Genomic DNA, 44,171 nt, shown 5'->3' on the forward strand with positions numbered 1-44,171 from the left:
TTTCAGGCTTCAGGCAAGGTTCCGGTCGCCCACGGAGTGGGCTGCTACCAAGCATCTGCCCCTTGTAGGCGATTCATCCGCGACCATCCCCCAACACCGGCTTCGGAACCAGGGCATCCAAGGACATAAAAAGCGAGCGGCCACGCCGGAGCCCCGCAGCAGCGGGCTCCGACCGCGACAGTTTCAGGCTTCGTGGCAAGGTTCCAGTCGCCCACGGAGTGGGCTGCTACGGCAAGCTCCTGTAGGGTGCCACCCGGGGCGCCACCGCCGCAGGCGGTTGAAAGTTTGGCCGGCCAGGTCCGGCCCTACAGGCAGTCGCCACGTCTCAAAAGGTCATTTACCTTCGGCGCTTGCCGCATCGGCCGCCACGCCGTCGCTGCAGAAATACTGCTGGCGGCGCAACAGGAAGCGGCAGCCATCGTGGCTGATCTCGCGATCGCTGCAGAAGAACCGCGCCCACTCGCTCTCGTCCTCCAACGGCTTCAGCCGATAGGGCGGCACCCCTTCGCAGAACGTGGCGCTGGGCTCGGCGACCGCCAGGCAGGCTTTCAGGAACAGCCCCTGGTTGATGGTGCAGGTATTGCCGTCACAATCTTGCTGGGTCAGCTTGGTCAGCGCCCGGTCGAGACAGGCCTGCTGATTATGCTGGCTGCCGTACTCACTCCCCTGCTTGATGAACAACTGCGCTTCCTCGGCACGCTCGGCGTTCCATGCCTGCAGCCATTTCGGCCCCTGCCAGCCGATCAACAGGGCCAGCAGCAGCAATGCTGCCAGTATCAGTTTCCAGGCTTTCATCGCAATATCCTTTTAGCGCGGCGCACGGACGTAAAGCCCGTACAGACAGCAGAACAGACCGACCACCGACAGCAACATGCCACCGTTGACCAACAGCGGGTGACGAATCATATAGGGTACGAATTCGTGCTGCTGTTGCAGGTCGCATTCCCCCTGGTGGAAATCGAACGAGCCGCCGCTGTCGAGACAGGCGTCCACCAGCGACTGCTCGTACAGGTAGCCGGCCATCATCAGCAGGCCGGGCACGATCAGTAGCAGAAGGCCAATACGCAGCATCAGTTGTCGTCGCTGATGCCGATGTTGGAAATCCCGCCGTTGGCCGCCAGTTCGCGCAACGCAGTGATCGCCGCCCGATTCGGGTTCTTCAGCGCCTTGAGCTGATCAAGCACCGCCTGCTGGAAAGCGTCCTCGATCTCCATCAACTCATGGGTGTTGATCAGCTTGATCAGCTCCTCGTCGGACAGCTGGTCGTCGCTTTCGGTGACCTCGATGAAGGTCGCCACGCATTCACGCGACAGGTTGGCAATCCCGCTGGCCTCTTCCAGGTCGGCGGAGATCATGCAGTTCAGCGTCTCGAACAGAGCCACCGCGGCATCCAACGCCGGTGAAGCGCCGTACATCGGGAACTCTTCCAGGTCCGGCATATTGTCCTCGACGTGATCCAACTGCACCTCGAAATTCATCTTGGCGCCGGTATTGGCCAGGTGGTCCCAGACACCATCGAGAATCAGCCGCAGCCGGGCGGCATCACCAAATTCCACCAGCCGGGAGAACAAGGCATAGTTCGGAAACATGCGCTCGGTCAAAGCGGCACAAAAAGCACACAGCTGCCAGTCTTTCAGCTCTTTCAGCTGGCGATCGATCTGCGGCAGTTCAGACATAAGGTTCTCCGGGAGGAATGGAAATCGGCTCTTATTGTAAGCATTTTCGCCGTTATTGCAGCACCTGCCCCGCCAGGCGATTATTGTCAGGGTAATGTTGATATACTTTTTTGCGATAACGATAACCCAACTTATATATCAGACATGTTGATATACTTTTTTGCGATAACAAAAAACTAAACAAGAACTTATATATCAGACAGATTGGCGAGGCATTGGATGCGTCAACAAACCTTTCTCTCCAGCCTGATGCATAAGCTGGATCTGCTCAGCGAGTGGAGCGGCTATGCGATCTCATGGCTTACCCTGTTGATGGTGCTAGTCACCTTCACCATCGTGGTGATGCGCTACCTGTTCAACGTCGGCAATATCGCGTTGCAGGAATCGGTCATCTATATGCACAGTTTCGTGTTCCTGTTAGGCGCAGCCTACACCCTGAAACATGACGGCCACGTGCGGGTGGATATCTTCTACCGGCCGATGACCGAGCGAAACCAAGCAATCATCAATATTATCGGCACCCTGGGGCTGTTGCTGCCGGTGACCGGCTTCATCTTCTATATCTCCTGGGAGTACGTAGCCACCTCCTGGTCGCTGCTGGAGGGTTCACAGGAAGCCGGCGGCCTGGAGTACCGTTACCTGCTGAAAACCAGCCTGCTGCTGATGCCGGCACTGATGATCCTGCAGGGGATTGCGGAACTGATTCGCAATTTCCTGGTACTGACCGGCCAGGGTCACCTGCTCAAACCGGATGAGGAACACGCACTATGATCGAGCTGCTGCCACTACTGTTGTTCGTTGTAGCGGTTTTCGTGCTGCTGCTGGGCTATTCGGTCGCCTTCTCGCTGGCCGGTACCGGCCTGCTGTTCGCCGCCATCGGCACGCTGACCGGCACCTTCGAGCCGGTATTCCTGGAAGCGATCCCCAACCGGCTGTTCGGCATCATGAACAACGAGGTGCTGATCGCAGTACCTTTGTTCGTGTTCATGGGGGTGATGCTGGAGAAGTCGAAGATCGCCGAGGAGTTGCTCGACACCATGGCGGTGCTATTCGGCCCGATGCGGGGTGGCCTGGGTATCTCGGTGACCCTGGTCGGCATGCTGCTGGCCGCCAGTACCGGTATCGTCGGCGCCACCGTGGTGACCATGGGGCTGCTGTCGCTGCCGACCATGCTGCGACGCGGCTACGATGCCAGGGTCGCCGCCGGCACCATCTGCGCCTCCGGCACCCTGGGCCAGATCATCCCGCCGTCGATCGTACTGGTACTGCTAGGCGACGTGATCTCCTCCGCCTATCAGCAAAGCCAGCTGGACCGTGGCATCTTCTCGCCGGATACCGTGACCGTCGGCGACCTGTTCCTCGGCGCATTGCTGCCCGGCCTGCTGCTGGTACTGGCCTACGTGTTCTACCTGGTGTACAAAGCGATCGCCTCGCCGGACAGCGTACCGGCGATTCCGGCCGAAGAGCGCGCGGCGATGGACAACCTGCCGGGCCGCATCATGAAGGCGTTGCTGCCACCGGTACTGCTGATCGTGCTGGTACTGGGTTCGATCCTGGCCGGCCTGGCCACACCGACCGAAGCGGCCTCGGTGGGCGCCGTCGGCGCGATGGTACTGGCGCTGTTTAAACGTAGCCTGAACCTGACCATCCTGCGCGAAGTGATGCGCTCCACCACCCAGGTCAGCTCGATGGTATTCATCATCCTGGTCGGCGCGTCGATCTTCTCGTTGGTGTTCCGTGGTTACGGCGGCGACGACCTGGTACGTGAGTTCCTGACCGGCCTGCCCGGCGGGGTGTTCGGCGCCATGGCGCTGGTGATGCTGGTGATCTTCCTGCTCGGCTTCTTCCTCGACTTTATCGAGATCACCTTCGTGGTGGTACCGATCGTTGCGCCGATTCTGCTGTCGATGGGGCTGGATCCGATCTGGCTGGGGATCATGTTCGCATTGAACCTGCAGACCTCGTTCCTGACGCCGCCGTTCGGCTTCGCGCTGTTCTACCTGCGCGGCGTGGCACCGGCCACCGTCACCACCGGCCAGATCTACCGCGGGGTAATGCCGTTCATCTTCATCCAGTTGCTGGCACTGGCCGCGCTGGCCTACTGGCCGGCAATGGCCACCTGGCTACCGACCCTGGTTTACGGCTAAACCGGAGGTGACACCCGCGGATTGCGCCAACCCTGTCGCGGTCGGAGCCCGCTGCTACAAGTAGCGGGTTTCGTGCCACAACAGCCTTTTATAGCCCTTGTGGCTGGCGCTCCTGCGGGTTCTTCACCACGCCATGTAGGGCCGGACCCGGCCGGGCAGGTCTGGCCGGCCAAACGCCGACAGGCATTTTCAACCGCCTGCGGCGGTGGCGCCCCGGGTGGCGCCCTACAGGGCCCTGCCGTAGCAGCCCGCTCCGAGGGCGACACCTGCGGACCCTGCCAGTGGCGCCGTTTATAGCCTGCAGCTATCGAAAAGCTCCCGAAAGGACATAAAAAATCCGGAATCTCGACCGAGGATTCCGGATTTTCTTTCGCATAGTCAACGGCTCAATGAGCTTAATTGATCGGCACTAGGCATCAAGCCTGCTTTTTTATTGTTTCCCGTTATTGAGATCAGGACAGGGTACGGGCGTTCAGGTAGGCCTGCTCGGAGACTCCGTGCCACTTAACCGCCTGGTCGCGGAACTTGACGAAGGAGTCGAACACCTTCTTGGTCATCGGATCCTTGTCCGCTTCTTCACGGACCACCGCGTCGGACAATACCTTGATCTTCTTCAGTACCTCGTCCGGGAACTGGCGCAGCTCGACGCCGTGCTCGTTGACCAGCTGTTCCAGCGCCTGGTTGTTCTTGGCGGTGAAGTCGGCCAGCATATCCTGGTTGGCGACGCGGATCGCGTTGCGTACCACTACCTGCAGGTCTTTCGGCAGCGCTTCGAAAGCTTCCTTGTTCATGAAGCACTCCAGCGTAGTGCCCGGCTCGTGCCAGCCCGGATAGTAGTAGTACTTGGCCGCCTTGTGCAGGCCGAACGCCAGGTCGTTGTACGGACCCACCCACTCGGTGGCGTCGATCGCACCGGACTGCAGCGACGGGAAGATCTCACCGCCCGGCAGCAGCACCGGGGTACCGCCGGCACGCTTCAGCACTTCACCGCCGAGGCCCGGGATACGCATTTTCAGGCCTTCCAGGTCGGCCACGCTGTTGATCTCTTTGTTGAACCAGCCGCCCATCTGCACGCCGGTGTTGCCGGCTGCGCCCGGCACCAGGCCGAACTCTGCATAGACCTCTTCCCACAGCTCCATACCACCGCCGTGGTACAGCCAGGAGTTCATCTCCTGGGCGGTCAGACCGAACGGCACCGCCGCGAAGAACTGAGCCGCGCGGCTCTTGCCCTTCCAGTAGTAGGACGCGCCATGACCCATTTCCGCGGTACCGCGTGAAACAGCATCGAAGATCTCCAGGGCACCCACCAGTTCTTTGGCGCCGTACACTTTCACCTGAATGCGGCCACCGCTCATCTCATTGATCAGCTTGGCCAGGTTGTTCGCACCAGTTCCCAGGCCGGGGAAATTCTTCGGCCAGGTGGTAACCATCTTCCATTTGAATTCCGGGGCCGCCTGAGCGGTGCCGGACGCCAGCGCACCCGCTGCCAGCGTAGCCGCACCTGCGCCCTGTAGAAATTGACGACGTTTCACGTGTTCGCTCCCTTGATCATGGCAATGAATGACAGAAAATAGCATGGCCCTATCGGGGCCGCAATTTGCCATTTAGAGGTAAATGTATTGCATGTTCAATATCGGTCAGGGCAGGTTTTTCCACCATTTGCCGACCGATTACCGCTGGCATGACGGGATTTCAGGCTGTGGCTGTAGTTTGGCTACATAACATTGGTATACTTTATGCGGTCAACCCGGTCAGGTGAGAGAGCCGTCTTGAATTCCTTCAATTTGCTGAAGTCCATCGCTGACGCACGCCCCAAGCTGCGTAAGTCGGAGCAGAAGGTCGCCGATTACGTGCTGTCGAAACCTGACGAGGTGATCCATATGCGGATCGTCGACCTGGCATCGGAAGCCAACGTCAGCGAACCGACCGTGGTGCGCTTCTGTCGCGCGCTGCACTACGACGGTTTCCAGGATTTCAAGCTGACCCTGGCACAGGGGCTGGCCAGCAACGCCAACTTCGAGCAGTTCTCGCTGAACAGCCAGGATACCGTCACCGAGTTCAAGCAGAAGATCTTCGACTCGATGATCGGCAACCTGATCACGATCCGCGACCAGCTGGATGCCAACTCGCTGGAAGACGCCATCAGCGCGCTGGCGATCGCCAACCGGGTGGAATTCTACGGCTTCGGCGCCTCCGCGCCGGTCTGCGATGACGCCCAGCACAAGTTCTTCCGTCTCAAGGTCTCCGCCACCGCTTATTCCGACCCCCATATGCAGACCATCTCGGCAGTCACCCTGGGTGAGGGCGATGTGGTGGTCGCGATCTCGCAGACCGGCCGCACCAAGGATCTGCTGCATACCGTCAAGCTGGTCCGCGATACCGGCGCCGCAGTGATTTCGCTCTGTCCAAGCAACACCCCGCTGGCCGAGCTGGCCACCATCCCGATCCATATCGATGTCGAGGAGGATAAAGACCTCAGCACCCTGATGTCCTCGCGGGTACTGCACCTGGTGGTGATCGACGTGCTGGCGGTCGGCGTGGCGATGCGTCTGGGGCCGGGCCTGCTGGACCACCTCAAGACCATCAAGCGCAGCCTGCGCTCGTTGCGCCAGAACGACAAGCGCCTGCCGGTACGCCGCATGCCGCCGGCCGGCAAATAACCGTTTCACCCACCGGCAACGATTGTCATCCCTCTGAAGCAACGGCTTCACCGTTCTGCAATGGCCCGCCCGTACTCTATCGGCAGGTTCAAATCTGGTTGAATATTGACCAACAATACGATAAAAGCTTAATAACGCTGTCTCTCAAGCCCCGCTGAGACCGCTACTGGCTCAGCAGGTCCCGTCGACGCGGCTGTAAAGGAGCTAGTATTATGCAGATACGGAAAACCCTGACAGACACCACCGGCACCCTGCCGAATGAAGTCTTCGACGTACTGATCGGCTATGAGGATCAGGAGAAGATCGAACAGAAAAAACGTGCTACCCGCCGTTCCCTGGAAGCCCGCCGTGCCATTGAGCGCCATCGCGAGGAGAAGGAACTGGCCCGCAACGTCAACGACGATCTCTGGTTCGACGATATCTAGCAGCCTGCCGGGCTTGGCACTGAACTACTACGGCAAAGCCGGTCGTCGGCTACCGGCATGCCCGCCCCGCTACATCTCCGGATAGAGGATATCCAGCGGTATCGCTCGGCCCCCTTCGACCACCATTGCCGCATGCTGGCGGCGCAGCTGTCGGGGTTCGGCCACACCGCAGGCGTGGGCGATCATCTCCACTTCATGCACCAGGTTGTGGTGATAGTGGGCCACCCGGTCGGCCTTGACCTCCGGCACCAGGCCACGCTGCAGTTCCGGATTATGAGTGGTCACCCCGGTCGGGCAGGTATTGCGGTTGCACTGCATCGCCTGGATGCAGCCGAGCGAGAACATGAAGCCACGCGCCGTCACGACGAAGTCCGCCCCCAGACAGATCGCCGCCGCCACATCGGTCGGGTTGATCAGCTTGCCGGACGCGATCACCCGGATCCGGTCGCGCAGCTCGTGCTCCACCAGCTTGTTGACCAGCAGCGGCAGGCTTTCGCGCAGCGGCAGGCCGACACTGTCAATCAGCGGCATCGGTGCCGCGCCGGTTCCGCCATCGGAACTGTCCAGGGTGATAAAGTCCGGTGCCTGCTCCCGGCCGCGGGCGTCCACCGCCCGACAGAACTCGTCCAGCCAAGCCACCGAGCCCAGTACCAGCTTGAAGCCGACCGGCTTGCCGGTCACTTCGCGGATATGATTGAGCCGGTCGAGCAGATCATCGATTGAGCCGATATCGGGGTGGCGGTTCGGGCTGATCGACGCCTGGCCCACCGGAATACTCCGGATCAGCGCAATCTCTTCGGTGACCTTGCCGGCCGGCAGGATCCCGCCCTTGCCCGGCTTCGCCCCCTGGCTGAGCTTCAGTTCGAACATCCTGACCTGCGGGATGGCCGCTTTTTCACGCAACTTTTCGTCACTGAGCAGCCCATGCTCGTCACGTACACCGTACTTGGCGGTGCCGATCTGGTAGACGATGTCACAGCCGCCCTCCAGGTGATGGGGCGACAGCCCGCCCTCACCGGTATTCATCCAGCAGCCCGCCTTGCGGGCACCGCGGGACAGCGCCTGGACCGCCGGCCGGGACAGTGCGCCGTAGCTCATACCGGAAATATTGAAGAAAGAGGGCGCATCATAGGGCTCACGGCAGTAGGGGCCGATCCGCATCGGCTGGCTGCTGGCGGCATCCTCCTCGAGGGTTGGGAACGGGCAGTTCAGGAAGTAGTAGGTACCGGGTATGCGCAGATCGCGGCTGGAGCCGAACGCGACGGTGTTGTCGATATTCTTGCAGGCCCGGTACACCCAGCTGCGCTGAGCACGGTTGAACGGCATCTCTTCGCGGTCCATCGCGAAAAAATACTGCCGGAAGAACTCGCCAATATGCTCGAAAAGATAACGAAAACGTCCGATCAGCGGGTAGTTACGGCGGATGGTATGTACCGTCTGGTGCTTGTCGGCCTGATAGAGCACAACAGCCACCACCAGCAGCGATACCACCAGCAACAAAACCACACCACCAAATGCAGCGATGAAGTTTATGGCAAAACTGTTCACCGAAGCGTTCATTCCCGGCCCCTTTACGGCTGAATAGAGTCTCTATCCTAGCGCTAAACAGGGTCCGAAACGATTAGCCGCACGGTTGTGAAGCATGTCCGGGATATAAACCCCATACTCATTGCCGGATTTTATCGCCGGATTGCCGGACCACGCGGCGCTTGTTCAGCTGAGGTAGATGTTTCCCGCTAATCGGCGAAGAACCATAACAAAGGCAGCTCAGAGCTCATCCAGCCGGCCGGCATCGCGCGCCATCCGCATCGCCTCGTGCCGCTCCAACTCCAGCAGCTGGCCGAGCAGTTCACGCGTCGATTCGGTATCCGCCTTGCCCAGCAGGTAGCGATACAGGCCGATCAGCCGCTCATGCTGGGTCAGCACCTCGGCAACGATCTGGTCACTGCTCATTTTGCTGAACTCCAGCGCCAGGATCAGCTGGATCGGCTGCTTGTCCAGGTATTCGCAGCACCAGGTATTCAACGCATTGGTACTGGCCTGCTGCTGGAAACCAAGCAACATGTGTTGCAGCAGGCGTTCATGCGCCGCCAGGTACTCCAGCAGCCACTGCACCTTGATATCCTGCCGCACCTTGGCACCCGACATCAGGTGCTGCGCCAGCTGGCGGTGAAACTCGCCGGTCCACTGAAGCACATCGCTCAGGGTTTCTAATTTCATCACATCGGCTCCTTACAGGGTCAGGATATGGCGATAGCCGGCCACCTCTACCCGGTAGCGGGTCGTCCGGCGCAGAAAGTCGCGCTGTGCCTCCAGCGCATCGGGGTCACCATGGATCAGCTGGATGGCACAGTCATCCGGCAGCGCCGAGCCCTGCAGCCACTGCCCGATCTGCAGGTGATCCGCATGGCCGGACAAGCCATCCAGCATCTCGACCCGGGCACGGCACTCCACCCACTCACCATGGATCCTGACGCTTTCTACCCCCTGCAGCATCTTCGCCCCCCGGGTACCACCGGCCTGGTAGCCGGTCAGCAATACCGTGGTGCGGTGATCCGGCAACAGCCGCTTCATATGGTGCAGGATCCGCCCGCCGGTCACCATGCCACTGCCGGCGATGATGATATGCGGATAGTTCAGCTGCTCGAGCGCCTTGGACTGGTCGACACTGTCGACGTAGCTGACCGCCTGGTACATCCGGCGGCTCTGCTCCCGGTTCAGCCGCAGGTATTTGTTATACCGGCAGTAGATATCGGATACATCGATCGCCATCGGGCTGTCGAGATAGACAGGCAGTTGCGGTATCCGCCCCTGCTCCATCAGCGTCGCCAGCATATGCTGCAACAACTGAGCGCGACCGACGGCGAAACTGGGTATCAGCACGATGCCGCCCTTGGCGACCGTTTCGCTAACCACCCCGGCCAGCTGCTCAAAGGGATCGGTGTCGGTGTGACGGCGATCGCCGTAGGTCGATTCCAGCAACAGCAGGTCCAGTGCCGGCAGCGGCTGCGGTGGGTGCATAAACAGATCATCGGGCCGGCCGACATCGCCGGAGAAACCGACTGTTTTACCCTCACCCTGCAGAATCACGCTGCCGGCGCCAAGAATATGGCCGGCAGGCTGCAGGTGGAAGCGCAGACTGCCAACTTCGACCGGCTGCTCGAAACGGATCGGCTGGAACAGCTCCAGGCAACGCTCCGCCGTCTGCCGATCGTACAGAGGCTCCGGGTGGGCATGCTTGCCGAGTCGATGACGGGCGTAGAAACGGGCATCCTCCTCCTGCAGGTGACCGCTGTCCGGCAGCAGGATGCCACAGAGCGCCTCGGTGGCGGGGTGGCAGTACACCGGCCCCCGATAGCCTTTGCTGTACAGCAGCGGGATATAACCGGAATGGTCCAGGTGGGCATGGGTCAGTACCACCGCATCCAGCTGATCGATATCCAACGGCAGCGGCTGCCAGTTACGTTCGCGCAGCCACTTATAGCCCTGGAACAGACCGCAATCCACCAACACCCGGGTATCGCCGCTATGCACCAGGTACTTGGAACCGGTCACCGTCTGGGTGCCGCCCAGGAAGATTATTTTCATTGCTACCTCCTCGGCCATAACGGTCCGGCACGATGCACGCTCATAAACTCGCCTCACCGACGGTAAAGATATCGCGATTGTTACGGTAGTAATCCAATGCGTAGTCCCGTTCACCGGGGCTTTCGGCAAACAGGGTGAACAGTGGTGCCCCGGCCCGGGCGACATCGCCAACCTTGAGATGCAGCCGCAGGCCGGCAACGGTATCGCCCGGCGCCCCGGCCAGTTTCGCCAGCCGGGCCAGCCGGCGGTTGTCGATCGCCTGCAGGATCCCACTACGGCACGCATTGACAGTTTCCTGGTAGCTGGCCTGCGGCAACGGCTTCAAGCCGCCCTGGGCCTCGGCGATCCGCTGGAACTGCCCCCAGGCGCGGCCCGAATCCAGAATCTCCGCCGCCTGCCGGTAGGCCGTTGCCACCCCCTGGCCATCGGCCATGTCGATCAACTCGGCCGCCAGCAGCAGTGCCCGTTCGCGCAGGTCCTGCGGCGCCTGCAGGTTTCCGCGCAGCACCGCCAGCACATCACGCGCCTCCTCCACCGGACCGATACCGCGACCGACCGGCTGACTGCCATTGGTCAGCAGGCAGCGCAGCTCGATCCCCAGCGCCTGACCCACCTCGCGGAACTGCTCGGCCAACCACTCGCCATCGGCCTGACTGCGCACCTTGGCGGTCTGTCCGACCGGGATATCGATCAGCACATGAGTTGAGCCGGCGGCGACCTTCTTGGAGATCACCGAGGCGATCAGCTGACCTTCGCCATCCAGGTCCAGCGCCCGCTCGATACGGATCATCAGATCATCGGCCGGACTCAGGTTGACCCGCCCGCCCCAGGCCAGGCAGGCGCCGGCCTGGTTGACCACCTGCTGCATCTCCGCCAGGCTCAGATCGACCCGGGTCAGGGTTTCCAGGGTATCGGCGGTACCGGCCGGCGAGGTGATCGCGCGGGAGGAGGTTTTCGGCATCACCAGGCCGGCGGCGCTGGCGATCGCCACCACCAGCGGGGTGGTCCGGTTGCCCGGCACCCCGCCGATGCAATGCTTGTCGTAGATGCGTTCGTGGCCGGGCCATTGCAGCCGTTCGCCGCACTCCACCATCGCCCGGGTCAGCGAGATGATCTCAACCAGGCTCAGCCGTTCGCCGACACAGGCGCTGATAAAGCTGGCAATCTCGATATCGCTGTATTGGTAGCTGCTGATATCGGCGATGATGGCGTGGATTTCAACGGCATCGAGCCGATGCCCGTAGAGTTTCTTGCGCACCGCGCTCATCGACGCCACCAGCGGCGCGTGACCGACGCTGACCCGGTCACTGTCCAGCAGGTGCAGGCTGCGCCAGGCGATGCGCGACAGGCCGATATGGCCGGGCGGCAGCACGGACGGGGCGACCACGTTCAGTGTGGCGATCAGGCGCCGGCCCTGGTAACCGACGGTCAGCCGCGAGCTCGACTCGAACCCTTCGGCGCGGCAGATATCACAGTCTTCGCGCATATACACCACCGGCTCGTCATGGGTATCGATACCCATGTTGAGGGCGGTCAGGATATGCAGATCGGGCATTGTCAGTTCCTCGACGGCCTTTGACCCGCCCCGTTACGCTGCTCGGATCGATCGGCAAACAGAGATCCGTACGCTCCGAGACAACTCAGCGAAGAAACCGGGGGTACTCTTATGAATAGCATCAACCGGCAGAAGCTGCCGGTCTGGACGCGCCGCTCAGGCGTCCCCCTGATGCTGAGCGTATTGCGAGGTAAAAGCACGAGGGGCGAGGACGGCAGCTCGGCCAGGATCAGGGACATTATTAACAGTCAGGCAACAGATGATCCTTCACCCCATTGCGGTTAGTGGCCGATGATTTGAAACCCTATGCGGTCCCTGGTTTGCGCCGTGCGTTTCCACCAATCCAAATCGTCAGCATACGGACCTGGCTCGTTCGACGAACGAGCCGACCTATATCAGGCCTGCTCGCTAAGCAGCGCACACAGGGGCTCATTGATGTAGTAGTTGCTGCGACCGATCTTCGCTTTCAGCAGAAAGCCATGTTCGACCAGTTGATCCAGGTACTTGGTGGCGGTGATACGCGAGACGCCCAGATCATCCATGACAAACTCGATTTTGGTGTAGGGGTGGTTGAACAGGTTGTTCAGCAGCTCCTGACGGTAGATTTTCGGCAGTTCTTCACGCATGCGATGTTTGTACTGGCGCATGAGTGCCTTCATGTTCTGGATCAGCGTGATGGTTGCCTGTGCGGTTTCGCTCACCCCATCCAGCATGTAAAGGAACCAGGGTTCCCACTCACCGGTTTCGCGCACCCGCTGTAGCTGGCGGTAGTACTCGGCCTTGTTGCGGATGAAGTAGCGGCTGAGGTAGAGCACCGGCAGGTTGAGCAGCCCCTGCGCCACCAGATAGAGCAGGTTCAGTATGCGTCCGGTACGGCCGTTGCCGTCATAGAACGGATGAATGCTCTCGAACTGGTGGTGAATAATCGCCATCTTGACCAGCGGGTCTGCATCACAGAGGCGATCGTCGTTGATATACCCCACCAGATTGTCCATCAGCTCCTCTATCTCTTTGGCATGCTGAGGCGGTGTGTAGATGATCTCTCCGGTACGGGCATTTTTCAGATCTGTACCCGGGAGTCGACGCAGGCCGGCCCGGTTGTGTTCAAGGTGCTGCTGTACGGTCAGAATGTCGTTCAGGCGGATCAGTTTCTGCTGACGCACCACAGCAAATCCCTGCCGCAGGGCATAGGCATAGTCCTGCACCTCCTTCGCAGCGGGTTCGACTGCCGCTTCCGTCAATAGGTTGGCCTTATAGAGCGCATCGTGGGTGGTCACGATGTTCTCAATCTCGGAGCTGTCCTTTGCCTCCTGCAAACTCAGGGTATTGATCAGTATGGCTTCATTCGGGATGGTGGCCGCAACGCCTTTCAGCTCGGCCAGATAACGGTGTGCCTCTGCCGTCTTCTTCAGAACAGAGCGCGTCTCCAGTTCAGCAATGTTGCCAAGCGGCAGTCTGGGGATAGGATGGGTGGTCATGTCCGGTCTCGATTCCTGTCTAGATTCAGGGAAAATCTATACATATCGATGGAACATGTATATATTTTCCGAAAAACTATGCATGTCTCGATAGATACATATAAATATTCATGTTTTCTATACATGTCCGGCGCAGTGACAACTCCCTTCGGCCGGGAATAGAGCAACAGCTGACGCAGCTGGCGGTCGACCGGCCAAGCTTGCGGCGGGCGTTGTCCGGATGGCCCTAGACCACCTGGATCGCCTCATCGATCAGCGACATTTGGGGCTCCGACCGCCACCGTTCCCAGCGGGGTCGGCTGCGACAGGCGCGCTTCGATCCGGGCCAGTAACTCCTCGCGGTGGAACGGCTTACCGATGAAGCCCACCGCACCCAGCTCGAACGCCCGCAGTTTGTCTTCCATCCCGTCCAAAGCCGACAGCATCACCACCCGGGTTCGCCAGCCGCAATCCCACATCCGCAAGCGCTTCAAGACCTTAAATCCGTCTACCTGGGGCATCATGATATCGAGCAGTACCAAGTCGAAGGTTTGCTGCTCGAGGCGCTGGATCGCCTCCTGACCACCCCGCGCAAAGCTCACCTCGTAGCGGTTGCCGTCCAGGATACTGTGCAGCAGCTTCAGATTTTCCGGTTCATCATCCACCGCCAGGATCTTGGGCTTTTTAGTCATCAAATACTCGCTATTCCGTGCAGATAGCGAAGGGGACCCGAATTTAGCGGCGCAGACAGTCAATAGTGCCGCACAAAAAACGTACATTCCCCTTCGACGTCTAGGGACGTATAGAAGCCGCCAAGAGTGTTTTCCGGTCCCTAAAACTAATAGACAAGGCAAGATGTGCAATGCAGCGGATCACTTATTATCACCAATAGCCCCCCATGAACGCTTCTCACGCCGCTTACAATACCCGGATATCCATAACAAAAAGGCTCCGTATCAGGCTAATACGGTCTTGGTAAGGTGTATCTATGACCTGATGCGTCAGCCGTGTGGACGGCTGCAGACTATCGCCCGAGCAGGTCGGTGACAGGAATAGAATTCTGGACTGAGAAGTGGTCAGAGCTACGAAAAACCGCCGCCGGTGGAGGAGAAGCGATTAAACCTGAGTCCTCGTAAAGGTCTCGGGTTCAGGCAGCCCAAAGTGGCATTTAAAGAATACCGTCAGGCAGCACAGGAGAATGTCGCACCTCGGAGTTGAGTTCGCGCCCAGTTGAATAAAAAGCCGCCAATCTTGGCGGCTTTCTTCTAATTTCAGGATGAGACTATATTTTCATTCCACAACCTCACTGGCATGAAAGCAGGCCTTCACTCCAGCGGGGCGTGATTGACAAAAGAAGCGCTTACTCGACGGTAACCGACTTGGCCAGGTTACGCGGCTGGTCGACGTCGGTGCCTTTCAGTACTGCCACATGGTAGGACAGCAATTGCAGCGGCAAGGTATAGAGGATCGGTTCCAGTTCGCTGCTGACCTGCGGCACTTCCAGTACCTGCACGCCGCTCTCCGGCTTGACCTCCTGGGCGCAACCGGCAAATACGAACAGTTCGCCGCCGCGGGCGCGCACCTCCTGCAGGTTGGCCTTCAGCTTGTCGAGCATGTCGTTGCGCGGCGCCACGGTGACCACCGGCATCTCCTTGTCGACCAACGCCAGCGGGCCATGTTTCAGCTCGCCGGCCGGGTAGGACTCGGCGTGGATATAGGAGATCTCCTTCAGCTTCAGCGCCCCCTCCATCGCCACCGGGTAGAGGGTGCCGCGGCCGAGGAACAACGCGTGCTGCTTCTCGGCAAACGCCTGCGCCATCTGCCGGATCGCCGGGTCCAGCTCCAGCGCCTGCTGCAACAGTTGCGGCAGCTGCTGCAGGTCGGTGACGATACGCTGTTCATCGGCCTCGGCCAGGCCGTGGCGGCGGCCCAGTGCCAGGGTGGTCAGCAGCAGTGCCACCAACTGGGTGGTGAACGCCTTGGTGGAGGCGACACCGATCTCCGGACCGGCATTGGTCATCAGGCTCAGGTCGGATTCGCGCACCAGCGAGCTGCCCGGTACGTTACAGATCGCCAGGCTGGCCAGCACCCGCTCCTTCACTTCACGTAGCGCCGCCAAGGTATCGGCGGTTTCGCCGGACTGGGAGATGGTCAGCAGCAGGGTTCCCTGCGGCAGCACCACCTTGCGGTAGCGGAATTCGCTGGCCACCTCGACCATACAGGGGATGCCGACCAGCTCCTCGAGCCAGTATTTGGCGATCAAGCCGGCATGGTAGCTGGTACCGCAGGCGACGATCTGGACCTGGCGCACCTGATCGAAGATCGCACCGGCTTCAGCACCGAATGCCTGCTCCAGCAACCGACCGTTGCTGGTTCGGCCAGCCAACGTGGCCTTGACCACCTCCGGCTGCTCGTAGATCTCCTTCAGCATGTAGTGCTTGAAGGTGCCTTTGTCGGCCGCGCTGGTACCGTGCTCGTACTGCACCACCGGATGTTCAACCGGCTCACCAGCAGCGTTCCAGACCTGGATCGCGTCACAGGTCAGCCGGGCGATATCGCCCTCCGCCAGGAACATGAAGCGGTCGGTGACCTGCAGCAGTGCCAGCTGGTCCGAGGCGATGAAGTTTTCGCCGCCCAGGCCGACGCCGATCACCAGCGGGCTGCCTTTACGTGCCGCCACCAATTGATCCGGCTGGTCGGCGCTGATCACGCCCAGCGCGAACGCCCCTTCCAGCTGGCCGGTTACCGCGGCGACCGCCGCCACCAGGTCATGCTGCGGCTGACGGGCCAGTTCGCGGGCCAGCAGGTGGGCGATCACCTCGGTATCGGTGTCGGAGCTGAACGGATAACCTTCCGCCTGCAACTGCGCTTTCAGCGGCTCGAAGTTCTCGATGATGCCGTTATGCACCACCGCCAGCCGCTCGCCGGACATATGCGGATGGGCATTGCCTTCGGTCGGCTTGCCGTGGGTCGCCCAGCGGGTGTGGGCGATACCCAGACCGCCAGCGAGCGGCTGTTCGGCGGCGGCATCGCTCAACGCCTGCACCTTGCCGGCGCGACGCAGCCGCTGCAGTTGCTCACCATTCCAGAGCGCCACCCCGGCCGAGTCGTAGCCGCGATACTCCAGCCGACGCAGGCCTTCCAGCAGGATCTCCATCACCGGCCGTTGGCCGACCGCACCTACAATTCCACACATAGTCTGCTACCGTTGTCAGGGCCGCCTGCATCAAGCGCAGCGGCTGTAACCGTCGTAAATATTGAAAAAACCTTGCTGAATCAGGCCTTACGCGGCTTCTGCCAGCTGCTGATATTGCGCTGTTTGCCACGGGCGACCGCCAGTTCGTCGTCGGCCACCGCTTTGGTGACCGTCGAGCCGGCCGCCACGGTGGCACCGGCGCCGATCTGCACGGGCGCGACCAGCGAACTGTTGGAGCCGATGAAGGCGCCGTCGCCGATCTCGGTGCGGAACTTGTTGACGCCATCGTAGTTGCAGGTGATGGTGCCGGCACCGATGTTAACCCCCTGGCCGATCAGGCTGTCGCCGACATAGCTCAGGTGGTTGACCTTGGAACCCGGGCCGATCCGGGCTTTCTTGGTTTCGACGAAGTTGCCGATCTTGGCCTTGTCGGCCAGTTCGGTACCGGGCCGCAAGCGCGCGTAAGGGCCCACTTCGCAGCCGGCGCCGACCTGTGCCTGCTCAAGGTGGGAGTTGGCCTTGATATGGGCGCCGTCGGCGATCTCGGAGTCACGGATCACGCAGTTCGACTCGATTAGCACGTTGTTGCCGATCTTCACCCGCCCTTCCAGCACCACGTTGATATCGATGCAGATATCCTGGCCGTGCTCGATCTCGCCACGCAGGTCGATGCGGGCCGGATCGGCCAGGGTGACGCCACCAAGCATCAGCTGTTCAGCCTGCTGCTGCTGGTACCAGCGTTCCAGGGTGGCCAGTTGCAGCCGGTTGTTGACCCCCTGCACCTCCTGCTCACAGCCCGGCTGGATCGCCTCGATCGGCATCCCCTGGCCGGCCGCCATGGCGATGATATCGGTCAGGTAGTACTCGCCCTGGGCATTCTCCGCCGACAACTGCGGCAGCCACTCGGCCAGCGCTTTGGCCGGCAGCGCCAGGATGCCGGTGTTCACTTCACGGACCGCGCGCTGCGCCTCGCTGGCATCCTTCTGCTCGATGATCGCCACCACCTGCTGCCGTTCATTGCGGATGATGCGGCCGTAGCCGGTCGGATCGGCCAGTTCGACGGTCAGCAGGCCCAATTTGCCCTGGGCGGCGATATTGACCAGCTGCTGCATGGTCTGCTGTTCGGTCAGCGGCACATCACCGTACAACACCAGTACCACCCCCTCACCTACTGCCGGCATCGCCTGGGCCACCGCGTGACCGGTCCCCAGTTGCTGCTGCTGCAGGGCAAATGTCAGCGGCTGACCGGCCAATGCCTCACGCAGCTGGTCGGCGCCATGGCCGATCACCACGTGCAGTTTGGCATTGTCCAGCTGGCTGGCCCGGTCGATCACATGCTGAACCATCGGCTTGCCGCCGACCCGGTGCAGCACCTTCGGCAGCGCGGATTTCATACGGCTGCCCTGACCGGCAGCGAGGATGACCACATCGACAGACATCGTATCTCCAATTCTTCGGTGCCGGCCAAAGTGAACGGTTGTAAGCCGGCGATATTGGCCTGCACTTTACCCTAAGCTAGACTCGAAACGAACAGGGTTTGTCAGAGAAAAATTGACAAAATGCACGAGCAAATACTGGCTCAGCTGGATCTCAGCGAGCGCGAGATCCGCATCTACCGAGCATTGCTGGAACTGGGCCCCAGCGCGATCCGCGCCATTGCCGACAAAGCGGATATCAACCGCGGCACCACCTACGACTGCCTGAAGGGAATGCAGCAGAAAGGGATCGTCGCCTACCTGCCGAAGGGCAAGCGGCGCTACTTCTCGGCCCGCGAGCCGGAGGTCTTGCTGGACCTGGCCGAGGAACGGCGCCGCAACCTGGACCATGCCATGGAGCAGCTGCGCAGCCGGGTGATTCCCGAGCTGCACCACCTGAAGCCGGACTTCAGCGCCGCCAATGTGCAGTTTTACGAGGGTGATGACGGCATCGAGTGGGTACTGCGTGACCTGCTCAATACGGTGGCGGCCGGCGAACAGCTCGAATACAGCGTATTTTCGTCCAAACCGATCCGCCCGCACCTGTACCGCCCCTTCCCGAACTACACCGTGCAGCGGGTTCAGCGCGGCATCCAGGTCAGGGTGATCGCCATCGGCGAAGGCGGCGAGGAAGCCAAGCTGTCGCAGCGTAAGTGGATCCGCACCGACGGGCCGGTGGACGCCGCCTATATCGCCATCTATCCGCCGAAAGTGGCGATCATCTCGCTGGCATCGGAGAACTACCCCACCGCGGTGGTGATCGATTCGGCCGAAGTGGCCGCCGCCCAGCAGATCGTGTTCGATACGCTCTGGGGGTTGTTATGAGGGTTGAGTTAACCGTTAAGAGTATTGAGTGAACAGTTTTGAGATTACAGAAGCTCTGTGCGGGCCGCAGCAAGGTGGTAGGCGCCGTTTTCTGTACAGTCGGGAACTAAATCCAAATGGAGCCCTACAGGCTCCTGGTCGGCTGAACCTGCCCGGCCGGAGCCAACCCTACAGTGGTGCGCATCGGTGAATGTTAGCCAGGTAGGCTCGCTAATGGCCACTGTTAACTAGCAACTTAACACTGGCTACTAAGAAAAAAGGCAGCCCTGAGGCTGCCTTTTTAGTCGTAAGTCGAGTTCGCAATCAGCGACCAAGCTTCTTGCGAATCTGCTGCAGGGTGCGCAGCTGAGCGGTTGCTTCGGCCAGCTGAGCGGCAGCGCGGGAGTAATCCAGCTCGCTGCTCTTGTCAGCCATCGCCTGCTCAGCATGCTTCTGCGCTTCCTGAGCAGCGGCTTCGCTGAGGTCCTTCGCACGCAGCGCGGTGTCTGCCAAGATCGAGATCTTGTGCGGCTGAACTTCGAAGAAGCCACCGGATACGTAGAAGATATCCTGCTCGCCGCCCTGTTTGCGCAGCTCGACAGGGCCTGGTTTCAGTTCCGTCAGAAGCGGAGCGTGACCCGGGTAGATACCCAGGTCACCCAGGCTACCTGTTACCGATACGAATTCGATAAGACCGGAGAAGATCTCCTCTTCGGCACTTACGATATCGCAATGAACAGTCATAGCCATGTCAATTACCTCTTAAAGGTGTCCGCCAGGAACACTTACATGTTCTTGGCTTTCTCTACCGCTTCGTCGATACCGCCGACCATGTAGAACGCCTGCTCCGGCAGCGAATCGAATTCGCCTTCCAGGATGCCTTTGAAACCACGGATGGTTTCTTTCAGCGGCACGTATTTACCCGGTGCACCGGTGAATACTTCTGCCACGAAGAACGGCTGGGACAGGAAGCGCTGGATCTTACGCGCACGGGCTACGATCTGCTTGTCTTCTTCAGACAGCTCGTCCATACCCAGGATCGCGATGATGTCCTTCAGTTCCTTGTAGCGCTGCAGTACGCCCTGAACGTTACGAGCGATGTCGTAGTGTTCCTGGCCGATTACCAGCGGGTCCAGCTGACGGGACGTGGAGTCCAGCGGATCTACCGCCGGGTAGATACCCAGCTCGGCGATCTGACGGGACAGTACCACGGTCGCGTCCAGGTGGGAGAAGGTGGTTGCCGGAGACGGGTCGGTCAAGTCATCCGCCGGTACGTATACCGCCTGGATTGAGGTGATGGAACCGGTCTTGGTGGAGGTGATACGCTCCTGCAGAACGCCCATCTCTTCCGCCAGGGTCGGCTGGTAACCTACCGCAGACGGCATACGACCCAGCAGTGCCGATACTTCGGTACCCGCCAGGGTGTAACGGTAGATGTTGTCGACGAACAGCAGTACGTCGCGACCTTCGTCACGGAACTTCTCAGCCATGGTCAGGCCGGTCAGCGCTACACGCAGACGGTTACCCGGCGGCTCGTTCATCTGACCGTATACCAGAGATACTTTGTCCAATACGTTGGACTCTTTCATCTCGTAGTAGAAGTCGTTACCTTCACGGGTACGCTCACCCACGCCGGCGAATACGGAGTAACCGGAGTGCTCGATCGCGATGTTACGGATCAGCTCCATCATGTTTACGGTTTTACCTACACCGGCACCACCGAACAGACCAACCTTACCGCCTTTCGCGAACGGGCATACCAGGTCGATAACCTTGATACCGGTTTCCAGCAGTTCGTTGGACGCTGCCTGCTCCGCGTAAGACGGTGCCTTACGGTGGATCGGCATGCGCTCTTCTTCCCCGATATCGCCACATTCGTCGATCGGGTTACCCAGTACGTCCATGATGCGGCCCAGGGTCGCAGTACCTACAGGTACAGACACCGGCGCACCAGTATTTTCTACATCCCAACCACGGCTCACACCTTCGGTCTGACCCATGGCGATCGCACGTACAACACCGTCGCCCAGCTGCTGCTGAACTTCCAGTGTCAGGCCGGTCTTGCTGACGGTCAATGCGTCATAAACCTTCGGTACGTTGTCACGCGGGAATTCCACGTCGACTACCGCACCGATAATCTGAACAATACGTCCGCTACTCATGTTCGGATCCTCTTAATTTTTTACCTGTTCACTGCGTTAAACAGCAGCAGCACCGCCGACGATCTCAGAGATTTCCTGAGTGATCGCGGCCTGACGAGCTTTGTTGTAAACCATCTGCAGCTCATCAATAAGGTTGCCGGCGTTGTCTGTTGCGTTCTTCATCGCCAGCATACGGGCTGCCTGTTCACAGGCATTGTTCTCAACCACGGCCTGATAGACCAGGGACTCTACGTAGCGCACGAGCAGGCCGTTAAGCAGCTCTTTTGCCTCCGGTTCGTAGATGTAATCCCAGTGATGGTTGAGACGTTCATCATCGTCTTCTGCCTTCAGCGGCAGCACCTGCTCGACGACCGGCTTCTGGGTCATGGTGTTCACGAACTCGTTGGAGACGATGTACACACGATCCAGTTTGCCTTCGTCATAGGCATCCAGCATCACCTTGACGGCACCGATCAGTTCAGCCACTTCCGGCGCATCACCCAGGTGGGTTTTCGCCGCAACGACATTACCGCCAAAGTTCCTGAAGAACGTGACCGCCTTGGAGCCCAGCGCGCAAACATCGACTTCGATGCTCTTGTCGCTGTTGGCTTTCATTTCGGTCAGCGCAGCTTTGAACGCGTTGATGTTCAGACCGCCGCAAAGGCCACGATCGGTCGACACCACGATGAAGCCGACGCGCTTGACCTCACGTTCCTGCAGGTACAGGTGCTTGTATTCAGGGTTGGACTTGGCCAGGTGCTGAATTACGCCACGGATACTCCGGGCGTACGGGCGAGACGACTGCATGCGATCCTGGGCTTTGCGCATCTTAGACGCAGCCACCATTTCCATGGCGCTGGTAATTTTGCGCGTGCTGCCAATGCTCGCAATCTGCGTTTTAATCTCTTTTCCGACTGCCATAGTTCCGCCTATAAAACCTTAACTTAGCGTTTGATCTGCACGGCGCTGCCGCGCAGATCACCTACTCCGATGAGTAATTACCAAGTTTGGGTAGACTTGAACTTCTCAATGCCGGCTTTGAACTGCGCTGCAATCTCGTCGCTGTATGCGCCGGATTCGTTGATCTGCTTCATCAGGTCAGCGTATTCGCTGTTGAAGTAAGCGATCAGGGCAGATTCGAAGTCCAGGATTTTGTTCAGTTCTACGTCGTTCAGGTAACCTTCGTTGGCAGCGTACAGGCTCAGACCCATGTCCGCGACGGACATCGGCGAGTACTGTTTCTGCTTCATCAGTTCGGTTACGCGCTGACCGTGCTCCAGCTGAGCACGGGTGGCATCGTCAAGGTCGGATGCGAACTGTGCGAACGCAGCCAATTCACGATACTGTGCCAGTGCCAGACGCACACCACCACCCAGCTTCTTGATGATCTTGGTCTGGGCTGCACCACCTACACGGGATACAGACAGACCGGCGTTGATCGCCGGACGGATACCTGAGTTGAACAGGTCACTTTCCAGGAAGATCTGACCATCGGTGATGGAGATAACGTTGGTCGGTACGAACGCGGATACGTCGCCACCCTGAGTTTCGATTACCGGCAGTGCGGTCAGGGAACCGGTCTGGCCCTTAACTTCACCGTTGGTGAACTTCTCAACGTAGTCGGCGTTAACGCGTGCAGCACGCTCCAGCAGACGGGAGTGCAGGTAGAACACGTCACCCGGGTAAGCTTCACGGCCCGGCGGACGACGCAGCAGCAGGGAGATCTGACGGTATGCCCAGGCCTGTTTGGTCAGGTCATCGTATACGATCAGCGCGTCTTCACCGCGATCGCGGAAGTATTCACCCATGGAGCAACCAGCGTACGGCGCCAGGAACTGCATCGCAGCCGGATCGGCCGCGCCGGCAGCAACCACGATGGTGTGATCCATCGCACCGTGCTCTTCCAGCTTGCGAACCACGTTGGCGATAGTGGACTGTTTCTGGCCCACGGCAACGTAGATACACTTAACGCCGGTACCTTTCTGGTTGATGATCGCGTCGATAGCGATCGCGGATTTACCGATCTGACGGTCACCGATGATCAGCTCACGCTGGCCACGGCCGATCGGCACCATCGCGTCGATGGACTTCAGACCGGTCTGCACCGGCTGGTCAACGGACTGACGGGCGATTACGCCCGGCGCCACTTTCTCGACAGCGTCGGTCAGTTTGGTATCGATCGGGCCTTTGCCGTCGATCGGGTTACCCAGGCCGTCTACCACGCGACCCAGCAGTTCCGGACCGACCGGTACTTCCAGGATGCGGCCGGTACAACGGGCAGTCATGCCTTCTACCAGGCCCTGGTATTCACCCAGTACTACGGCACCCACGGAGTCGCGCTCCAGGTTGAGCGCCATACCATAGATACCGCCAGGGAATTCGATCATCTCCCCGTACATCACGTCAGCCAGACCGTGGATCAGGATGATGCCATCGGATACGCTGACGATAGTGCCCTCATTACGGGCTTCAGAAGACACATCCAGCTTTTCGATGCGCTTCTTGAGAATCTCGCTGATCTCAGATGGATTCAGTTGCTGCATGTTTATTCCTCACACTCAGGAATTCATCGCTTCGGCCAGTTTCGCGATTCGCGCGCGAACTGAGCCATCGATCACCAGGTCTTCGGTGCGGATCACCACGCCGCCCAGAATGGACTTGTCCACCTGTGCGGTCAGGTTCACTTCACGTCCCAACTTGGTGCCGAGCGCCTGAGTTAGTTTCTGTTGCTGCTGCTCGGTCAGCTCGAAGGCGGTGGTCACGTCGATATCGACGGACTTGTTGTGGTTCGCCTTCAGCCGTTCGAACTGCGCAAAGATTTCCGGAAGCAGAGCCAGGCGTCGATTTTCCGCCAGCAGGAACACGAAGTTCCTGCCGGCTTCATCCATCTGTTCTTCGCAGACGGAGATCACGACCTCGGCTTTCTGCTCGCTTGTCAGAGCAGGGTTACCCAGTACGAGGGTCATCCGATCGTCCTGAGTCACCGCAGCAGCGGTGACCAGCATCGATGACCACTGATCGAGGCTGCCCTTTTCCAGCGCATATTCAAACGCAGCTTTCGTGTAGGGCCGTGCGACTGTATTGAGTTCAGCCATCATAAACCTCGCTTAAAGCTCAGCAGCCAGCTTCTCAACCAGCTGTGCGTGGGCTTGCTCGTCAATAGAGGCTTCCAGGATCTTTTCAGCGCCTGCCACGGCCAGAACTGCAACCTGCGCACGCAGGGCTTCTTTGGCGCGGTTTGCTTCCTGTTCGATTTCAGCCTGGGCAGCAGCTTTTACGCGTTCAGCTTCTTCACGCGCCTGCTCTTTGGCTTCATCGATGATCTGGTTAGCCCGCTTATTGGCTTGTTCAATGATGGCGGCAGCCTGCTCTTTGCTTTCACGCATGTCTGCAGCGGCCTTTTGCTGGGCCAGATGCAGATCGCGCGCAGCGCGCTCGGCAGCGTCCAGGCCTTCGGCGATCTTTTTCTTGCGCTCTGCCAGTGCAGCCGTAATCGGCGGCCACACATACTTCATGCAGAAGACAACAAAGATAGCGAACGCGATGGCCTGACCAATGATGGTGAGATTGATATTCACGCCATTACCTCTCGCGGTTGTCCTAAAAAGTAGTTACCCAAGACGGGTCCAAAAACGGTCTACTTATTAGCCGGCAACAGCGAACAGGACGTACAGACCAAGGCCTACACCGATCATCGGAATAGCGTCAACCAGACCCATTACGATGAAGAACTGGGTACGCAGCAGCGGGACCAGTTCCGGCTGACGCGCAGCACCCTCGATGAATTTGCCACCCAGGATACCGATGCCGATAGCAGCACCAATTGCACCCAGACCCAGCATCAGCGCAGCAGCGATATACAGCAATTCAGCCATTTGATTTCTCCAAAGTTCTATATCTAAAGGTTAAGTTCAAGTTTTAAAGCAAACTGTTTTTCGCGATCACTAACTCAATGCTCATCGTGAGCCATCGCCAAGTAGACGATTGTCAGCACCATGAAGATGAATGCCTGCAGCGTAATAATCAGAATGTGGAAGATCGCCCAAGGCACGGACAGCACCCACTGCATCCAGAACGGCAACAGCGCAATCAGGATAAAGATCATCTCGCCGGCATACATGTTACCGAACAGTCGCAGTGCCAGGGAGACCGGCTTGGCCAGCAGGCCAACGACTTCCAGGAACAGGTTGAACGGCAGAAAAATCTTCGGCAGCGGCTGGAATGAAAGCTCTTTCAGGAAGCCGCCCAAACCTTTCTGCTTGATGCTGTAGTAGACGATCAGCCCGAAGACACTGATGGCCATACCACCGGTCGCGTTCACATCGGTCGTCGGCACCACTTTCATGTAGCCGAGCCCCATCTGACCGGCAATGTACGGCAGCCAGTCAACCGGAACCAGGTCCATGGCGTTCATCAGGAAGATCCACACGAAGACGGTCAGCGACAGCGGCGCAACCAGCGGGTTCTTGTAGTGGAAGATCCCCTTCACGTTGTCATCGACGAACTCGATGACCGTCTCGATGAAGTTCTGGGTATTACCCGGCACCCCGGCAGTGACGCGCTTGGCGATCTTGCTGAAGAACCACAGGAAGAAAACACCCAGACCGACAGACCACAGCAGGGTGTCGACGTTGATCGCCCAGAAACCGAATTCCTGGGGCAACGCCAGCTCACCATGAGCCGGATCAGTATTGACAAAACGCCAGCTATCGGTTTTTTCATGATAGCCAAACGTCAAGTTGGTCAAGTGGTGCGATATGTACTCTGAGGATGTGACAGTTCCGCTAGCCATTCTCAGTTTCTCTCAGTCAAAGTTTTTGGAACCTTTTATTCAGCCATACCAGTGCCGCAAAATTCACGAGATGCAGCAGGATAAAAGTGGCAAATAGGGAAAATGGGCTCAATGGTCGAACCAGGATGAACGCGGCGGCGAACAGCAGCGCGGTCATCCCCATTTTCCATATTTCACTTGCATACATCTCAGCCAACACTTGGCCCGCCGATGCGCCGGGTTTATGGCGTAACGCGCGCCGGGCGAAATAGAGGTTGGGGATGAGGTAGATCGCGCCCCCGAGCAGCGCAGAGTAGCCTGCCGTCCGGTCAAAACCGGCCAGCAGCAGCGCTATCAGCAGCGTTAATCCCGCCTGGACCAGGAGAATTCGGTAAATCCTGCCGCGCATCCGCTCACTATGGACCCCCTGTTTACGGTTCCCCTTGCCCATTCGTTTGCGCGCTTTCCCCGGTCGAAACTCTAAATGCCAAGCATGCGTCTTAGATCAGCGTGCAGATTATATGGAGTTCCCAACCCGGCATCAACCAGCGAAATAGGTATTTGCACTAATGTAGTAGCCCTTGCCGCAGACCGGATTTCCACGCTAACGCGGCAAGGTTAAGGAGAGGTTACCGTCCGCCGGCCGGCGGGCGGTGAATGTTCAGTTGAGGCTGGCGAGGATCGACTCCAGCGCATCGGGCGAGTCATAGGCGATGGTGATCTTGCCCTTGCCACGGCTGTTGCCGGAGATCTGCACCTTGGTAGCCAGCTTGCGGGACAGTTCGCCGGCCCAGTGTTCCAGCTGCGGGTCGGCCGCCGCCTTGGCCGGCTTGCGCGGCGGCAGTTCGCCGCCCTCCTGCAGTTTGCGCACCAGCGCTTCGGTCTGGCGTACCGACAGCCCCTTGCCGACCACCTCGTTGGCCGCCGCCAGCTGGTTGTCGCCGCTCAAGCTCAGCAGTGCCCGGGCATGGCCCATCTCCAGATCGCCGTACTCCAGCATCTTCTTGACCTCGTCGCCGAGGTTGATCAGCCGCAACAGGTTGGTGACCGCCGAGCGCGACTTGCCGACCGCCTCGGCCACCTCCTGCTGGGTCAGTTCGAACTCTTCCTGCAGCCGGGCCAGCGCCACCGCCTCTTCGATCGGGTTCAGGTTCTCGCGCTGGATGTTTTCGATCAGCGCCATGGCGATCGCCGCCTCATCGGGCACATCGCGCACGATCGCCGGAATCTCCTCCAGTTCCGCCATCTGGCTGGCGCGCCAGCGCCGTTCACCGGCAATGATCTCGTAGCGCTCGCCGCCAATCGGCCGCACCACGATCGGCTGCATCACCCCCTGGGCCCGGATCGACGCCGCCAGCTCCTCCAGCGCCTGCGGTTCCAGGTCACGACGCGGCTGATATTTGCCGCGCTGGATCAGGTGTACCGGCAGCAACCGGTAGCCGTCGCCGGCCTGGTCGATCGCCACCTCGGTGACATCGCCAGCCTGCTCCGCCGCCGGGCTCACGTTGGACAACAGCGCTTCCAGGCCGCGGCCCAGTCCTCGTTTCTTTGCCGCCATCAATCAGCTTCCTGTACCGTTTCGCGGGCTTGCGCCTGTTCCTGTTCGGTGCGGCGGATCAGTTCGCCGGCCAGTGACAGGTAGGCCATCGCGCCGCGGGAGTTCTTGTCATACAGCAGTGCCGGCAGGCCGTGGCTGGGTGCCTCGGCCAAGCGCACGTTGCGCGGGATCACGGTGCGGTAGACCTTGTCGCCGAAATACTCGACCAAATGGCTGGAAACATCCTTGGTCAGGCTCATGCGCGGATCGAACATGGTGCGCAGAATCCCCTCGATCTTCAGCTTCGGGTTGAGCCGCTGGTTGATCTTGTCGATGGTGCCGATCAGCGCCGAGATCCCCTCAAGCGCGTAGTATTCGCACTGCATCGGGATGATCACCCCGCAGGAGGCGGACAGCGCGTTGACGGTCAGCAGGTTCAACGACGGCGGGTTGTCGATCAGCACGAAATCATACTCGTCGGCCAGCTCCATCAACGCCATCTTCAGGCGGAATTCGCGCCGTGGCAGTTGCAACAGCTCCACCTCGGCCGCGGTCAGGTCGCCGTTGGCACCGATCAGGTCGTAGCCGGCCGGGCTGTTGCGTACGATCGCCTGCTCGATCTTGGCCTGATCGGTCAGCAGTTCGTAAACCGAATGTTCCAGCTCATGCTTGTCGACCCCGCTGCCCATGGTGGCGTTGCCCTGCGGATCCAGGTCGATCAGCAGCACCCGCTTCTTGGTCGCCACCAGCGATGCCGCCAGGTTGACGCAGGTGGTGGTCTTGCCGACCCCGCCTTTCTGGTTGGTAATGGTCAGAATCTTGGCCACGCTCAGCTTCTCCCGACAATCAGCAGATGACGCTCGCCCTCGGTGCCCGGCACCTGCAGCCGATGGCTGGCCTGCAACCGGTAGCCCGGCGGCAGCTGCGCCAGTTCGTCGTCAGGATACAGTCCTTTCATGGCGATAAAAATACCATCTTCGCTGCACAGCGCCTGGCACCAGTTGATCATGTCGGCCAGCGAGGCGAAGGCCCGCGAGATCACCTGGCGGGCCGGTGCGATATCGGCCTGTTCGACCCGGCTCTGGATCACCGTCAGGTTGTCGAGCCCCAGCTGCGCCTTGACCTGCAGCTGGAAGCGGGTCTTCTTGCCATTGCTGTCCAACGTAGTGACGGCGATATCCGGTTTACAGATCGCCACCGGAATACCCGGCAGGCCGGGGCCGCTGCCGACGTCGATCAGCGGCTCATCCTGGATGTACGGCAACACGCTGAGACTGTCGATCAGATGACGGTCGACCATCTCCAACGGATCCCGCACCGCGGTCAGGTTGTAGGCCTGGTTCCATTTGATCAGCAATTGCAGGTAGGCCAGCAGTTGCTCAACCTGGGATTTGCCCAGCGTCAGGCCGAGTTTGTCGATGCCGCGTTCCAGACGCTGTTTCAGTTGTTGTTCCATTAACCGTTCGCCTTCTGCTGGCGCTCGGCCAGCTGGTGTTTTTTCAGATAAACCAACAACAGCGAGATCGCCGCCGGCGTCATGCCCTGGATCCGACTGGCCTGGGCGATAGTTTCCGGACGGATCTCCTTCAGTTTGCTCTTCAGCTCGTTGGACAGGCCGCCGACCTGGTCGTAGTCCAAGACCGCCGGCAACGGCGTGTTTTCCTGCCGGCGCATCTGCTCGATCTCCTCCTTCTGGCGATCAATGTAGCCGGCGTACTTGAACTGGATCTCGACCTGCTCGGCGACCTGGCGGTCGCTGACCGGCTCGCCCTTCAGGCCGGCCACGTCGGCATAGCCAAGCTCCGGCCGCTTGATCAGGTCCGCCAGGCTGTATTCGCGGCTCAGCGGTGTGCTCAGTTTATCGGCCAGTTGCTGAGCTTCCGATGAACCGGCCTGCACCCAGCTGTCACGCAGCCGCTGCTGCTCCCGCTCGATCGCCTCGCGCTTGTCGCAGAAACGGCGCCAGCGTTCCTCGCCAACCAGGCCGAGCCGGTAACCGGTCTCGGTCAGTCGCAGGTCGGCATTGTCCTCGCGCAGGATCAGCCGGTATTCCGCCCGGCTGGTGAACATCCGGTAGGGTTCCGAGGTGCCGAGGGTGATCAGGTCGTCGACCAGCACCCCGATATAGGCCTCGTCGCGGCGCGGATACCAGGGCTCCTTGCCCTGTGCCCGCAGCGCCGCATTGGCGCCGGCCAGCAGCCCCTGGGCGCCGGCCTCTTCGTAACCGGTGGTGCCGTTGATCTGGCCGGCGAAGTACAGCCCGGCCAATACCTTGGTCTCCAGGCTGTGCTTGAGATCCTGCGGATTGAAGAAATCGTACTCGATGGCGTAGCCCGGCCGGGTGATATGGGCGTTCTCGAAACCGCGGATCGAGCGCACCGCCGCCAGCTGGATATCGAACGGCAGACTGGTCGAGATACCGTTGGGATACAGCTCATGGGTGGTCAGCCCTTCCGGCTCGACGAATACCTGATGCGCTTCCTTGTCGGCAAAGCGCATGATCTTGTCTTCCACCGACGGGCAGTAACGCGGCCCGACGCCGTCGATCACCCCGGTGTACATCGGCGAGCGATCCAGCCCGCTGCGCAGGATCTCGTGGGTGCGGGCGTTGGTGTGGGTGATGTAGCAGCTGATCTGGCGCGGCTGTTCCGCCGCTGAACCGATAAACGACATCACCGGTGTCGGAGTGTCGCCCGGTTGCTCCTGCATCAGGCTGAAGTCGACCGTACGGGCATCGATGCGCGGCGGCGTACCGGTCTTCAGCCGGTCGACCCGCAGCGGCAGCTCGCGCAGCCGGTCGGCCAGGGTGATCGACGGCGGATCACCGGCGCGACCACCGGAGTGGTTCTCCAGCCCGATATGGATCTTGCCGCCCAGGAAGGTGCCGGCGGTCAGCACTACCGACTCGGCGTGGAAACGGATGCCGGTCTGAGTTACCACCCCCTTGACGGTCTCCCCTTCGACGATCAGGTCGTCGGCCGCTTGCTGGAAGATCAGCAGGTTGTGCTGGTTTTCCAGGATCTGGCGGATCGCCGCCTTGTACAGCACCCTATCAGCCTGGGCGCGGGTGGCACGTACGGCCGGGCCCTTGCGGGAATTAAGCACCCGGAACTGGATACCACCACGGTCGGTCGCCCGCGCCATGGCCCCGTCCAGCGCATCGATCTCCTTGACCAGATGGCTCTTGCCGATGCCGCCGATCGCCGGATTACAGGACATCTGACCCAGCGTCTCTATGTTATGCGTCAGCAGCAGGGTCTGGGCGCCCATTCGGGCGGCGGCCAGTGCCGCTTCGGTGCCGGCATGGCCTCCACCGATCACAATGACATCAAAGCGGGTGGGATAATCCACTTATGCAATCCTCAAACTCTTTTAGATTAGGTACGCGAGACCAACGACGGACGGTTGGCAGGAAGGGCTGCAAGTATACAACGGCCGGAGAGGCGAAGGAATGATCAAAAAATAGCCAGATCGTTTGCTTGGTTTGTAAATCAAAAATATAGAAGAATATGAATATATAAAGAGAGGTTTGTTTTTATGTATTGTTTTTAGTGGCGGCCCATTCTGTGGCTAACTCTAAAAATGTTAATAAAAACATGCGGATACGGGAGCTGAAACCCTGTCTTGTTGCTGGGATGAAGTTGCTCACAACCCCCTCCCAAAACTGTGTATAAAAGTGGTGGTTATGCACAGGCTAAGTTACCAACAGCCATTTTGGCAATCTATACGCCCCCGGCCAACAGTCAACACACAGCCTATTGTGGATAAGAAAATGGGCGTTGGCCAGCGGCTTCGGTATGATCGGGCTTTATGATGCGGACCAGGGAGAATCGGCTGCCATGCGCTGGATAGTGGTCACTGTACTGATGGTGGGGTTGCTCGGCTGTGCCCAGCAGCGATATGAGGATGGCCAGGCGTCGTTGGAGCTTGACCGGCTTCGGCTGCAGGCCGGCCAGTTCGATATGGATCTGCTACGCCAGCCGACCGCCGCGACCAAGCACCTGCGTCTCTATATCGAAGCGGACCTGAGCGGCTGGTTCAATGGCCGCTACCAGCCGCGTAAAGAGCTGGGATACTGGCTGTTCCGAGCCGATCGCGCCGCCTACTATGCGGTCTACCCCTGTGCCAGCCGCTGGGCGACCGGCTGTGACAGCTCGTTTCGCGGTGAACAGCGCTTTTCCACCGAGCTGGCCGAAGCGGTCGGTCGGATGCTGGCGCAGCTGAAGCAGCAGACCGGCGGCCAGAGTTTGGAGGTGGTGGCGATCGGCGATGCCGCCGCGTTGATGCTGAAGGTCGCCGCAGTGAGCGGTCAGATCGACCATCTGCACACCATCAATGGAACGCTGTCGCCGACGATCTGGGCGCGCCAGACCGGTCGTGAGCCGCCGCCCAGCTCCGATCCGTTGATCTACCACCGTCGGTTGGCGGCGCTGGCACAGACTCACTGGATCGCCGGCCAGCTGGCCAGCTCTCAGGAGGCGATGGCGCAGGCTTATAAAAAAGCCTTTCCTGGGGATAACTGTGTGCGTCTTCGGGTGGTCAGCGATGTCCACAGCCAGGCCGACTGGTTGCGGTTGTGGCCGGGGCTGCTCAACGATCGCTTCTACTGTGCCGGCTAGCATGCAACAAAAAAACGGCGGCTCAGCCGCCGCCGTTGGTGTCAGCCCCGCTTGGAGGCTGAGATCGCAGGGATTATAGCTGTAGATCCGTACCGCTGCCGTCTGAATCCTTGATATTGACCGCCTGCACCTCCTGCACGGTCAGCGAGCCGACCCCGACGGTGGCCCAGGCCTTGGCGCTGTTATCACCATCGATATCGTACTCGCCGGATAGCTCGGTGCTGGAGTACAAATCCGCTTTCACCTCGATAAAGTGATCACCCGGCTCCATATTTGGCATGATGAAGTTGAAATGGTGAGCCGCAGTGGTTTCCAGGATCAGACCGATCTCCTCGGCGGTTACTTCACAATCATCGGCGATGGTGATGGTGCCGTCGCCGGTCAGTGGATCCACACTGACGTCACAGCTTTCGATGACGCCGCCCATCACCGCGGACAGCTCCTGATAGCGCTCGGTAAAGATCACCTGACCCGGCGCGGCTTCCACGCCGTCAACCAATACCCGGATTGCCACGCCGCCCTTGGCGCCGGCTTTTTCTGCGGTACCGTTTTTGCCTTTCACATTGGTTTCGGTGTGCAGGCCCAGTTCCAGCGAGACGCCGATCAGCAGATCCTTCTTGTTGGCAGTACGGATACCGGCACTCATCAAGGTGGTGTAAACGGGGGCGTTGGCAAAGCCCGCATTCTGCTCGGTGGTCGAGATCAGTTGCAGGTTGCTCATATCCTTGGCATGCGCGGCGAACTTGGCCGATGCGCCATAGGCCGGCGAGAGTAACAGAGTGCTGAAAGCGGTGGCCAATACGACTTGGGTAAGCTTATTCATCAGAGATTCCTCTCAGGGGGTTAACCGGTACTGGTCTGTTGGTTTATCTCGTAAAGGGTGCGTAATTCGAGAGAAGGGCTATTAGCCGGGTACTGCTGCACGGAATTCGTATCCTTTCGGGCATCGGTTCCGAAAAGCTCGCAGGCAGTTTAAGCAGCGCACAGGCGGGGTTTGGTACTATTTTGCGCAAATGTATAACGATCTTTACAGGCACTGTATCAAGCGCTGAACAGCATCGAACGGATTGATGAGTGGGGGCTCTTTTCGTTGACGGTTTCGCTCAAACAGTGAGATTGGCAGCAAGAATCCAAGGGGAAAGTGAAAAGCTTTCTAGCTGTAAAGCTGCCGTAGACAGCAACTGTAAGCCGACCGATACGCCTTGAGCGTGCCGGCGCCATTTGTCCAGCTAAATGCGACACCATGACAGAGATCGGCTGAGCGGAAACATCAGTGAATTGCGCGGCCGGTAGCCTGATTGCCCAAGAGGGCTTGAAAGGGACGCCCGATCGCTCAGGCGTCCCGGGGGAGCTTATTTTCCAATGCAGAACGAGCTGAAGATGCGGCCGAGCAGGTCGTCGCTGGTGAACTCGCCGGTGATCTCGTTCAGGGCCTGCTGGGCCTGACGCAGGTCTTCGGCCAGCAGTTCGCCGGCGCCGTTCAGCTCCAGCTGGGCCTGGCCGGTGTGCAGCAGCTCGCTGGCCCGCTGCAATGCGTCCAGGTGACGACGGCGGGCCATGAAGCCACCTTCGGTGGTGCTGGCGTAGCCCATGCAGTCCTTCAGGTGCTGGCGCAGCAGGTCGATCCCCCCGCCGGCCTTGGCGGACAGCGAGATCAGCGTGTAGTGCGGGTGCGGCTCCAGGCCGACCTGCTCGCCGCTGAGGTCGGCCTTGTTGCGGATCACGGTGACCTTGTCCGGCTCCGGCAGCCGGTGGATGAACTCCGGCCAGATCTGTTCCGGATCGCGGGCGTCGGTGCTGGTGCCGTCGACCATCAGCAGTACCCGGTCGGCGCGTTCGATCTCCTGCCAGGCGCGGTCGATGCCGATCCGCTCCACCTCATCCGGGGCGTCGCGCAGGCCAGCGGTATCGATGATGTGCAGTGGCATACCGTCGATATGGATATGTTCGCGCAGCACGTCGCGGGTGGTGCCGGCGATATCGGTGACGATGGCGCTGTCGCGGCCGGCCAGGGCGTTCAACAGGCTGGACTTACCGGCGTTGGGTCGGCCGGCGATCACCACGTTCATCCCTTCGCGCATCAGGCTGCCCTGGCGGGCCTCGGCCTGCACCGCGCCGAGCTGGCCGATGATCGTCTTCAGGTCGGTCAGCACCTTGCCGTCGGCCAGGAAGTCGATCTCCTCCTCCGGGAAGTCGATCGCCGCCTCGACGTAGATACGCAGCTGGATCAACGACTCGACCAGCTCGTGGATCCGGCGCGAGAACTCGCCCTGCAGTGAGCGCAGCGCACAGCGGGCGGCCTGGGCGGAGGCACTGTCGATCAGGTCGGCGATCGCCTCGGCCTGGGCCAGGTCGAGCTTGTCGTTCAGGAAGGCCCGCTCGGAGAACTCGCCGGGCCGGGCCGCCCGGGCACCGAGAGAAATTACCCGGTCGAGGATAAAGTCGATGATCACCGGGCCGCCGTGGCCCTGCAGTTCCAGCACGTCTTCACCGGTAAAGGAGTTCGGGCCGGGGAAGAACAGTGCGATCCCCTGGTCGATCTGCTGGCCGTCGGCGGCCAGGAACGGGCCGTAATGGGCATAGCGCGGCTTGGGCGTCAGCCCCAGCACCTGCTCGGCGATTCGGCCGGCGTCCGGGCCGGAAACCCGGACTATGCCGACCCCGCCCCGCCCCGGCGGGGTGGCCTGGGCGGCAATGGTATCCTGATTGAGATTCTGCATAGCGGTTGCTCGTTAAGACTGGGAACGAACCTGAAATAAAAATGCCAGAAAGCGAAAAAGGCCCCCATCAGGGAGCCTTTTTAGTCTAACAGCGCGATCAGGCTTTTTTATCAGCCGGCTCGCCACCCTCGATCTGCTTGTTGATCACGTACTGCTGGGCGATCGACAGGACGTTGTTCACCACCCAGTACAGTGTCAGACCGGCCGGGAACCACAGGAAGAAGAAGGTGAACAGGATCGGCAGCAGCTTCATCACCTTGGCCTGCATCGGGTCCGGCGGGGTCGGGTTCAGCATCTGCTGGATGAACATGCTGGCGCCCATCAGGATCGGCAGAATGAAGTACGGGTCCTTGACTGACAGGTCGGCCAGGTACAGGAACTCGGCGTGACGCAGTTCCACGCTCTCCATCAGCACCCAGTACAGCGCGATGAAGATCGGCATCTGCGCCAGGATCGGCAGGCAGCCGCCCAGCGGATTGATCTTTTCTTTCTGGTACAGCTGCATCATCGCCTGGGACATCTTCTGGCGGTCGTCGCCGTACATCTCCTTCAGACGCTGCATCTCCGGGCCGAACTTGCGCATCTTGGCCATCGACTTGAACGCCTTGGCGTTCAGCTGGAACAGCGCGGCTTTCACCAGTACGGTGATGCCGATGATCGCCAGGCCCCAGTTGCCGAGCACGTTGTGGATCCACTTCAGCAGCATGTAGAGCGGCGACGCTACCCACCAGAGCCAGCCGTAGTCGACGGTCAGCTTCAGGTCTTCGTCGGCGGCGGCCATCTGCTCCTGATCTTTCGGACCGGCGTAGAAGTCGGCCGCAACGGTCTTGCTTTCACCCGGAGCGATGTCCAGCGACGGGCTGATAAAGCCGGCGATGTAGTTGCCGTTCAGCTTGCGGGTCTGGTAGGTGTAGTCGACACCCTTGGCCGGAATCCAGGCACTGATGAAGTAGTGCTGGACGAAAGCCACCCAGCCGTCGGCGGACTTCTGCTTGAAGCCCTCGTCATCCATGTCGTCGAAGTCAATCTTGATGTAGTTGTCTTCGGCGGTGGAGAACACGGCGCCCAGATAGGACTGCATGCCCATGTCAGTGGTGGAGGTCGGATCACTGCTGCGATCGCGCTTGATCTGGCCGAACAGGTTGGCCTGCCAGGGCTGCTCGGATTGGTTGTCGATGATGTAGCTGACACCGACAGTGTAGGAGCCCTGCTGGAAGCTGAACCGCTTGGTGATCTGCACGCCGTTGGCGTCGGTCAGCGTCAGGTCGACCTGCAGTTGCTGCTCGCCCTCGGCCAGGCGGTAGGTGCTGGCGCTGCTGTTATAGAGCGGGCGACCGGCCTTGCTGGCATCCGGACCGTTGGCGCCGACCAGGCCGCTCTGGGCGACATAGGTACGGTTCTGGGTCTGCTCCATCAGCACGAACGGCTGCTCGCTGCCCAGGCTGGCTTTCTGTTTCGGCAGAGAGACCTCGATGATGTCGCCGCCTTTGCGGTCGATCACCAGGTTCAGCACGTCGGTGTTGACCCGGATCAGCTGTTGCTGGGGTTGGGTGTCGCCCGCGGTGCTGGCCGGAAGGTCCGCGCCGCCGTTTTCGCTATCGGCGGCAGGCAGTTCAGTGGCGCTGCCATTGGTGCCGTAGGCCGAGCTGGAGGCGACCGGTTGTTGTTCTACCGCCGGCTGGCCGTAGTCTTCGTTCCACTGGAGAACCAATACATAGGAGATGACTGCCAGGGCGGCAACCAAGATGACTCGCTGAAAATCCATGGTGTGATTAACCGGTTTGTTATTTCAGTGATTTTTGGGCTTTTTTACGCAGTCGCGACCAGCACTTCTTGGCCAGTCGATGCAGTTCGTCCTTCTCTAGTTCACCCAGCCCCGGACGGGCAAGCACCAGAATATCCACGGCCGGCAACTGATGCTGATTCAGGCGAAAAGATTCGCGCATGATACGCCGAACGCGGTTGCGTTTGACAGCACGGCGGACATTTTTTTTCGATATTACGAAGCCGATGCGGGGGTGAGACAGGCCGTTGGGGGTGGCCAAAAGAAGGATGTGCTGGTCTGGCACCTTTAAGGTGACATTATTGAAAACGGATTTAAAACCCCCGCCAGTCAATATACGTAACTGGCGGGGGTATTCGAATTCGGCCATCTCAGGCAACCAGACCAGAGGTAGCCGAGATTAAGCGCTCAGACGCTTACGGCCTTTAGCGCGACGACGGTTAATGACCTGACGACCGTTTTTAGTGGCCATACGGGCACGGAAACCGTGAGTACGTTTGCGCTTCAGTACGCTGGGTTGGAAAGTTCTTTTCATTGCCGCAGTCCTACTAACGCTAGCTAATGTTTAGGTGGCTGATTATCCACGAGTCAAAAATCAGACGCGAAATTCTAGGGGATCCGCTGACCGACTTCAAGTGCTGATTAAAGAAAGTACAGGTTCTTTTTCTCTATACGCCTCTGCCCTTCCCCTGTCGGAGCGGGCCCACTGTTTGCCAGTCGCGCCAGTCGTGCCAGTCGTGCCAGTCGTGCCAGTCGTGCCAGTCGTGCCAGTCGTGTCTGCTGGCTCCATAGCACGGTGAAAACGGCAGATTGTTATTGTGGTTAACCCTGTGCGTGAGTGTGGATATCTATAATTAACCTATTTAAAACATATAGATGGGTTGTGGTATAAAGCACGGAAAAACGCTTGGACAGGCTGTTCCAAGGCTGTGGTCAACGCTTGACCAGCCGGCCCGGCCGGAGTCGGCTTCTACACAATGTGTATAACCCTGGGTGTAGGGGGCGGGTATATTTGGGATTGTCTGTGGATAACAGCCGAAACACAGGCTAAAATCGCCCTCTTGAGGTTATTCAGAATATTCAGGCGCGGTATAGCCGAAATGCCGGAAGGAGAGAGGGCGGATTCATGTCGGTGGAGCTATGGGATCGCTGTTTGCTGAGCCTGCAGGCGGAGTTTCCTGCCCAGCAATACAACACCTGGGTGCGTCCTTTGAAGGTGGCCGAGGATGTTCAGGGTGCACTGGTGCTGCTGGCGCCCAACCGTTTTGTCCGCGATTGGGTCAATGACAAGTACCTGTCTCGGATCCGCCAGGTGGTGGCCGAACAGAGTGGCGATATCAGCCTGGATGTGCGGCTGGAGGTCGCGCAGCGCTCATCGCCATTGATGCAGCGGCGGATGGCGACCGCCCCGGTTCGGCCGCGTCCGGCCGCGCGGGTGGCGCCGGCCAGCGGTTTTCATCCCGGGCCTTCGCCGGCACCGGCTGCCGAAGCGACCCCGATCATGCAGAGTCCGGCGGCAGCGGCCATGGAGAGCAACACCCCGGTTACGGCCGAGCATGCCGCAACGACCAGCGCCGCTGCTACGACAATGGCGCCTGCCAGCCCGGTACAAGAGCCGGTGCAGCAGTCGCTGATGCCGGGCATGATCGGCGCGATGCCGGAGCGGCAGATCGATGTCGAAGGGGGCATCAAGCATCAGTCGAATCTGAACCCGGCATTTACCTTCCAGTCGTTCGTACAGGGTAAATCGAACCAGCTGGCACTGGCGGCGGCCCAGCAGGTGGCGGACAATCCCGGCAGCGCTTACAACCCGCTGTTTATCTATGGCGGCGTCGGCCTGGGTAAAACCCACTTGATGCACGCTGTCGGTATTGAGATGCGCAAGCGCAACCCGAATGCCCGCATCGTTTATCTGCATTCCGAGCGGTTCGTGGCCGACATGGTAAAGGCGCTGCAGCTCAATGCGATCAACGATTTCAAGCGCTACTATCGTTCGGTGGATGCGTTGTTGATCGACGATATTCAGTTCTTCGCCGGCAAGGAGCGATCCCAGGAGGAGTTCTTCCATACCTTCAATGCCTTGCTGGAGAGCGGTCAGCAGATGATCCTGACGTCGGACCGTTATCCGAAGGAGATCAGTGGCGTCGAGGAGCGGCTCAAGTCACGCTTCGGCTGGGGGTTGACGGTGGCGATTGAACCGCCGGAGCTGGAGACCCGGGTAGCGATCCTGATGAAGAAGGCCGAGGAAGCGAAAATTCAGCTGCCGGACGACGCCGCCTTCTTCCTGGCGCAGAAGATCCGCTCCAACGTGCGAGAGCTGGAAGGAGCATTGAAGCGGGTGATCGCCAACGCTCACTTCACCGGAAGTGCAATTACTACGCCATTTATCAAAGAATCTCTTAAAGACCTGCTGGCTTTGCAGGACAAACAGGTTAGTATTGATAACATTCAACGCGTTGTCGCTGACTACTTTAAAATCAAGGTGTCCGACCTGCTGTCCAAGCGCCGCAGCCGCTCGGTTGCGCGCCCGCGTCAGGTGGCGATGAGTCTGGCCAAAGAGCTGACCAATCACAGCCTGCCGGAGATTGGCGACGCGTTCGGTGGCCGTGATCACACCACCGTGCTCCACGCCTGTCGCAAGATCAAGGAGCTGCGTGAAAGTGATACGGACATCCGCGAAGATTATCAGAATTTGCTGCGCCATCTGACGGCGTAATGGATCGACGGAATAAGGTGCAAGGTGGGTAACCGATGAGATTTGTCATTTCCAGAGAAGCCTTAATTAAACCGCTGCAGCTGGTTGCCGGCGTCGTCGAGCGTCGCCAGACGCTGCCGGTGCTGTCCAACATTTTGCTGGTAGCCGAAGGTGATCAGCTGTCGATGACCGGTACCGACCTTGAGGTTGAACTGGTCGGCCGGGTAACCCTCGATGAGCCCGCCGAAGCCGGCTCGGTGACGGTGCCGGCCCGTAAGCTGATGGATATCTGTAAGTCATTGCCGGATGACGCCCGCATCGAGCTGGCCCTGAATGGTCAGAAGATGGTGATCAAGGCCGGCCGCAGCCGCTTCAGCCTGTCCACCCTGCCGGCATCCGATTTCCCCAACGTCGAGGACGGCCCGCAGGCGCTGGAGCTGAGCATGGCCCAGCAGCAGCTGCGCCGGCTGATTGACAAGACCGGCTTCTCGATGGCCCAGCAGGACGTGCGTTACTACCTGAACGGGATGTTGCTGGAGATCGGTGACGGCGGCGTACGCTCGGTGTCCACCGACGGCCACCGGCTGGCGACCTGCCGGGTCGATGCCGAAGTGGCGACCGACGGTCTGAGCCAGATCATCGTACCGCGCAAAGGGATCCTGGAGCTGGCCCGCCTGCTGCAACACGGTGAAGAGCCGGTTCGGCTGGTGATCGGTGCCAACCATATCCGAGCCCATGTCGGCGACTTCATCTTCACCTCCAAGCTGGTCGACGGCAAGTTCCCGGACTACCAGCGGGTCATTCCGAAGAACGGCGACAAGGAGATCCTCGGCGATCGCCAGGAACTGCGCCAGGTGTTCAGCCGGATCGCGATCCTGTCCAACGAGAAATACCGTGGCGTACGGCTGTCACTGACCAACGGTTACCTGCAGGTGATGGCTAACAACCCGGAGCAGGAGGAAGCGGAAGAGACTGTGGCGGTCGATTACCAGGGCGATACGCTGGAGATCGGCTTCAACGTCAACTACCTGCTGGACGTACTGTCGATCCTCAACTCTGATGTGGTACGTATCACCGTATCCGATTCCAACAGCAGTGCCCTGCTGCAGGGCTATGACGAAGAGGACAGCCTCTACGTTGTCATGCCGATGCGCATGTAAGCAGTTGCTATCGCCGGGGTGTTTCAAACATCCCGGCGGTACCTGATTAGCCGCCCTCGCCTTCATGTCGATCTCCCGTCTGGAAATCCAACACCTCCGCAACCTTAGCCAGGTCAAAATCGAGCCGTCAGCACAGGTCAACATCCTGTCCGGCTTGAATGGCAGCGGTAAGACCAGCGTACTGGAAGCGCTTCACTTGCTCGGCCTCGGGCGCTCTTTTCGAACCCAGCATATCCGCCACCTGATCCAGCACCAGCAGAGCCACTGCCTGGTGGCCGCAGAGATCGATCCGCTCGGCCAGGGACGTCCGCAACGGCTCGGCGTACAGCGACAGCTGGACGGCGACAGCCTGTACCGCTATGCCGGCAATAATATCGACCTGTCGACCCTGGCCGAGCTGGTGCCGCTGCAGGTGATCAATGCCGACACGTTTGAATTGCTGGAAGGCAGCCCGCAGGCACGGCGCCAATATATCGACTGGGGTTCGTTCCATGCCGAGCGTAGCTTTATCCAGCTCTGGCGCGGCTTTCGGCGTGTATTGAAGCAGCGAAATACACTGCTGAAATGTGGTAAAATCGACTATCGGCTACGCGCTGTCTGGGACCGGGAATTTGTTCGCTATGCCGAACAGCTGACCGACCAGCGGGCGCGCTATATCGAGCTGTTGAAACCGGCGTTTGAAGCCATACTGGCCCGGCTACTGAGCGGTGTTTCGGTCGAGATCGGCTTCCGTCCCGGCTGGGATCGCAAGCGTCCGCTCGATCAGCATCTGGCGGAAAGCTTTGAACGCGACCTGCGCCAGGGCTTTACCAGTTACGGCCCCCAGCGAGCCGACCTGCGGGTCAAGGCGGATGGCTACAACGCCGCCGAGCGGCTGTCGCGGGGCCAGAAGAAACTGGTGGTCAGCGCACTGAAGCTGGCTCAGGGCAGCCTGTTTCACCAGCTCAGCCAACGGGCCTGTATCTACCTGATCGATGACCTGCCGTCCGAGCTGGACAGTCATCATAGCCAGACATTCTGCGAATACCTGGCAGGTGCGAACAACCAGTGTTTTATCACCTGTGTCGATCGGCGCTCGCTGCCGCAGAGCTGGGGAGCCGCGGTCGACACGGCACACTTCGTCGTTGAGGACGGCAGTGTGCGAAGAGCAGATTAATTAGGAGACCGACTGAATGAGCGGTGAAGAGAACCAGAATTACGATTCCTCCAGTATCAAGGTCCTGAAGGGGTTGGATGCGGTACGTAAGCGTCCCGGTATGTATATTGGTGATACCGACGACGGTACCGGTCTTCACCATATGGTGTTCGAGATCGTCGACAACTCCATCGACGAAGCGTTGGCGGGCCACTGCTCGCAGATCGACGTGGTGATCCATCCCGATGACAGCGTCAGCGTCTCCGACAACGGCCGCGGTATCCCGACCGAGATTCACGAGGAGGAAGGGGTCTCCGCCGCCGAGGTGATCATGACCGTGCTGCATGCCGGCGGCAAGTTCGACGACAACTCCTACAAGGTCTCCGGTGGTCTGCACGGGGTCGGCGTGTCGGTGGTGAACGCCCTGTCGACCGAACTGCGGCTGACCATTCGCCGTAACGGCCAGGTACATGAACAGATCTACGAGCACGGCGTGCCGCGCGAGCCGCTCAAGGTGATCGGCGAAACCGAGGCCAGCGGTACCAGCGTCCGTTTCTTCCCGTCGCCGGATACCTTCAGCAATATCCAGTTCCAGTACGATATTCTGGCCAAGCGGCTTCGTGAACTGTCGTTCCTGAACTCCGGCGTGCGCATCATGCTGAAGGACGAGCGCAGCGGCCGTGAGGAGCTGTTCGGTTATGACGGCGGGCTGAGCGCCTTCGTCGAGTTCCTGAACACCAACAAGAGCCCGATCAACAAGATGTTCCACTTCACCGCCGAGCATGAGAACGGCGTCGGCGTCGAGGTGGCGATGCAGTGGAACGACAGCTTCCAGGAAAGCATCCACTGCTTTACCAACAACATCCCGCAACGCGATGGCGGTACCCACCTGTCCGGCTTCCGCACCGCGCTGACCCGCTGCCTGAACAACTACATTGAAGCGGAAAACCTGAACAAGGGTAGCAAGACCGCCACTACCGGTGACGACTGCCGCGAGGGCCTGACAGCGATCATCTCCGTCAAGGTGCCGGATCCGAAATTTTCCTCCCAGACCAAGGACAAGCTGGTCTCCTCCGAGGTGAAGACCGCGGTCGAGCAGATGATGGGTGAAAAATTGTCCGAGTTCCTGCAGGAGAACCCGCAGGACTCCAAGGCCGTGGTCTCCAAGATGATCGATGCCGCCCGGGCCCGTGAAGCAGCCCGTAAGGCGCGCGAGATGACCCGCCGCAAAGGGGCGCTGGATATCGCCGGTCTGCCGGGCAAGCTGGCCGACTGCCAGGAGAAGGATCCGGCACTGTCTGAACTCTACCTGGTGGAGGGTGACTCTGCAGGCGGTTCCGCCAAGCAGGGCCGTGACCGCCGTACCCAGGCGATCCTGCCGCTGAAGGGTAAGATCCTCAACGTCGAGAAGGCCCGCTTCGACAAGATGTTGACCTCCGCCGAGGTCGGCACCCTGATCACCGCGTTGGGCTGTGGTATCGGCCGCGAGGAGTACAACCCGGACAAGCTGCGCTACCACTACATCATTATCATGACCGATGCCGACGTGGACGGCTCCCATATCCGTACCCTGCTGCTGACCTTCTTCTTCCGTCAGATGCCGGAGTTGATCGAGCGCGGTTACGTCTACATCGCCCAGCCGCCGCTGTACAAGATCAAGAAGGGCAAGCAGGAGCAGTACCTGAAGGACGACGAGGCCTTGGAGGCTTACCTGTTGCAGGGCGCGCTGGAGGGGGCCACCCTGCACGTCAATGAGACTGCGCCGGGGATCGGTGGTGAGCAGCTGGAGAAAGTGGTCCAGCAGTTCCGCAACGTACAGCGTATTATCGATCGGCTGGCACGGCTCTATCCGACCCAGGCGCTGCGTTCGATGCTGGAAATGCCCGCGCTGGCGGCTGACCAGCTGCAGGATCAGGCACAGGTATCCGAGTGGTGCGACGTACTGGAGGACCAGCTGGCCGGTTATGAGAACAGCGCCGAGAAGTTCAGCTGCAGCCTGGTGGAAGACAAGGAGCACTCCCAGTTCGTGCCTCAGGTGCGCTATGTCCATCACGGTGTGGCGCAGGACTACCTGCTCGACGGCGAGTTCTTCCGTTCCAAGGAGTACGCTGCCCTGCGCGCCATGGGCGAAACCCTGGCGAGCTTGATTGAGGACGGCGCCTACCTGCAGCGCGGTGAGCGCCGCCATGAGCTGACCGACTTCGAAACCGGCCTGCAATGGCTGCTCGATCTGTCCCGTCGTGGCCATAGCATCCAGCGTTATAAGGGACTGGGTGAGATGAATCCGGACCAGCTGTGGGAGACCACCATGGACCCGGAAGCGCGCCGCATGCTGCAGGTCACCATCGACGACGCCATCGCCGCCGATCAGCTATTTACCACCCTGATGGGCGACGAGGTTGAACCGCGCCGCGCCTTTATCGAAAGCAACGCGCTGCGGGTGGCCAACCTGGATGTGTGATCGCTGAACGCCGGTTCCACCGACCAATTTTAAAACCCGCTTCGGCGTAATGCCGATCAGTTAAGCTCTTTAACTTGCTGATCAGGCAAGAGAAAATCCGGAATCCATGTTAAGGGTTCCGGATTTTTTTATGCATTTCAGTCAGGCAGTGGATGCCATCTCTCGC

Annotated in this window: 40 protein-coding genes; 10 read left to right on the top strand and 30 right to left on the bottom strand. The window is 59.9% G+C overall.

The genetic code is table 11. The annotated features are described in order from the left end of the window. Window positions 1–333 precede the first annotated feature (333 nt). The 3 genes from K6T12_RS08040 to K6T12_RS08050 are packed head-to-tail and all read right to left on the bottom strand — an operon-like array spanning window position 334 to window position 1,676. Window positions 334–795 carry a hypothetical protein gene (locus K6T12_RS08040; protein ID WP_222221251.1) on the bottom strand — a complete coding sequence of 154 codons (462 nt, stop codon included), beginning with the start codon at window positions 793–795 and terminating at the stop codon, window positions 334–336. Between the two features lie 12 nt (window positions 796–807). Further along, window positions 808–1,071, bottom strand: a complete 264-nt coding sequence (locus K6T12_RS08045; protein ID WP_222221253.1) for a hypothetical protein — start codon at window positions 1,069–1,071, stop codon at window positions 808–810. Continuing rightward, entirely contained in the window at window positions 1,071–1,676 is a 606-nt protein-coding gene (locus K6T12_RS08050; RefSeq protein WP_222221255.1) for a YjaG family protein, read from the bottom strand. Before K6T12_RS08050 ends, K6T12_RS08045 begins: the two co-directional genes overlap by 1 nt. Before the next feature lie 219 nt (window positions 1,677–1,895). Here K6T12_RS08050 and K6T12_RS08055 point away from each other — a divergent pair, with 219 nt between their 5' ends. Both K6T12_RS08055 and K6T12_RS08060 read left to right on the top strand, forming a co-directional pair. Continuing rightward, window positions 1,896–2,447, top strand: coding sequence for a TRAP transporter small permease subunit (locus K6T12_RS08055; protein ID WP_255611627.1), 552 nt, complete (start codon window positions 1,896–1,898; stop codon window positions 2,445–2,447). Further along, window positions 2,444–3,823, top strand: a complete 1,380-nt coding sequence (locus K6T12_RS08060; protein WP_222221257.1) for a TRAP transporter large permease — start codon at window positions 2,444–2,446, stop codon at window positions 3,821–3,823. The genes K6T12_RS08055 and K6T12_RS08060 overlap by 4 nt, the downstream gene beginning before the upstream one ends. 452 nt (window positions 3,824–4,275) lie before the next feature. On the opposite strand, the gene K6T12_RS08065 is transcribed toward K6T12_RS08060, so the two are convergent. Continuing rightward, entirely contained in the window at window positions 4,276–5,355 is a 1,080-nt protein-coding gene (locus K6T12_RS08065) for a TRAP transporter substrate-binding protein (RefSeq protein ID WP_315853580.1), read from the bottom strand. A 237-nt stretch (window positions 5,356–5,592) separates the two neighbouring features. Here K6T12_RS08065 and hexR point away from each other — a divergent pair, with 237 nt between their 5' ends. Then, window positions 5,593–6,483, top strand: coding sequence for a transcriptional regulator HexR (hexR, locus tag K6T12_RS08070; protein ID WP_222221261.1), 891 nt, complete (start codon window positions 5,593–5,595; stop codon window positions 6,481–6,483). A gap of 212 nt (window positions 6,484–6,695) precedes the next feature. After that, complete coding sequence (locus K6T12_RS08075; protein ID WP_222221262.1) at window positions 6,696–6,908, top strand: PA3496 family putative envelope integrity protein; 213 nt, start codon at window positions 6,696–6,698, stop codon at window positions 6,906–6,908. 69 nt (window positions 6,909–6,977) lie between these two features. Here the strand turns inward: K6T12_RS08075 and K6T12_RS08080 are convergent, their stop codons facing one another. The 8 genes from K6T12_RS08080 to glmU all read right to left on the bottom strand — a co-directional run bounded on the left by K6T12_RS08080 (window position 6,978) and on the right by glmU (window position 18,143). After that, window positions 6,978–8,468, bottom strand: coding sequence for an FMN-binding glutamate synthase family protein (locus K6T12_RS08080; RefSeq protein ID WP_222221264.1), 1,491 nt, complete (start codon window positions 8,466–8,468; stop codon window positions 6,978–6,980). Window positions 8,469–8,675: 207 nt separating this feature from the next. Further along, on the bottom strand, window positions 8,676–9,128 hold the full coding sequence (locus K6T12_RS08085) for an ATPase (protein ID WP_222221266.1): 453 nt from the start codon (window positions 9,126–9,128) through the stop codon (window positions 8,676–8,678). Window positions 9,129–9,140: 12 nt separating this feature from the next. Further along, window positions 9,141–10,496, bottom strand: coding sequence for an MBL fold metallo-hydrolase (locus tag K6T12_RS08090; protein WP_222221268.1), 1,356 nt, complete (start codon window positions 10,494–10,496; stop codon window positions 9,141–9,143). A 40-nt stretch (window positions 10,497–10,536) separates the two neighbouring features. Further along, entirely contained in the window at window positions 10,537–12,051 is a 1,515-nt protein-coding gene (locus tag K6T12_RS08095; RefSeq protein ID WP_222221270.1) for a thymidine phosphorylase family protein, read from the bottom strand. Between the two features lie 395 nt (window positions 12,052–12,446). Then, window positions 12,447–13,529 (bottom strand): Fic family protein, encoded by a 1,083-nt coding sequence (locus K6T12_RS08100; RefSeq protein WP_222221272.1) that lies wholly within the window; start codon window positions 13,527–13,529, stop codon window positions 12,447–12,449. A gap of 245 nt (window positions 13,530–13,774) precedes the next feature. Further along, window positions 13,775–14,200 carry a response regulator gene (locus K6T12_RS08105; RefSeq protein ID WP_222221274.1) on the bottom strand — a complete coding sequence of 142 codons (426 nt, stop codon included), beginning with the start codon at window positions 14,198–14,200 and terminating at the stop codon, window positions 13,775–13,777. Window positions 14,201–14,868: 668 nt separating this feature from the next. Then, window positions 14,869–16,704, bottom strand: a complete 1,836-nt coding sequence (gene glmS, locus K6T12_RS08110; protein WP_222221276.1) for a glutamine--fructose-6-phosphate transaminase (isomerizing) — start codon at window positions 16,702–16,704, stop codon at window positions 14,869–14,871. A gap of 80 nt (window positions 16,705–16,784) precedes the next feature. After that, on the bottom strand, window positions 16,785–18,143 hold the full coding sequence (glmU, locus tag K6T12_RS08115) for a bifunctional UDP-N-acetylglucosamine diphosphorylase/glucosamine-1-phosphate N-acetyltransferase GlmU (RefSeq protein ID WP_222221278.1): 1,359 nt from the start codon (window positions 18,141–18,143) through the stop codon (window positions 16,785–16,787). A gap of 120 nt (window positions 18,144–18,263) precedes the next feature. On the opposite strand from glmU, the gene K6T12_RS08120 reads away from it, so the two are divergent. Next, window positions 18,264–19,004, top strand: a complete 741-nt coding sequence (locus tag K6T12_RS08120) for a TrmB family transcriptional regulator (protein WP_222221281.1) — start codon at window positions 18,264–18,266, stop codon at window positions 19,002–19,004. Between the two features lie 303 nt (window positions 19,005–19,307). Here the strand turns inward: K6T12_RS08120 and K6T12_RS08125 are convergent, their stop codons facing one another. The 13 genes from K6T12_RS08125 to mnmG all read right to left on the bottom strand — a co-directional run bounded on the left by K6T12_RS08125 (window position 19,308) and on the right by mnmG (window position 30,783). Next, complete coding sequence (locus tag K6T12_RS08125) at window positions 19,308–19,733, bottom strand: F0F1 ATP synthase subunit epsilon (RefSeq protein ID WP_222221283.1); 426 nt, start codon at window positions 19,731–19,733, stop codon at window positions 19,308–19,310. A gap of 35 nt (window positions 19,734–19,768) precedes the next feature. After that, complete coding sequence (gene atpD / locus K6T12_RS08130; protein ID WP_222221285.1) at window positions 19,769–21,145, bottom strand: F0F1 ATP synthase subunit beta; 1,377 nt, start codon at window positions 21,143–21,145, stop codon at window positions 19,769–19,771. 36 nt (window positions 21,146–21,181) lie between these two features. Continuing rightward, window positions 21,182–22,045, bottom strand: a complete 864-nt coding sequence (gene atpG, locus K6T12_RS08135; protein WP_222221287.1) for a F0F1 ATP synthase subunit gamma — start codon at window positions 22,043–22,045, stop codon at window positions 21,182–21,184. A 77-nt stretch (window positions 22,046–22,122) separates the two neighbouring features. Next, window positions 22,123–23,667: a F0F1 ATP synthase subunit alpha gene (gene atpA / locus K6T12_RS08140; RefSeq protein WP_222221289.1), complete on the bottom strand. Its 1,545-nt coding sequence runs from the start codon at window positions 23,665–23,667 to the stop codon at window positions 22,123–22,125. Between the two features lie 15 nt (window positions 23,668–23,682). After that, window positions 23,683–24,219 (bottom strand): F0F1 ATP synthase subunit delta, encoded by a 537-nt coding sequence (locus K6T12_RS08145; RefSeq protein ID WP_222221291.1) that lies wholly within the window; start codon window positions 24,217–24,219, stop codon window positions 23,683–23,685. Between the two features lie 12 nt (window positions 24,220–24,231). Further along, window positions 24,232–24,702 (bottom strand): F0F1 ATP synthase subunit B, encoded by a 471-nt coding sequence (locus K6T12_RS08150; RefSeq protein ID WP_222221293.1) that lies wholly within the window; start codon window positions 24,700–24,702, stop codon window positions 24,232–24,234. A 66-nt stretch (window positions 24,703–24,768) separates the two neighbouring features. Then, on the bottom strand, window positions 24,769–24,999 hold the full coding sequence (gene atpE, locus K6T12_RS08155; protein WP_222221295.1) for a F0F1 ATP synthase subunit C: 231 nt from the start codon (window positions 24,997–24,999) through the stop codon (window positions 24,769–24,771). Between the two features lie 74 nt (window positions 25,000–25,073). Beyond that, the gene (gene atpB / locus K6T12_RS08160) at window positions 25,074–25,916 is read right to left on the bottom strand and encodes a F0F1 ATP synthase subunit A (RefSeq protein WP_222221297.1); all 843 of its coding nucleotides are present in this window, start codon (window positions 25,914–25,916) and stop codon (window positions 25,074–25,076) included. 16 nt (window positions 25,917–25,932) lie between these two features. Further along, complete coding sequence (locus tag K6T12_RS08165; RefSeq protein WP_222221300.1) at window positions 25,933–26,346, bottom strand: ATP synthase subunit I; 414 nt, start codon at window positions 26,344–26,346, stop codon at window positions 25,933–25,935. A gap of 210 nt (window positions 26,347–26,556) precedes the next feature. Continuing rightward, a complete protein-coding gene (locus tag K6T12_RS08170; RefSeq protein ID WP_222221302.1) occupies window positions 26,557–27,453 on the bottom strand; it encodes a ParB/RepB/Spo0J family partition protein in 897 nt (298 codons plus the stop codon). Further along, on the bottom strand, window positions 27,453–28,259 hold the full coding sequence (locus K6T12_RS08175) for a ParA family protein (protein WP_222221304.1): 807 nt from the start codon (window positions 28,257–28,259) through the stop codon (window positions 27,453–27,455). The genes K6T12_RS08170 and K6T12_RS08175 overlap by 1 nt, the downstream gene beginning before the upstream one ends. Before the next feature lie 2 nt (window positions 28,260–28,261). Continuing rightward, window positions 28,262–28,888 carry a 16S rRNA (guanine(527)-N(7))-methyltransferase RsmG gene (rsmG, locus tag K6T12_RS08180; RefSeq protein WP_222221306.1) on the bottom strand — a complete coding sequence of 209 codons (627 nt, stop codon included), beginning with the start codon at window positions 28,886–28,888 and terminating at the stop codon, window positions 28,262–28,264. Next, window positions 28,888–30,783: a tRNA uridine-5-carboxymethylaminomethyl(34) synthesis enzyme MnmG gene (gene mnmG, locus K6T12_RS08185; RefSeq protein ID WP_222221308.1), complete on the bottom strand. Its 1,896-nt coding sequence runs from the start codon at window positions 30,781–30,783 to the stop codon at window positions 28,888–28,890. The genes rsmG and mnmG overlap by 1 nt, the downstream gene beginning before the upstream one ends. Window positions 30,784–31,271: 488 nt before the next feature. Here mnmG and K6T12_RS08190 point away from each other — a divergent pair, with 488 nt between their 5' ends. Then, window positions 31,272–32,051 carry a hypothetical protein gene (locus K6T12_RS08190; RefSeq protein ID WP_222221310.1) on the top strand — a complete coding sequence of 260 codons (780 nt, stop codon included), beginning with the start codon at window positions 31,272–31,274 and terminating at the stop codon, window positions 32,049–32,051. 73 nt (window positions 32,052–32,124) lie between these two features. On the opposite strand, the gene K6T12_RS08195 is transcribed toward K6T12_RS08190, so the two are convergent. The 5 genes from K6T12_RS08195 to rpmH all read right to left on the bottom strand — a co-directional run bounded on the left by K6T12_RS08195 (window position 32,125) and on the right by rpmH (window position 37,089). Then, window positions 32,125–32,874, bottom strand: a complete 750-nt coding sequence (locus K6T12_RS08195; RefSeq protein ID WP_222221312.1) for a hypothetical protein — start codon at window positions 32,872–32,874, stop codon at window positions 32,125–32,127. Window positions 32,875–33,403: 529 nt separating this feature from the next. Next, a complete protein-coding gene (gene mnmE / locus K6T12_RS08200) occupies window positions 33,404–34,771 on the bottom strand; it encodes a tRNA uridine-5-carboxymethylaminomethyl(34) synthesis GTPase MnmE (RefSeq protein WP_222221314.1) in 1,368 nt (455 codons plus the stop codon). A 97-nt stretch (window positions 34,772–34,868) separates the two neighbouring features. Beyond that, window positions 34,869–36,536, bottom strand: coding sequence for a membrane protein insertase YidC (gene yidC / locus K6T12_RS08205; RefSeq protein ID WP_222221316.1), 1,668 nt, complete (start codon window positions 36,534–36,536; stop codon window positions 34,869–34,871). A 19-nt stretch (window positions 36,537–36,555) separates the two neighbouring features. Next, complete coding sequence (gene rnpA / locus K6T12_RS08210; RefSeq protein ID WP_222221318.1) at window positions 36,556–36,924, bottom strand: ribonuclease P protein component; 369 nt, start codon at window positions 36,922–36,924, stop codon at window positions 36,556–36,558. A gap of 30 nt (window positions 36,925–36,954) precedes the next feature. Further along, on the bottom strand, window positions 36,955–37,089 hold the full coding sequence (gene rpmH / locus K6T12_RS08215) for a 50S ribosomal protein L34 (RefSeq protein ID WP_222221320.1): 135 nt from the start codon (window positions 37,087–37,089) through the stop codon (window positions 36,955–36,957). Between the two features lie 591 nt (window positions 37,090–37,680). Between rpmH and dnaA the strand changes: the two genes are divergently transcribed. The 4 genes from dnaA (at window position 37,681) to gyrB (ending at window position 44,005) form a co-directional block, all read left to right on the top strand. Next, entirely contained in the window at window positions 37,681–39,270 is a 1,590-nt protein-coding gene (gene dnaA / locus K6T12_RS08220; RefSeq protein ID WP_222221322.1) for a chromosomal replication initiator protein DnaA, read from the top strand. Between the two features lie 35 nt (window positions 39,271–39,305). Further along, entirely contained in the window at window positions 39,306–40,409 is a 1,104-nt protein-coding gene (gene dnaN, locus K6T12_RS08225) for a DNA polymerase III subunit beta (RefSeq protein ID WP_222221324.1), read from the top strand. A gap of 64 nt (window positions 40,410–40,473) precedes the next feature. Further along, on the top strand, window positions 40,474–41,565 hold the full coding sequence (gene recF, locus K6T12_RS08230) for a DNA replication/repair protein RecF (RefSeq protein WP_222221326.1): 1,092 nt from the start codon (window positions 40,474–40,476) through the stop codon (window positions 41,563–41,565). Between the two features lie 16 nt (window positions 41,566–41,581). Beyond that, window positions 41,582–44,005, top strand: a complete 2,424-nt coding sequence (gene gyrB / locus K6T12_RS08235; RefSeq protein ID WP_222221328.1) for a DNA topoisomerase (ATP-hydrolyzing) subunit B — start codon at window positions 41,582–41,584, stop codon at window positions 44,003–44,005. Window positions 44,006–44,171: the final 166 nt, after the last annotated feature.

This window comes from Marinobacterium arenosum, assembly GCF_019795155.1.
Lineage (GTDB): Bacteria > Pseudomonadota > Gammaproteobacteria > Pseudomonadales > Balneatricaceae > Marinobacterium_C > Marinobacterium_C arenosum.

What these genes read in the sequence shown, in the direction of transcription:
- K6T12_RS08045 (WP_222221253.1), bottom strand. Translation starts at nt 1,071, where the DNA reads ATGCTGCGTATTGGCCTTCTGCTACTGATCGTGCCCGGCCTGCTGATG.
- K6T12_RS08145 (WP_222221291.1), bottom strand. Translation starts at nt 24,219, where the DNA reads ATGGCTGAACTCAATACAGTCGCACGGCCCTACACGAAAGCTGCGTTT.
- K6T12_RS08095 (WP_222221270.1), bottom strand. Translation starts at nt 12,051, where the DNA reads ATGCCCGATCTGCATATCCTGACCGCCCTCAACATGGGTATCGATACC.
- atpA (WP_222221289.1), bottom strand. Translation starts at nt 23,667, where the DNA reads ATGCAGCAACTGAATCCATCTGAGATCAGCGAGATTCTCAAGAAGCGC.
- dnaN (WP_222221324.1), top strand. Translation starts at nt 39,306, where the DNA reads ATGAGATTTGTCATTTCCAGAGAAGCCTTAATTAAACCGCTGCAGCTG.
- K6T12_RS08080 (WP_222221264.1), bottom strand. Translation starts at nt 8,468, where the DNA reads ATGAACGCTTCGGTGAACAGTTTTGCCATAAACTTCATCGCTGCATTT.
- K6T12_RS08190 (WP_222221310.1), top strand. Translation starts at nt 31,272, where the DNA reads ATGCGCTGGATAGTGGTCACTGTACTGATGGTGGGGTTGCTCGGCTGT.
- glmU (WP_222221278.1), bottom strand. Translation starts at nt 18,143, where the DNA reads ATGTCTGTCGATGTGGTCATCCTCGCTGCCGGTCAGGGCAGCCGTATG.
- recF (WP_222221326.1), top strand. Translation starts at nt 40,474, where the DNA reads ATGTCGATCTCCCGTCTGGAAATCCAACACCTCCGCAACCTTAGCCAG.
- atpD (WP_222221285.1), bottom strand. Translation starts at nt 21,145, where the DNA reads ATGAGTAGCGGACGTATTGTTCAGATTATCGGTGCGGTAGTCGACGTG.
- K6T12_RS08125 (WP_222221283.1), bottom strand. Translation starts at nt 19,733, where the DNA reads ATGGCTATGACTGTTCATTGCGATATCGTAAGTGCCGAAGAGGAGATC.
- K6T12_RS08060 (WP_222221257.1), top strand. Translation starts at nt 2,444, where the DNA reads ATGATCGAGCTGCTGCCACTACTGTTGTTCGTTGTAGCGGTTTTCGTG.
- K6T12_RS08120 (WP_222221281.1), top strand. Translation starts at nt 18,264, where the DNA reads ATGCACGAGCAAATACTGGCTCAGCTGGATCTCAGCGAGCGCGAGATC.
- K6T12_RS08050 (WP_222221255.1), bottom strand. Translation starts at nt 1,676, where the DNA reads ATGTCTGAACTGCCGCAGATCGATCGCCAGCTGAAAGAGCTGAAAGAC.
- K6T12_RS08055 (WP_255611627.1), top strand. Translation starts at nt 1,896, where the DNA reads ATGCGTCAACAAACCTTTCTCTCCAGCCTGATGCATAAGCTGGATCTG.
- K6T12_RS08100 (WP_222221272.1), bottom strand. Translation starts at nt 13,529, where the DNA reads ATGACCACCCATCCTATCCCCAGACTGCCGCTTGGCAACATTGCTGAA.
- K6T12_RS08195 (WP_222221312.1), bottom strand. Translation starts at nt 32,874, where the DNA reads ATGAATAAGCTTACCCAAGTCGTATTGGCCACCGCTTTCAGCACTCTG.
- yidC (WP_222221316.1), bottom strand. Translation starts at nt 36,536, where the DNA reads ATGGATTTTCAGCGAGTCATCTTGGTTGCCGCCCTGGCAGTCATCTCC.
- K6T12_RS08085 (WP_222221266.1), bottom strand. Translation starts at nt 9,128, where the DNA reads ATGAAATTAGAAACCCTGAGCGATGTGCTTCAGTGGACCGGCGAGTTT.
- gyrB (WP_222221328.1), top strand. Translation starts at nt 41,582, where the DNA reads ATGAGCGGTGAAGAGAACCAGAATTACGATTCCTCCAGTATCAAGGTC.
- rpmH (WP_222221320.1), bottom strand. Translation starts at nt 37,089, where the DNA reads ATGAAAAGAACTTTCCAACCCAGCGTACTGAAGCGCAAACGTACTCAC.
- K6T12_RS08090 (WP_222221268.1), bottom strand. Translation starts at nt 10,496, where the DNA reads ATGAAAATAATCTTCCTGGGCGGCACCCAGACGGTGACCGGTTCCAAG.
- glmS (WP_222221276.1), bottom strand. Translation starts at nt 16,704, where the DNA reads ATGTGTGGAATTGTAGGTGCGGTCGGCCAACGGCCGGTGATGGAGATC.
- atpE (WP_222221295.1), bottom strand. Translation starts at nt 24,999, where the DNA reads ATGGCTGAATTGCTGTATATCGCTGCTGCGCTGATGCTGGGTCTGGGT.
- K6T12_RS08165 (WP_222221300.1), bottom strand. Translation starts at nt 26,346, where the DNA reads ATGGGCAAGGGGAACCGTAAACAGGGGGTCCATAGTGAGCGGATGCGC.
- mnmE (WP_222221314.1), bottom strand. Translation starts at nt 34,771, where the DNA reads ATGCAGAATCTCAATCAGGATACCATTGCCGCCCAGGCCACCCCGCCG.
- rsmG (WP_222221306.1), bottom strand. Translation starts at nt 28,888, where the DNA reads ATGGAACAACAACTGAAACAGCGTCTGGAACGCGGCATCGACAAACTC.
- dnaA (WP_222221322.1), top strand. Translation starts at nt 37,681, where the DNA reads ATGTCGGTGGAGCTATGGGATCGCTGTTTGCTGAGCCTGCAGGCGGAG.
- rnpA (WP_222221318.1), bottom strand. Translation starts at nt 36,924, where the DNA reads ATGGCCGAATTCGAATACCCCCGCCAGTTACGTATATTGACTGGCGGG.
- K6T12_RS08105 (WP_222221274.1), bottom strand. Translation starts at nt 14,200, where the DNA reads ATGACTAAAAAGCCCAAGATCCTGGCGGTGGATGATGAACCGGAAAAT.
- atpG (WP_222221287.1), bottom strand. Translation starts at nt 22,045, where the DNA reads ATGGCAGTCGGAAAAGAGATTAAAACGCAGATTGCGAGCATTGGCAGC.
- K6T12_RS08075 (WP_222221262.1), top strand. Translation starts at nt 6,696, where the DNA reads ATGCAGATACGGAAAACCCTGACAGACACCACCGGCACCCTGCCGAAT.
- atpB (WP_222221297.1), bottom strand. Translation starts at nt 25,916, where the DNA reads ATGGCTAGCGGAACTGTCACATCCTCAGAGTACATATCGCACCACTTG.
- K6T12_RS08040 (WP_222221251.1), bottom strand. Translation starts at nt 795, where the DNA reads ATGAAAGCCTGGAAACTGATACTGGCAGCATTGCTGCTGCTGGCCCTG.
- K6T12_RS08170 (WP_222221302.1), bottom strand. Translation starts at nt 27,453, where the DNA reads ATGGCGGCAAAGAAACGAGGACTGGGCCGCGGCCTGGAAGCGCTGTTG.